The sequence below is a fragment of the Empedobacter sp. R132-2 genome, from assembly GCF_030324375.1.
In the GTDB taxonomy this organism is placed as follows: domain Bacteria; phylum Bacteroidota; class Bacteroidia; order Flavobacteriales; family Weeksellaceae; genus Empedobacter; species Empedobacter falsenii_B.
This window is the reverse complement of record NZ_JACAGG010000018.1, coordinates 1-57671: the sequence shown is the minus strand read 5'-3', so window position 1 is coordinate 57671 and position 57671 is coordinate 1. Positions and strand designations below refer to the sequence as shown.

54 protein-coding genes, 3 tRNA genes, 3 pseudogenes and 1 riboswitch are annotated in these 57671 nt (G+C 32.0%); of the genes and pseudogenes, 26 read left to right on the top strand and 34 right to left on the bottom strand.

The window, feature by feature from the left end:
- Positions 1-147 precede the first annotated feature (147 nt).
- Positions 148-1683 (top strand): glycine--tRNA ligase, encoded by a 1536-nt coding sequence (locus HXZ69_RS09665; protein WP_286495818.1) that lies wholly within the window; start codon positions 148-150, stop codon positions 1681-1683.
- A gap of 134 nt (positions 1684-1817) precedes the next feature.
- Entirely contained in the window at positions 1818-2159 is a 342-nt protein-coding gene (locus HXZ69_RS09660; protein WP_135836756.1) for a phage holin family protein, read from the top strand.
- Between the two features lie 66 nt (positions 2160-2225).
- Here the strand turns inward: HXZ69_RS09660 and HXZ69_RS09655 are convergent, their stop codons facing one another.
- Positions 2226-2975, bottom strand: a complete 750-nt coding sequence (locus HXZ69_RS09655; RefSeq protein ID WP_286495817.1) for a polysaccharide deacetylase family protein — start codon at positions 2973-2975, stop codon at positions 2226-2228.
- A 40-nt stretch (positions 2976-3015) separates the two neighbouring features.
- Positions 3016-4035 (bottom strand): helix-turn-helix transcriptional regulator, encoded by a 1020-nt coding sequence (locus HXZ69_RS09650; protein WP_286495816.1) that lies wholly within the window; start codon positions 4033-4035, stop codon positions 3016-3018.
- Between the two features lie 734 nt (positions 4036-4769).
- Here HXZ69_RS09650 and HXZ69_RS09645 point away from each other — a divergent pair.
- Both HXZ69_RS09645 and HXZ69_RS09640 read left to right on the top strand, forming a co-directional pair.
- The gene (locus tag HXZ69_RS09645) at positions 4770-5861 is read left to right on the top strand and encodes a slipin family protein (protein WP_286495815.1); all 1092 of its coding nucleotides are present in this window, start codon (positions 4770-4772) and stop codon (positions 5859-5861) included.
- A gap of 17 nt (positions 5862-5878) precedes the next feature.
- The gene (locus HXZ69_RS09640; RefSeq protein ID WP_286495813.1) at positions 5879-7324 is read left to right on the top strand and encodes an RtcB family protein; all 1446 of its coding nucleotides are present in this window, start codon (positions 5879-5881) and stop codon (positions 7322-7324) included.
- A 44-nt stretch (positions 7325-7368) separates the two neighbouring features.
- Here the strand turns inward: HXZ69_RS09640 and hemF are convergent, their stop codons facing one another.
- Positions 7369-8271: an oxygen-dependent coproporphyrinogen oxidase gene (hemF, locus tag HXZ69_RS09635; RefSeq protein WP_286495811.1), complete on the bottom strand. Its 903-nt coding sequence runs from the start codon at positions 8269-8271 to the stop codon at positions 7369-7371.
- 94 nt (positions 8272-8365) lie between these two features.
- A complete protein-coding gene (locus HXZ69_RS09630; RefSeq protein ID WP_286495810.1) occupies positions 8366-8797 on the bottom strand; it encodes a hypothetical protein in 432 nt (143 codons plus the stop codon).
- A 290-nt stretch (positions 8798-9087) separates the two neighbouring features.
- On the opposite strand from HXZ69_RS09630, the gene HXZ69_RS09625 reads away from it, so the two are divergent.
- Entirely contained in the window at positions 9088-10041 is a 954-nt protein-coding gene (locus tag HXZ69_RS09625) for an isopenicillin N synthase family dioxygenase (protein ID WP_286495809.1), read from the top strand.
- A gap of 61 nt (positions 10042-10102) precedes the next feature.
- Here the strand turns inward: HXZ69_RS09625 and HXZ69_RS09620 are convergent, their stop codons facing one another.
- The 3 genes from HXZ69_RS09620 to HXZ69_RS09610 form a co-directional block, all read right to left on the bottom strand.
- A complete protein-coding gene (locus HXZ69_RS09620; protein ID WP_286495807.1) occupies positions 10103-10549 on the bottom strand; it encodes a hypothetical protein in 447 nt (148 codons plus the stop codon).
- A gap of 117 nt (positions 10550-10666) precedes the next feature.
- Positions 10667-11239: a hypothetical protein gene (locus tag HXZ69_RS09615; protein ID WP_286495806.1), complete on the bottom strand. Its 573-nt coding sequence runs from the start codon at positions 11237-11239 to the stop codon at positions 10667-10669.
- 466 nt (positions 11240-11705) lie between these two features.
- Positions 11706-13010, bottom strand: coding sequence for a M28 family metallopeptidase (locus HXZ69_RS09610; protein ID WP_286495805.1), 1305 nt, complete (start codon positions 13008-13010; stop codon positions 11706-11708).
- 192 nt (positions 13011-13202) lie between these two features.
- On the opposite strand from HXZ69_RS09610, the gene HXZ69_RS09605 reads away from it, so the two are divergent.
- The 5 genes from HXZ69_RS09605 to HXZ69_RS09585 all read left to right on the top strand — a co-directional run bounded on the left by HXZ69_RS09605 (position 13203) and on the right by HXZ69_RS09585 (position 19003).
- The gene (locus HXZ69_RS09605; RefSeq protein WP_286495804.1) at positions 13203-14381 is read left to right on the top strand and encodes a thiolase family protein; all 1179 of its coding nucleotides are present in this window, start codon (positions 13203-13205) and stop codon (positions 14379-14381) included.
- 157 nt (positions 14382-14538) lie between these two features.
- A complete protein-coding gene (locus tag HXZ69_RS09600; protein ID WP_038334644.1) occupies positions 14539-15492 on the top strand; it encodes an acetyl-CoA carboxylase carboxyltransferase subunit alpha in 954 nt (317 codons plus the stop codon).
- A gap of 99 nt (positions 15493-15591) precedes the next feature.
- A complete protein-coding gene (gene dnaB / locus HXZ69_RS09595; protein ID WP_115001280.1) occupies positions 15592-17151 on the top strand; it encodes a replicative DNA helicase in 1560 nt (519 codons plus the stop codon).
- 73 nt (positions 17152-17224) lie between these two features.
- Positions 17225-17482 carry a hypothetical protein gene (locus HXZ69_RS09590; RefSeq protein WP_125349038.1) on the top strand — a complete coding sequence of 86 codons (258 nt, stop codon included), beginning with the start codon at positions 17225-17227 and terminating at the stop codon, positions 17480-17482.
- 147 nt (positions 17483-17629) lie between these two features.
- Positions 17630-19003, top strand: a complete 1374-nt coding sequence (locus tag HXZ69_RS09585) for an NAD-dependent succinate-semialdehyde dehydrogenase (RefSeq protein WP_219034703.1) — start codon at positions 17630-17632, stop codon at positions 19001-19003.
- A gap of 61 nt (positions 19004-19064) precedes the next feature.
- Here HXZ69_RS09585 and HXZ69_RS09580 read toward each other — a convergent pair whose 3' ends face one another.
- On the bottom strand, positions 19065-19463 hold the full coding sequence (locus tag HXZ69_RS09580) for a group III truncated hemoglobin (protein ID WP_019975256.1): 399 nt from the start codon (positions 19461-19463) through the stop codon (positions 19065-19067).
- Between the two features lie 94 nt (positions 19464-19557).
- Between HXZ69_RS09580 and rbfA the strand changes: the two genes are divergently transcribed.
- Positions 19558-19917, top strand: coding sequence for a 30S ribosome-binding factor RbfA (gene rbfA / locus HXZ69_RS09575; RefSeq protein ID WP_038334637.1), 360 nt, complete (start codon positions 19558-19560; stop codon positions 19915-19917).
- Positions 19917-21101: an ABC transporter permease gene (locus tag HXZ69_RS09570; RefSeq protein ID WP_221855976.1), complete on the top strand. Its 1185-nt coding sequence runs from the start codon at positions 19917-19919 to the stop codon at positions 21099-21101. The genes rbfA and HXZ69_RS09570 overlap by 1 nt, the downstream gene beginning before the upstream one ends.
- A gap of 54 nt (positions 21102-21155) precedes the next feature.
- On the opposite strand, the gene HXZ69_RS09565 is transcribed toward HXZ69_RS09570, so the two are convergent.
- The 9 genes from HXZ69_RS09565 to guaA form a co-directional block, all read right to left on the bottom strand.
- Positions 21156-22982, bottom strand: a complete 1827-nt coding sequence (locus HXZ69_RS09565) for a BamA/TamA family outer membrane protein (RefSeq protein WP_286495803.1) — start codon at positions 22980-22982, stop codon at positions 21156-21158.
- Positions 22983-22990: 8 nt separating this feature from the next.
- Positions 22991-23548 carry a C40 family peptidase gene (locus tag HXZ69_RS09560; protein ID WP_038334631.1) on the bottom strand — a complete coding sequence of 186 codons (558 nt, stop codon included), beginning with the start codon at positions 23546-23548 and terminating at the stop codon, positions 22991-22993.
- A gap of 44 nt (positions 23549-23592) precedes the next feature.
- Positions 23593-24135 (bottom strand): RNA polymerase sigma factor, encoded by a 543-nt coding sequence (locus HXZ69_RS09555; RefSeq protein WP_038334626.1) that lies wholly within the window; start codon positions 24133-24135, stop codon positions 23593-23595.
- A gap of 81 nt (positions 24136-24216) precedes the next feature.
- Positions 24217-24287: transfer RNA gene (locus tag HXZ69_RS09550), tRNA-Gln, on the bottom strand.
- A gap of 39 nt (positions 24288-24326) precedes the next feature.
- Positions 24327-24397, bottom strand: a tRNA-Gln gene (locus HXZ69_RS09545).
- A gap of 92 nt (positions 24398-24489) precedes the next feature.
- Positions 24490-24560 (bottom strand) — tRNA-Gln (locus HXZ69_RS09540).
- Positions 24561-24705: 145 nt separating this feature from the next.
- On the bottom strand, positions 24706-25878 hold the full coding sequence (locus HXZ69_RS09535; protein ID WP_286495801.1) for a hypothetical protein: 1173 nt from the start codon (positions 25876-25878) through the stop codon (positions 24706-24708).
- Between the two features lie 74 nt (positions 25879-25952).
- Complete coding sequence (gene xpt / locus HXZ69_RS09530; RefSeq protein ID WP_219034709.1) at positions 25953-26522, bottom strand: xanthine phosphoribosyltransferase; 570 nt, start codon at positions 26520-26522, stop codon at positions 25953-25955.
- A 73-nt stretch (positions 26523-26595) separates the two neighbouring features.
- Positions 26596-28128 (bottom strand): glutamine-hydrolyzing GMP synthase, encoded by a 1533-nt coding sequence (gene guaA, locus HXZ69_RS09525; protein WP_125349033.1) that lies wholly within the window; start codon positions 28126-28128, stop codon positions 26596-26598.
- 168 nt (positions 28129-28296) lie between these two features.
- On the opposite strand from guaA, the gene HXZ69_RS09520 reads away from it, so the two are divergent.
- Together HXZ69_RS09520 and HXZ69_RS09515 are read left to right on the top strand one after the other, a co-directional pair.
- Positions 28297-29052 (top strand): glycerophosphodiester phosphodiesterase, encoded by a 756-nt coding sequence (locus tag HXZ69_RS09520; protein WP_125349032.1) that lies wholly within the window; start codon positions 28297-28299, stop codon positions 29050-29052.
- A 33-nt stretch (positions 29053-29085) separates the two neighbouring features.
- Complete coding sequence (locus HXZ69_RS09515; RefSeq protein ID WP_286495800.1) at positions 29086-29568, top strand: N-acetyltransferase; 483 nt, start codon at positions 29086-29088, stop codon at positions 29566-29568.
- Between the two features lie 41 nt (positions 29569-29609).
- Here HXZ69_RS09515 and mtgA read toward each other — a convergent pair whose 3' ends face one another.
- The 5 genes from mtgA to HXZ69_RS09490 all read right to left on the bottom strand — a co-directional run bounded on the left by mtgA (position 29610) and on the right by HXZ69_RS09490 (position 33145).
- Positions 29610-30281 carry a monofunctional biosynthetic peptidoglycan transglycosylase gene (mtgA, locus tag HXZ69_RS09510; RefSeq protein ID WP_125349030.1) on the bottom strand — a complete coding sequence of 224 codons (672 nt, stop codon included), beginning with the start codon at positions 30279-30281 and terminating at the stop codon, positions 29610-29612.
- A gap of 93 nt (positions 30282-30374) precedes the next feature.
- The gene (locus tag HXZ69_RS09505) at positions 30375-30890 is read right to left on the bottom strand and encodes a c-type cytochrome (RefSeq protein WP_286495799.1); all 516 of its coding nucleotides are present in this window, start codon (positions 30888-30890) and stop codon (positions 30375-30377) included.
- Positions 30891-31001: 111 nt separating this feature from the next.
- Positions 31002-31916: a 23S rRNA (adenine(1618)-N(6))-methyltransferase RlmF gene (gene rlmF / locus HXZ69_RS09500; RefSeq protein ID WP_038332349.1), complete on the bottom strand. Its 915-nt coding sequence runs from the start codon at positions 31914-31916 to the stop codon at positions 31002-31004.
- 67 nt (positions 31917-31983) lie between these two features.
- Complete coding sequence (locus HXZ69_RS09495) at positions 31984-32241, bottom strand: chaperone modulator CbpM (RefSeq protein WP_135834956.1); 258 nt, start codon at positions 32239-32241, stop codon at positions 31984-31986.
- A 4-nt stretch (positions 32242-32245) separates the two neighbouring features.
- Positions 32246-33145 carry a DnaJ C-terminal domain-containing protein gene (locus HXZ69_RS09490; RefSeq protein ID WP_114999547.1) on the bottom strand — a complete coding sequence of 300 codons (900 nt, stop codon included), beginning with the start codon at positions 33143-33145 and terminating at the stop codon, positions 32246-32248.
- A 208-nt stretch (positions 33146-33353) separates the two neighbouring features.
- Here HXZ69_RS09490 and HXZ69_RS09485 point away from each other — a divergent pair, with 208 nt between their 5' ends.
- The 3 genes from HXZ69_RS09485 to HXZ69_RS09475 are packed head-to-tail and all read left to right on the top strand — an operon-like array spanning position 33354 to position 34957.
- A complete protein-coding gene (locus HXZ69_RS09485) occupies positions 33354-34298 on the top strand; it encodes an ADP-ribosylglycohydrolase family protein (protein ID WP_114999545.1) in 945 nt (314 codons plus the stop codon).
- A 51-nt stretch (positions 34299-34349) separates the two neighbouring features.
- Positions 34350-34571, top strand: a complete 222-nt coding sequence (locus tag HXZ69_RS09480) for a VF530 family protein (protein ID WP_038332359.1) — start codon at positions 34350-34352, stop codon at positions 34569-34571.
- Entirely contained in the window at positions 34571-34957 is a 387-nt protein-coding gene (locus tag HXZ69_RS09475; protein WP_114999543.1) for a hypothetical protein, read from the top strand. The genes HXZ69_RS09480 and HXZ69_RS09475 overlap by 1 nt, the downstream gene beginning before the upstream one ends.
- A 57-nt stretch (positions 34958-35014) precedes the next feature.
- On the opposite strand, the gene purD is transcribed toward HXZ69_RS09475, so the two are convergent.
- The 11 genes from purD to HXZ69_RS09420 form a co-directional block, all read right to left on the bottom strand.
- Positions 35015-36307, bottom strand: coding sequence for a phosphoribosylamine--glycine ligase (purD, locus tag HXZ69_RS09470; RefSeq protein ID WP_125349024.1), 1293 nt, complete (start codon positions 36305-36307; stop codon positions 35015-35017).
- On the bottom strand, positions 36294-36665 hold the full coding sequence (locus HXZ69_RS09465) for a four helix bundle protein (protein ID WP_125349023.1): 372 nt from the start codon (positions 36663-36665) through the stop codon (positions 36294-36296). Before HXZ69_RS09465 ends, purD begins: the two co-directional genes overlap by 14 nt.
- A gap of 57 nt (positions 36666-36722) precedes the next feature.
- Positions 36723-38234 (bottom strand): bifunctional phosphoribosylaminoimidazolecarboxamide formyltransferase/IMP cyclohydrolase, encoded by a 1512-nt coding sequence (purH, locus tag HXZ69_RS09460; protein WP_280036526.1) that lies wholly within the window; start codon positions 38232-38234, stop codon positions 36723-36725.
- An 89-nt stretch (positions 38235-38323) separates the two neighbouring features.
- Complete coding sequence (purN, locus tag HXZ69_RS09455) at positions 38324-38884, bottom strand: phosphoribosylglycinamide formyltransferase (protein ID WP_038332368.1); 561 nt, start codon at positions 38882-38884, stop codon at positions 38324-38326.
- 159 nt (positions 38885-39043) lie between these two features.
- The gene (locus HXZ69_RS09450; protein ID WP_038332370.1) at positions 39044-39544 is read right to left on the bottom strand and encodes an FKBP-type peptidyl-prolyl cis-trans isomerase; all 501 of its coding nucleotides are present in this window, start codon (positions 39542-39544) and stop codon (positions 39044-39046) included.
- A 129-nt stretch (positions 39545-39673) separates the two neighbouring features.
- The gene (locus HXZ69_RS09445; protein ID WP_219034720.1) at positions 39674-41353 is read right to left on the bottom strand and encodes a DEAD/DEAH box helicase; all 1680 of its coding nucleotides are present in this window, start codon (positions 41351-41353) and stop codon (positions 39674-39676) included.
- Between the two features lie 260 nt (positions 41354-41613).
- On the bottom strand, positions 41614-42606 hold the full coding sequence (gene purM, locus HXZ69_RS09440; RefSeq protein ID WP_114999539.1) for a phosphoribosylformylglycinamidine cyclo-ligase: 993 nt from the start codon (positions 42604-42606) through the stop codon (positions 41614-41616).
- 53 nt (positions 42607-42659) lie between these two features.
- Entirely contained in the window at positions 42660-44165 is a 1506-nt protein-coding gene (purF, locus tag HXZ69_RS09435; protein WP_125349020.1) for an amidophosphoribosyltransferase, read from the bottom strand.
- Between the two features lie 19 nt (positions 44166-44184).
- Positions 44185-44907 carry a phosphoribosylaminoimidazolesuccinocarboxamide synthase gene (gene purC, locus HXZ69_RS09430; RefSeq protein ID WP_038332381.1) on the bottom strand — a complete coding sequence of 241 codons (723 nt, stop codon included), beginning with the start codon at positions 44905-44907 and terminating at the stop codon, positions 44185-44187.
- Between the two features lie 546 nt (positions 44908-45453).
- Positions 45454-49161, bottom strand: a complete 3708-nt coding sequence (locus HXZ69_RS09425; RefSeq protein WP_286495797.1) for a phosphoribosylformylglycinamidine synthase — start codon at positions 49159-49161, stop codon at positions 45454-45456.
- A 104-nt stretch (positions 49162-49265) separates the two neighbouring features.
- A riboswitch (purine riboswitch) is annotated at positions 49266-49364 on the bottom strand.
- Between the two features lie 193 nt (positions 49365-49557).
- Positions 49558-49803 carry a hypothetical protein gene (locus tag HXZ69_RS09420; protein WP_038332385.1) on the bottom strand — a complete coding sequence of 82 codons (246 nt, stop codon included), beginning with the start codon at positions 49801-49803 and terminating at the stop codon, positions 49558-49560.
- Between the two features lie 192 nt (positions 49804-49995).
- Between HXZ69_RS09420 and HXZ69_RS09415 the strand changes: the two genes are divergently transcribed.
- From HXZ69_RS09415 to HXZ69_RS15305, 9 genes and pseudogenes are all read left to right on the top strand, one after another.
- Entirely contained in the window at positions 49996-51960 is a 1965-nt protein-coding gene (locus HXZ69_RS09415; RefSeq protein ID WP_286495796.1) for an LTA synthase family protein, read from the top strand.
- Positions 51950-52837: a diacylglycerol/lipid kinase family protein gene (locus HXZ69_RS09410; protein ID WP_286495795.1), complete on the top strand. Its 888-nt coding sequence runs from the start codon at positions 51950-51952 to the stop codon at positions 52835-52837. Before HXZ69_RS09415 ends, HXZ69_RS09410 begins: the two co-directional genes overlap by 11 nt.
- Positions 52838-52840: 3 nt before the next feature.
- Complete coding sequence (locus tag HXZ69_RS09405; protein ID WP_286495794.1) at positions 52841-53524, top strand: response regulator transcription factor; 684 nt, start codon at positions 52841-52843, stop codon at positions 53522-53524.
- Positions 53517-54911 (top strand): sensor histidine kinase, encoded by a 1395-nt coding sequence (locus HXZ69_RS09400; protein WP_286495793.1) that lies wholly within the window; start codon positions 53517-53519, stop codon positions 54909-54911. The genes HXZ69_RS09405 and HXZ69_RS09400 overlap by 8 nt, the downstream gene beginning before the upstream one ends.
- Positions 54912-54940: 29 nt before the next feature.
- Complete coding sequence (locus tag HXZ69_RS15385; protein ID WP_448368236.1) at positions 54941-55066, top strand: (4Fe-4S)-binding protein; 126 nt, start codon at positions 54941-54943, stop codon at positions 55064-55066.
- Positions 55067-55095: 29 nt separating this feature from the next.
- Entirely contained in the window at positions 55096-55143 is a 48-nt protein-coding gene (locus tag HXZ69_RS15380; protein ID WP_502875741.1) for a hypothetical protein, read from the top strand.
- Positions 55144-55346: 203 nt separating this feature from the next.
- Positions 55347-56933 (top strand): annotated as a pseudogene (abc-f, locus tag HXZ69_RS09390) (ribosomal protection-like ABC-F family protein).
- Between the two features lie 239 nt (positions 56934-57172).
- On the top strand, positions 57173-57325 hold the full coding sequence (locus tag HXZ69_RS15375) for a response regulator (protein WP_125349105.1): 153 nt from the start codon (positions 57173-57175) through the stop codon (positions 57323-57325).
- Positions 57322-57456, top strand: a pseudogene (locus HXZ69_RS15305) (helix-turn-helix domain-containing protein); the annotation flags it as partial. The gene HXZ69_RS15375 and the pseudogene HXZ69_RS15305, both read left to right, overlap by 4 nt.
- Here the strand turns inward: HXZ69_RS15305 and HXZ69_RS09380 are convergent.
- Positions 57441-57593, bottom strand: a pseudogene (locus tag HXZ69_RS09380) (protein-tyrosine-phosphatase); the annotation flags it as partial. The pseudogenes HXZ69_RS15305 and HXZ69_RS09380 overlap by 16 nt on opposite strands.
- Positions 57594-57671: the final 78 nt, after the last annotated feature.

The following is a 57671-nucleotide window of genomic DNA, read 5'->3' as shown; positions in this document are numbered from 1 at the left end:
ACTCGAATAGTAAAATCAATCATTTTGTTAATAATCTTCTCAAAAAATAGAATAAGCGATTAAAGCCTTACGATTTTATCAAAATATACCTCAATAGTCATCAAAAATCACTAAAATTGCACTTTAAATAAGAACACACAATTAATTATGTCAGAAGATATTTTCAAGAAAGTAGTTTCTCATGCGAAAGAATATGGTTTCATTTTTCAATCGAGTGAGATTTATGATGGATTATCAGCCGTTTACGATTATGGTCAAAACGGAGCTGAGCTAAAAAATAACATCAAACAATATTGGTGGAAAGCAATGGTACAAATGCACGAAAACATTGTCGGCATTGATTCTGCTATTTTTATGCACCCTACTACTTGGAAAGCTTCGGGCCACGTTGACGCGTTTAATGATCCTTTGATTGATAACAAAGATTCTAAAAAACGTTACCGTGCCGATGTTTTAATTGAAGATCATTGTGCAAAAATTGAAGGTAAAATAGAGAAAGAAGTTGCGAAAGCTGCAAAACGTTTCGGTGATGCTTTTGATAAAGATCAATTTGTTGCGACAAATCCTCGTGTTGTAGAATATCAAAATCAAATCAATACAATTTTAGCGCGCATGGGAAAATCTTTGGAAAACGAAGATTTAGACGATATAAAAGCTTTGATTGAAGAATTAGAAATTGCTGATCCTGTAACTGGTTCTAAAAATTGGACAGAAGTTCGTCAATTCAACTTGATGTTCGGAACAAAATTAGGAGCAACAGCAGATCAAGCAATGGATTTATATTTACGCCCAGAAACGGCTCAAGGTATTTTCTTAAATTACTTGAACGTACAAAAATCTGGACGTATGAAATTACCTTTCGGAATTGCTCAGATTGGTAAAGCTTTCCGTAATGAGATTGTTGCACGTCAATTTATTTTCCGTCAACGTGAGTTTGAACAAATGGAAATGCAATTTTTCGTAAAACCAGGAACTGAATTAGAATGGTACGAAAAATGGAAAGAAACACGTTTACGTTGGCATCAAACTTTAGGTTTAGGAAATGAAAATTATCGTTTCCACGACCACGAAAAATTAGCGCACTATGCAAATGCTGCTGCTGATATTGAGTTTAAATTCCCATTCGGATTCAAAGAATTAGAAGGAATTCACTCACGTACAGATTTCGATTTGAAAGCACACGAACAACATTCAGGTAAAAAAATTCAATATTTCGATAACGAAACAAACGAATCATACACACCTTATGTTGTAGAAACTTCTGTAGGTTTGGATCGTATGTTCTTAGCAGTTTTCTCAAATTCATTGAAAGAAGAAGTTTTAGAAGATGGATCAGAACGTATTGTATTATCTTTACCAGCTGCATTAGCGCCAATTAAAGCTGCTGTTTTACCATTGGTAAAGAAAGATGGTTTACCAGAATTAGCGAAAGAAATTTTGAAGAAATTACGTTTAGATTACAACGTAATGTACGAAGAAAAAGATACTATCGGTAAACGTTACCGTCGTATGGATGCGATTGGAACACCTTTCTGTATCACTGTTGACCACGATTCATTAAACGATAATTCTGTTACTTTACGTTACCGTGATACAATGGAGCAAAAACGTGTTAATATTAATGAGTTAGCTCAAATTATCGACAAAGAAGTCAACATGAAATATCTTTTTGAACAATTATAAAAAGAATATCTTCTCAATACAATAATACTAAAGCTCAGAAATTTCTGAGCTTTTTTTATTTTTATTAAAATTTTTAACAATTTGGCAAAGCTTTTGATTTTAATTTAGATATATTAATCTAAAAAATACAAATTATGGGCTTTATTATTAATCTTTTGGTATCAGCATTAGTTGTTTTCGGACTTGCTAACATTTTACCTGGAGTATCTGTAAAAGGATATGGTTCTGCGATTATTGTTGCACTTGTTATTGGACTTTTAAATGCTGTTGTAAAACCAGTTTTAAACTTTATTAGTTTACCTGTAACAATCTTAACATTAGGATTATTTTCTTTTGTGATTACAGCAATCATTATCTTATTAGCAAGTGCAATTATGGGAGATAGTTTCCATGTGGACGGATTCTGGTATGCATTATTATTTGGTATTGTTTTAGCAATTGTCAATTCTTTAGTTGGAGGAATGATGGGAGACTAATTTATACAGATTATTACATATAAAAAGCTGTCCAAAATTGGACAGCTTTTGTATTTTATAAAAGTTTTATTGAGGATAAAATTTTATTTGCTCAAAAATATAGTTATCATGTTTTTTAAGAAGATCAACCAATTGTTTCAATTCGGACTCTTCCCATTTATTCTGAAACATCTCATCATGAATTAACACAACTATATTATTATTTGTAAAGGTTTTATTCGATTCTAATTGATTAACAATTTGTTTATAAATCGTTTGAACAGATTGCACCGGTGTTCCATCTTTTCCATGATGCGTCCATTCCAAATCCCAACCAATAACTTTATAACCCAACTTTGCTAAACCATCAGCCGTTTGTACACCAGAAGCTCCATCATTCTTCGATTTTCCGTCCAATCTCCACATGTTTCTTCCTGGTAAACGAACAATTTTATCTTGTAATTTTAGTATCGATTGGTTTTTCAAAATATCCTCAACCGACGTTTGCTCGTTACTATAAAACTTTTTGTATTGATCATTCGCATGCGTCCAACTATGATTACATTCTTCGATGTACGGATTATCTTCGTAATATTTAAAATAATTCGTCATTGTTTTATTTTTCTCCACATGTTCTCCAACAAGAAAAACAGTCACTTTTAACTTCTCATTTTTGAAAACCTCATCAATATTTTCACTTCCATTCAAAGGCCCATCATCAAAAGTTAAATAGATATATTTCTTCACAAAATCACTCGCTTTCTGTGCAAACGAACTTGTCGAGAAGATTAATAAAAAGACACTCAAAAGTGTCATTATTCTTTTATTCCATATCATTTAAGTTAATTTTTAATGAATTAAATGTATGAAAGAAATTCTATTTTTTATATTTTTCTAATGCTCTTTCTAATCGTGTTTTGATTCTTTTTTTCACTAATCTTGGAGCAAGAATTTCTATTTCTTCTCCAAATCCTAAAAGTTCTCGTTCCAACTCAAAATTATGTACAACTTCTATCGAAAATAAAGTTCCTTCGTCCGTCACTTCCAACACTTTTTGCGTCGCATGAATTGGTTTTGTCACCACATAAGGCGCTAATTTTTTATTCACACGAAAAACAACACGCTGCTCTCTTTCTTTCACACTTTTCGTTACACCAATCGCATTGTTATAATACGTATCAAAATTAATTTCTTGCTCATCGACAAAAGGTTCATTTGCCAATTCATAAAACTCAACAATTCTATCCAAAGCCAACGTATACAAATTTTTATCTTTTCTCGATTTAGCTAATAAAAACCAGCGATTACGGTATTCTTTCAACAAATACGGATAATAAACTTGTTGTTTTGGCTCTTTACTTTTTGAGGTAAAAGATTGATACGAAATCAGCAAAGGTTGTTTCTTTACAATTGCTTGATACAACCGGTTCAAATGTTCTAAACCTTTTAATAATGGATTTTCTTCGAACTGAATATAATTTGGTTGTTGATGAGTTTGCTTGGATAAATTATTTTCGAGACGAGTAATAATCTCGTTCATATCATCAAAATAATTAAACCCATTCAATTGTTTCATCACCGAAATCACTTCTTTCATTTTATCTAAATCTGCAGACGAAACAGGCGAATTATGGATCGAATAATCATGATCTTTATATTCATAAAACTTTTTTTCTCGAACAACAATTGGCGCATTATAACCCAATTTATCACTTCGCATCACCTGAATGTCGCCCTGAATTGTACGTTTCGAAACGCCAGAAGTTATTCCTTCGTATTCATACAAAGCTTCCGAAACTTTTTCTATTAAATCTTCTAATCTCCATTTTCTGAAATGATTTTGAAGACATTTATCGATCGTTTGATAACGTATTAATGCAATTTTATTGGTTGCCATGGTTGATTTCTTTCTTCAATACTACAAATTTCAAATCAAAGTACGCAATCTATTTGCGTAGAAATTTTCACTTCAACTTTTATTCAAAATATTTTCAATATAAAATCCTCTATTCATCATCATTTACAAATTATTTCGAAAAAATATTTTATTGCGCAATTCATTCGCACACTTCTACTCCAACTTTGTCAAAGGTTTAACAACCAAACGATTTTAATTGTTCCTTAACAAATGTTTCAGTATAGCATTGTAGTAGAAAATGCTTCATCACTTCTATTCTGAATAATTAAAACAAACGCGCAGAAGGTTCGACTCCTTCACTTATTTAATAAATGAGTATTGGTTTAACGCACTAGAATTCGGCTCTAGTAACAGACTTTTAATCTGTATTTATCGCCTGAAAAAGGCACCATTAGAAACAAAAAAGCTAAAAAGTTTTCTTTTCGAATAAAGAATTTATTTCGTTGAAATGAATTTGAAATAAGATCAAAAACTTGCTCAAAACCTGAATTTGAAACTTTAGTTGATGATTGATTTCAAAAGTTTAAAAATAAAAAATCAAGTCAAAATGATTTGAAAAAAGTTAAAAGTAAGAAATCAAAAGAAGCTGCTCAAACTTCAAATTCCGTTTTAAAAAAGGAAAATGATTTAGCTTTTTTAATTAAAAATTTAAAAAAAAGATTCTGCGACAAAGGAGAAATATAAAATAGTAAAAACCTATAAAAAATAATAAAATGAAAAAATTAGCAATTAACAACCAAGAAATTGGAATCTATATCAAAAACAACGAAATCGAAAAAGTTTACTCAAAAGGAAACTATTGGATTTTGTTTAATAAAAACATCGAAAAATTAAACATCAACGAAATAATTGATGAAAAATACCACACAATGTTTTTAGAAAATGAAACTTTGAAATCGATGGTAGATTTTATCGAAGTATTACATAACGAAGTGTTGATTATTTACAAAAACAATCAAATCTATGATTCATTTTACAATAAAAACGTGATGATTTGGAAAAATTCAACTCAATTAAAAGCTGTAAAATTTGACTTGAATTCTACTGACGAAATTAAGAATTTAACAAAAAGAGAAATTGATATTTTGAGAAAAGCTGGTGCAATTCGTATCATTTCTGTTGCGCCATATTTCGAAGGAATTTTATTTAAAGACAATGAATTTGATTCGGTTTTAAAAGCTGGTGAATACCTATTTTACAACAACGAAGTTAAAATCTCGATGGTATCTTTTGATATGCGTCCGCAAACAATTGAAATTTCGGGACAAGAAATTTTGACGAAAGATAAAGCGCAATTACGAATCAATTTTATGGTAAATTATCAAATTACTGATTTGTTAAACGCTTATCAATCGAACAAAGATTTCGAAAAAATGATTTATCAAGCGATTCAATTAGGTTTGAGAGAATTTATTGGAAACATGAATTTTGATGATTTGATGTCAGATAAAAATTCGGTAACGAATTATATCATTCAAAAATATCAAGCTGAATTCCAAGAAATTGGTCTAAAATTGATTGACGCAGGTATGAAAGACATTATTCTTCCTGGAGAAATAAGAGAAATTATGAACCGTGTTTTGATTGCCGAAAAAACGGCTCAAGCTAATTCGATTACGCGTCGTGAGGAAACTGCTTCAACAAGAAGCTTGTTGAATACAGCAAAATTAATGGAAGAAAACGAAACATTATGGAAATTGAAAGAGATGGAATACATCGAAAAAATTGCTGATAAAGTAGGAGAAATCTCAATTTCTGGTGTGTCGAATGTATTAAATGAACTAAAAACAATGTTTACAAAATAATATTCTAACCAAATTATATGAAAACAACCGAACAACAAAACAAACCAATTAATGGAATTGATTTGATTGCCTTGGGTTATCCTGAGAATGAAATTTTAGGAATTGCCTTAAAAATTAACCGAAAAAGAAATGGTTATACAAAAGCCGAAATGCTTGATAAATATGCGCAAGTTTTGTCTTCGCCACAAGATTTCTTAGAAGATAAAATTTTCAAAACGCTTGCAAATGGTTTTATCAATGGAATTCATTTACCTCAACAAGATGAAAACTTAATTGAATTGAATGAAAATCCGAACGATTTCAACATTTATGGTGCAAAAAATATTGAAGATGGTGCTTTAGAACAAATGAAAGTAGCCATGAAACTTCCTGTAACAGTTGCCGGCGCAATAATGCCAGATGCTCATCAAGGTTATGGTTTACCGATTGGCGGAGTTTTAGCAACAAAAAATGCAATTATTCCTTATGGTGTCGGCGTTGATATTGGATGTAGAATGGCTTTATCGATTTATGATTTACCTGCTTCTTATTATTTTAAGCATCATGATTCTTTAAAAAAAACTTTAATAAAAAACACAAAGTTTGGTGCAGGACATGGTTTTCATGGTCAATACAAAGCCGAACATCAGATTTTGGATGATGCAAAATTCGAAACAAATTCATTTATTCAAAATTTAAAAGATAAAGCGTGGTCGCAATTGGGTTCTTCTGGAGGAGGAAATCATTTTGTAGAATTTGGTCTGATTGATTTCAAAGAAGATGATAAGAAACTGAACATCAAAAAAGGTTCGTATTTAGCGTTATTAACGCATTCTGGATCGAGAGGTTTCGGTGCTACAATCGCTGGACATTATACAAAAATTGCAAAAGAAATTTGTAAACTTCCTTATAAAGCACAAAATTTAGCTTATTTGGATTTGGATTCTGCAGAAGGTCAAGAATATTGGATTACGATGAATTTGGCTGGTGAATATGCTTCGGCTTGTCACGAAATTATTCATCAAAAAATTAAAAAATCTATCGGTGCAGAAGTTTTAGCTAAAGTAGAAAATCATCATAATTTTGCTTGGAAAGAAATTTACAATGGCGAAGAAGTAATTGTTCATCGAAAAGGTGCAACGCCAGCTTCTAAAGATGTGATGGGAATTATTCCAGGTTCTATGACTGCGCCAGGATTTTTGGTTCGCGGAAAAGGTGAAGAAAATTCTATTCATTCGGCTTCGCATGGTGCTGGTCGTCAAATGAGCCGAACACAAGCAATTAAATCATTATCACAAAACAAGATAAATGATTATTTGAACGATTTTGGAATTACATTAATTGGCGGTGGAAAAGATGAAGCGCCGATGGCATATAAAGATATTCACGAAGTAATGGCAGCGCAACAAGATCTGGTTGATGTTGTGGCTACTTTTACGCCTAAAATGGTCAGAATGGCAAATGACGGATCGAGAGAAGATTAAAAAAAATGCCTGAACAACTGTTCAGGCATTTTATATATTATAGATTAAATCCAATCTTTTGGATGTTTTAACACGTCTACTAATCTATATTCTTCAGAACCTTCTTCTGGCTGATGATTATAATGCCATTGTACATGTTTGGGTAAACTCATCAAAATAGATTCTATTCGTCCATTGGTTTTCAAACCAAACAAAGTTCCTCTATCATGAATCAAATTAAATTCTACATAACGACCTCGTCTAATTTCTTGCCATTCCTTTTGTTCAGCAGAAAATTCATCATTTTTGTGTTTTTCAACAATCGGAATATACGCCTCCAAAAATGAGTTTCCTACTTCTGTTACGAAATCATACCATTGTTCAACTGTTTTTTCTGAAGTTGGTTTCAAGTAATCAAAGAACAAACCTCCTATTCCACGCGCTTCTTCTCGATGCGTATTCCAAAAATATTTATCACATTCTTCTTTATACTTTAAATAAAAAGCCGCATCATGCGCATCACAACTTTTTTTACAGATCGTATGCCAATGCATCACATCTTTTTCATCCAAATAATATGGCGTCAAATCTTGACCTCCTCCAAACCATTGATCGACAATATTTCCTTCTTTGTCATACATTTCAAAATATCTCCAATTTGCATGAGTCGTCGGAATATGTGGACTTGTTGGATGAATAACCAAACTCAATCCACACGCAAAAAATTTACCTGATGAAACATTCAACGCTTTTTGCATTGTTTCGGGCAATTCACCATAAACTTTCGAAATATTAACACCAGCTTTCTCAAAAACAGCTCCGTCAGTTAAAACACAAGAAAGACCTCCGCCGCCTTCTTCTCGTTCCCAATTATCTCGTAAAAATTTGGCTTTACCATCAACTTCTTCAAGTTTGGCAATAATTTTATTTTGTAAGTCTTGTATATATTGAAAAAATTGACCTTTCATCATAAATATTTTTGCAAATATAGAATGAAATCTCTTTGTGGTAAAATTAGGTTGAGGAGTTATAGATAATTATAAAAAATTTATTCTACACACCCTAATTATTAACTCTATAAGGAATATTAAAACTCAATTTAACATTCTCTCCCTCATCATTTACTGCTGGTTTTATTTTAATATTTTCAGCAATCAACTTTCGTGCATAATTAACAAATGCTTGCGTAAGTAAAGACTTTTCTGAATCTGTTCCTGTTATATCTAAATTAACAAATTCACCTTTAGCACTTACTTGAAACTTAACTTTAGCATCAATTCTTACTTGACGAATAGTTAAATTATTTTCATGTAAGACATTTTCAACTTCAATTAGGAGCCCTTCATTTACTTTCGTTCCGAAACACTTCATCAATTCTTTATTTCCTTTAGAAATATATTTTTCACAACCAGGATAAATAACCATTGTAGCCTTCCCTTTTTCTTGAGCAAAGACAATCGAACTAAATAATAAAAAAGTAAATAGTAGTTTCATTCATTTTATTTTTTTGTAATATAACAAAACTCATATCTATTATCATAACTATAAGTAATATATATTAAAACACTACTTTAAATAGTAAATATTTATATTCATCAAAAATAACAAATCCTCAAAAATAAATTTCATATTATTAAAAATAAATACTTTAACCAATTAAAACCATTTAAACGATTTAATTTTAAATCAAACCAATAGCAATTCAAAAAAGTTATCAACAATATTATTCACAAAAGAAATCTTTCTATACCTTTGCAGAAGAAATTTTATAAAACAAAATATAAATGTCACAAAACGGAATTCCATCGGTTAATTTAGCAGACTTTTTATCTGATGATCAAGCAAGAAAACAAAAATTTGTCAACGAAATTGGTCAAGCATACGAAGAAATAGGATTCGTTGCTTTGAAAGGACATTTTTTATCTGACGAATTAGTTGAAAATTTATATAAAAGCGTTCGCGAATTTTACGCTTTACCTACAGAAACAAAACAAAGTTATGTAGTAGAAGGAATTGGTGGTCAACGCGGTTATACAGCTTTCGGTAACGAACATGCAAAAGGTAGAACTGTTGGTGATTTGAAAGAATTTTGGCATTTTGGACAGTATTTATCTGAAGAAGATAAAGCGAAATACAACTATCCAGAAAATGTTGATGTAAACGAAGTTCCAGGTTTTAACACTTATGGTGAAGAAACATACAAACAATTAGAAAAAACAGGAGTTTACGTTTTACGTGCTTTGGCTTTATTCTTAGGTTTAGACGAGTTTTACTTTGATGATAAAGTGAAAAACGGAAACTCTATTTTGAGAGCAATTCACTATCCTCCTATCACGGAAGAGCCTAAAGATGCGGTTCGCGCAGGTGCTCACGGTGATATTAACTTGATTACATTGTTAATGGGAGCGCAAGGTCGTGGATTACAAGTGCAACGTCACGATGGAACTTGGGTTGATGCAATTGCTGCTGACGACGAATTGGTGATTAATGTTGGTGATATGTTATCTCGTCACACAAACAACAGATTAAAATCGACAATTCACCAAGTGGTTAATCCAGAGAAAGAATTATGGGGAACATCTCGTTTTTCTATTCCATTCTTTATGCACCCAGTTTCTGAAATGGATTTATCTGTTTTAGAAGATTGTGTAACAGAAGAAAATCCAAAACAATTTGAAGATATTACAGCTGGAGATTTCTTGACTCAGCGTTTAAGAGAAATTGGTTTAATTAAATAAGCCATATTTAATCTATTATTTCATAAAAAAGAGAGTTGATTTTGTCAACTCTCTTTTCTTTTTACATACCTCTTACGTACATATTGTAATTAAAAATATCCAAACACAACAAGGTGTATTTATAATCATTTTTGTTGATATTTACTTCCAAAACTGGATCCGAATTATAAAATCTAATTTTTAGATTATCATTCTTATCCAATAATAAATAAATGGATGAAATCGTTGGTCGAATATCATTCATCCAATTTTTCAAAGATTCTTTTGAATCTTTAATCAACTCAAATTTTTGAAAATATTCTTGAAAAAAATTCTCTAAACGTTGCACTTGTGTCAAACGATCCAATTCGCGATATAAGTCAATAAAAACACATAATTTTTCGCGCTTTGGACAAACACACGGATACGGGTGTTCGCCATTATAAAACCATCTCTGCCACTTTTTACAAGACGTCTCTTCTATCGCTTTCTCAAATTCGTCTTCGTACTTTAAAAGCCACCAATTCATACGGCAAATTCGTAAATTACCTTTTGATAACTGCAAAAGCTCGTCTATATATGCGCTAACGTTTAACATCAATTAAAAATTTGAGTCTTGCTAATTTACAATTTTTCTGATTGAATTTTAATGTTTTAAGAATAATTTTTCAAATTTTAGAATCTTGAATTGCTCATCAAATAAAACGTTATAAAAGAACATTTTTTCCTTCATCATTTTATTTTTCATTTGCACATTTCGAACTGGAATTAAGACATTAAATTGAAATTTTCTATCTTTTTCGAAGTGATTAACAGCCGCATAATAAATCAAATTGTACCACGAATCAATTGGTGCATAAATCCCATAAAAATCAGGATATAGCGCATCTGTTTCATCTTTGTAAACATTGGAAATCGAATAATTATCAATCTCAAATTTCGAAACACATTTGTAGGTTGTTAACTTAGAACAAATTGAAGTGTCTTGTACATATTTTACCGAATCCAATTTCAGTCCAAATTCGTCCATTTTATAATCTTCAAACTTATTAATTGTAGGATCTACCACAATTTTTTTGTTCGGAAATTCCAAACTTTGTTTTTGGATATCTTGTAAAATAGTATCGTATATTTTAGTTCGAATTTGATTTGGGTTAACATTTTGCGCATCAACAAATAACACAATATGTAAGGAAAAAACCAATAAAAAAAGTCTCATTTTGGCGTTTTTGGTTTAAAATTTGTTTAAATTTATGAAGTCTTTACGATTCAAAATCAAATTTAGTTGAAAAGATTTCAAATCTTATCATTTCATCATCTTTTCGTAAATAAATAGTTAAAAAGGTGTTAAAGTACGTTTTCACGTAATTACATTTTAACTATTATTGTTTATTTTTAATGGATTAATATAAAGTTTAATATCCGACAACAAACGATTGTTATAAATATTTTCTATATATATTATAAATAAAATCTTTTACAATTTCTCCAAATAAGACATAAAAGTTAGACATTTGCAGTGTCAAATAATTTATTCATAGATAGTAAGACAAAGAGTAACAACGAGTATAACGAAATTGATTTATGAAGTTTGGAATTACTCGCACTCTTTTTACTTTTTAGAGTTTTTTATAGTAGTTTAGGTTGGTTAGTAATCCGTTCACTTTGAACGGATTATTTTTTTTTTATAGCTTATTTATAAAATCTTTCAACAAATTATATACTTTTTCGGAGTAACTCAAATCCAAACTTTCTGCTGTATCATTGGGATCATGATAAAAACCTTTTCCTCCTAATGTATAAATAAAAAACGATGGAACACCTTTCAAATAAAACGGACAATGATCGGAATTACACGATTCTCCTCGAGTTTTAACTTCTTTTAGATAATTATTTGTTTGATTTAATTCAACTAATTTTTCAAATTGATTTTTAAAAACTTTACCATTCACAACTTGAATCCCTTGATCGCCTGCTCCCATAATATCTAGGTTTACAAGAAATTTGATTTCATTCAATGAAAAAAGTGAATGATTGACATAATAATCTGCACCTAAAATTCCCGCTTCTTCACCAGCAAAAGCCATAAAAATCGTTCTGTAATTAGGTTGATGTTTCGAATAATACTTCATCAACGTCATCATCATCGCTGTTCCGCTCGCATTATCACTCGCTCCAGGAAAAATAGTTTGTCCAACTTTCCCTAAATGATCATAATGAGCAGAAATCACAACAACACTATCATTATTTTTTCCGTCAATATAACCAATTATATTATTTGCTTCGAATGAATTATTCAACTCTGAATCAATAGAATAATCGTTTATTTTTAAATTTTTAGAATAAAAGTTATCTGAAATAATAAATTCTGAAATCGAAGATTGTCGCTGACTAAGACTCGACGTTAATTTATCTGAAGTAAATCGAAAAATCGCACGATTTTCATTTTCATCTTTCTCATAAATATTCGCCCATTGTTTGTAATATTTCTGAATAGAATCCACAGAAGTCACTAAAGGAGGCAAAATAATATGTTTCCCTTTTTGCAATTCATCATCTTTCACAATAAAATCTCTCGTTTTATCTTTCGATTGAAAAGATTCGATATAAGCTTTTGTGTCAAAAATATAAAAAGGTAAATTCGTTTTCGAAATTGATTTAGAACTTGGTTTTACGATAAAATCTGTTCCATATTTCAATTCTTTTCCATTAATTTTCAGTTTTGCGTTTTTGATAATATTAATCGGAAAAGTAAACGTTTGATTATAGTGATTAGAAAAAGATTTCAATCCATTTTTTTGAAATTCGTTTTGTAAATAAATTCCAGCATTTGTCATTCCATTTTCTACATAACCTCTACCAGCAAATGAATTTGATGTAAGCGAATCTAAAATTGTTTTAAAATATTTTTGATCAAAGGTTTGCGCATTTCCGATTGCAATTGCAAAACACGAAATCAAACCAAATAATATCATTTTTATCTTCAGCATTTTAATCATTTTATCCTTCAAAAAATATTCTATTCTTAGATAATTATCATTTTAACAAAAAAAATCAATTATCTGTATTAAGTCAATAACAAATTTAAAAAATCTTTAAAAAGTAAATCAAATTAATACAACTATAAATTTTATATCTTGCATTATTAAGTTATCATAATAAAAACAACAAATCACAATTAAATGAAAGAAGTCGTAATAGTTTCAGCTGTTCGTACAGCAATGGGATCTTTTTTGGGAAGTTTATCTAACGTTCCAGCTACAGATTTAGGCGCAACAGCTATTAAAGGAGCTTTAGATAAAATCAACTTAGATGGATCTTTGGTTGATGAAGTATATATGGGAAATGTATTGCAAGCTGGTGAAGGCCAAGCGCCTGCTAAGCAAGCAATGATAAAAGCAGGTTTACCAAATACGATTCCTGCAACAACGGTAAACAAAGTTTGTGCTTCTGGTATGAAAGCTGTAATGTTTGCTACGCAAGCGATTCGTTTGGGTGATGCTGATGTTGTAGTTGCCGGAGGAATGGAAAATATGTCGATGGTTCCTTTCTATTCGCCAAATGCAAGAACTGGAAATAAATACGGAAATACAGTTTTGTTAGATGGAATTGTGAACGATGGTTTGCAAGATTACTACAGCAAAGAAATGATGGGACTTTTTGGAGATACTTGTGCAACTGAGTTCAATATTTCTCGTGAAGAGCAAGATGAATTTGCGATTAATTCTTACAAAAAATCTGCTGCTGCTTGGGCTAATGGAAAATTTGACAACGAAGTTGTTCCTGTAGAAATTCCTCAACGCAAAGGAGAACCAGTTATTTTTAAAGAAGACGAAGAATATAAAAATGTGAACTTTGATAAAGTTCCAGGTTTACGCGCTGTTTTCTCTAAAGACGGAACTGTAACTGCTGCAAATGCTTCTACAATCAATGATGGAGCTTCTGCTTTGGTATTAATGTCTTTGGACAAAGCAAACGAATTAGGATTAAAACCTCTTGCGAAAGTTATCGCTTATGCTGATGCTTCTCAAGAACCTTCAAAATTTACAACTGCGCCAGCTAAAGCGGTTGAAAAATTATTAAAAAAAGCAAATATGACTGCTACTGATGTTGATTTCTGGGAATTTAACGAAGCGTTTTCAGTTGTTGGAATTGCAAATACTAAATTATTAAATCTTGATGCTTCTAAAGTTAATGTAAATGGAGGAGCGGTTTCTATCGGTCATCCACTTGGAAATTCTGGATCAAGAATTTTGGTTACATTATTAAATGTTTTAGAGCAAAATGGAGGAAAAATTGGAGGTGCAGCTATCTGTAATGGTGGTGGTGGAGCATCTGCAATGATTATCGAAAAAATCTAATTTTAGATCAAATACATGATGAAAGCGTCTAATCTGTAGACGCTTTTTTATCTTTTGAAATTAAAATACTTGTAAAAAATCTGAAAAACATTCGACATTTATTATAATTGGCTTAAAAACCTTTTCTATATTTGTTGGATTGAACAAACACTTTTGTATGGAATATTTAGAATTTGAACAACCTATCAAAGATTTAGAAGAACAGTTACAAAGCTGTCAAATCGTCGGCGAAGGAAGCGGTGTTAACATCAAACAGGCTTGCGTTGAAATTGAAATTGCAATTGAAAATAAAAAGAAGGAAATCTATGGTAATTTAACGCCATGGCAACGTGTACAATTGTCTCGTCATCCTTCTCGCCCTTATACTTTAGACTACGCTTACGCGATCACAGATAACACGTTTATCGAAATTCACGGAGATAGAACTTTTGCTGATGATAAAGCAATGGTTGGTGGTATGGGAAAAATCAATGGTCAAACTTTTATGATTATTGGTCAACAAAAAGGAAAAAATACCAAAGAAAGACAATATCGTCGTTTCGGAATGTCTAATCCAGATGGTTACCGCAAAGCTTTACGTTTGATGAAGTTAGCAGAAAAGTTTAATATTCCTGTCTTGACTTTAGTCGACACTCCTGGTGCATATCCTGGTTTAGAAGCTGAAGAAAGAGGTCAAGGTGAAGCTATCGCTAAAAACATCTACGAAATGTTGAAACTTACAGTTCCTATCATTACAATTGTAATTGGTGAAGGAGCTTCAGGTGGAGCATTAGGAATTGGAGTTGGGAACAAAGTTTTCATGTTAGAAAACACTTGGTATTCTGTAATTTCACCAGAAAACTGTTCTACAATTTTATGGAGAAGTTGGGATTACAAAGAGCAAGCTGCTTCGCAAATGAAATTAACTGGTCCTGATATGTTAGAATTAGGATTAATTGAAGACATCATTCAAGAACCGCTTGGTGGAGCACACTACAAACCAGAAGTTGCGTACACAAACTTGAAAAATAAAGTTTTAGACACTTACAACGAATTGAAAAAACTTTCTCCAAAAGAATTACAACAACAACGTCAAGAACGTTACATCAAATTCGGAGAATTTTCAGGATAAAATATTGTTTTACAATAATACTTATTGTAGAATATACAATTTTAAAACGAGATATAAAATTAGTTATATCTCGTTTTTTTATTTAATTTTGAAACTCTTATGGAACAAGCAAATTATAATCCCGAAATACCAGCTAACAAGCACAATGTCATTGGTTTAGAGAAAGGTAAACTTCCTCCACAAGCTGTTGATTTAGAGCAAGCTGTACTTGGTGCGATGATGATTGATAAAAAAGGGTTGGATGAAGTCATTGACATTCTTACACCGCAAGTTTTTTATCGTCCAGAGCATCAAGCGATTTATGCTGTCATTCAAAAATTATTTAACGATTCAGAACCTATTGATTTATTAACGGTTTCGAATGAGTTGAAAAGTGAAGGCAAATTAGATCGTGTTGGCGGTGATTATTATTTGATTCAATTAACGCAAAAAGTTTCTTCTTCTGCACACGTGGAGTATTATGCTCGTGTCATTCAAGAAAAATATATTCTTCGTCGTTTAATTGAAATTTCGAATCAAGTCATTGAAAAATCATACGATGATACTGCCGATGTATTTGATTTACTGGATTATTCTGAATCGAAATTATTCGAAATTACAGAAGGTGGAATCAAGCGTAGTTATTCGGAAGCAAGAGATTTAGTTACAGAAGCGATTGACAAAATTAAAGCCCAATCTACCAAAGAAGGAATGTCTGGTTTATCTTCTGGATTTACAGAAATTGATAAAATTACTTCGGGTTGGCAAGAATCGGATTTGATTATCTTAGCCGCTCGTCCTGGTATGGGGAAAACCGCTTTTATCCTTTCGATGGCGAAAAATATGACGGTGGACAAAAATATTCCAGTTGCTGTTTTTTCATTAGAGATGTCTTCTGTTCAGTTGATTACGCGTATGATTTCGGGTGAAACTGGAATTTCGGGTGAAAAATTGCGTAAAGCAAAATTAGCCGATCACGAATGGAAACAATTATATACAAAAGTAAAAGGTCTTGAAAATGCACCGCTTTACATTGACGATACGCCTGCCCTTTCTATCTTCGATTTAAGAGCAAAAGCGCGTCGTTTGGTTTCTCAACATGGTGTAAAAATGATTTTGATTGACTACTTACAGTTAATGACTGCTGGTGGAAAAGCAAATGGAAACCGTGAGCAAGAAATTTCGATGATTTCGCGCTCCTTAAAAGCAATCGCAAAAGAGTTAAGTATTCCTGTTATTGCACTTTCGCAGTTATCTCGTTCGGTAGAAACTCGTGGAGGAAGCAAGCGTCCATTATTATCGGATTTACGTGAATCTGGAGCGATTGAGCAAGATGCCGATATCGTTTCGTTTATTTATCGTCCCGAATATTATAAATTAGAATATTGGGATGATGAAAGTGAACCTTGCGCTGGTCAAGCCGAATTTATCATTGCTAAACACCGTAATGGTGCGTTAGAAAATGTGCGTCTACGATTCATTAATGAGCAAGCTAAATTTACCGATTTAGAAACTTCATTTGGTGGAGATTTCGAAATTCAAAGCTCGATGAATGATGGTTCTCAAGAAATGGGAAGTGCAATGAATTTATCTGCTATCGATCCTTCTGATGCTTTTGGAGATTTCGGCGGAGAATTCACAAGTTCGATGAACAACGACGACGATAATTTACCGTTTTAAAAGAATGATTTTATTTTGAACGAATTGTTCTATTAAGATTTGATAATTTTAATCAATCATAAATATTTACTTTATGAAAAAGAATCTAGAATTTATTGCAGAACTTTATGGTTGGATTCAAATCTTTATATCACCCTTTATTATTGGCTTCATAATTGGATTGTTGATTTATTTTCAAAATAAATCAATTTCTAATTTAATTATTGGTTCTATCTTCATTCTAACAGGATTAATATTAGGAATTATTTTAGCAAATAAAAAAATGAAAAGTAAAAACGGAACAATTTGGTTTTTATCACGAACAAATTCAGCAACTGATTTAGATAAATAATCATTCTTCTAATTTCTATTGTTCATTTATACTTACTTTATTGTTCAAACCTTCTAAAATCTCATCAACTATCAGTTTTATTTATCCTAAAAGTTTTGTTAGGAACGAGAATTGCTACAACTTTGTATACATTAAATAAAGAGTGAAATGGCAAGTTCAATCAGAACATTAAATCCTGCTACAGGTAAAATCGAAAAAGAATTTCAAGCCTACACAAGCGAAGAAATCAATCAATATATAGACGACGCAAACGAATTATATCAAACATGGCGATTCGAATCTTTCGAAGAAAGAAAAGCTGTAATGAAACGTGTCGCAAACGAAATGCGTAAGCAAAAAGCTCGATTAGCTGCTTTGATTACAACAGAAATGGGAAAACCATTGTATGAAAGTGAAATCGAAATTGATTATAGTGCAAATATCATCGAATATTACGCTGATAATGCAGAAGAATTCTTGGCAAATGTTCCTATACAAACAGAAAAAGGTGACGCTTATGTGGTTTCAGAACCTATTGGTGTGTTATTAGGTGTCATGCCTTGGAACTTTCCTTTTTCTCAAATTGCACGTTTTGCTGGGCCTCACATTATGGCTGGTAACACAGTTGTTTTGAAAACGGCTTCTAATATTCCGCAATGTGGAATCGCTTTCGAAGAAATGTTTACTGCTGCTGGCGCTCCAAAAGGTTTGTACAAAAACTTATTGATGTCAGGAAAAGACACAGATTCGATTATTAATAATCCAAAAATTGTTGGTGTATCTTTAACTGGTTCAGAAGCTGCTGGTGCAGAGGTTGCAAGTATCGCTGGTAAAAATGTAAAACCTTCGGTTTTAGAACTTGGTGGTTCTGATCCAATGATCGTTTTGAATGATGCGGATATCGAAAAAGTGATGAACGGAACCATTAACGGTCGTTTACGTAATGCTGGACAAGCTTGTACTTCTTCGAAACGTATTATAGTACAAGAAGGTATTTACGATGAATATTTGAAAAAAATTACGGACTATATAAACGGAATGAAAGTTGGCGACCCTACACATGCTGACACCAATATGGGACCTGTAAGTTCGGAAAGCGCGTTAGAAAAATTATTGGATCAAATTAATGATTCAGCTAATAAAGGAGCAACAATTGTTTCAGGAGGAAAACGTATTGATCGTGATGGGTTCTTTTTACAACCAACAATTTTAACAGATTTAAAACCTGGAATGAAGGCCTATGACGAAGAAGTTTTTGGACCTGTAGTTTGTATTTGGAAAGTGAAGGATGTAGAAGAAGCAATCAAAATTGCGAATGATACGCCTTACGGATTAGGTGCTTCTATTTATACAGAAGATGTTCCGAATGCGGAGAAAATCGCTCGTAGAATAGATTCGGGAATGGTTTACGTAAACAAACAAGTTTCTTCAAGCCCAGATTTACCTTTCGGTGGTGTGAAACATTCGGGTTACGGACGCGAACTTTCTAAAGCTGGAATTATGGAGTTTATCAATAAAAAATTAATCATGATTGCGAAATAATTTTTCAATCATTAATCAAATTATACAAAAAAAATGCAACTTTTATGAAGCTGCATTTTTTTTATTGAATAAACCCTTGTTTTTGTTCCATTTGGTCAATTTTGAAAAGAATTAAATCACGCATAATTTTTGCTCTATTTTTTGCTTCATTTGCTATTTCTCCTTCAAATTTTTCGTCAATTATTCCGTACCACAATTCAATCCAACGCTCGAAATGATGCGGTTTTAATTTCTCTTTCTGACTCAAAACCAAATGTGTTCGCATTGGCCAACCTTCAAAAGTTGCTTTTCCTAATAAAACAGTTTCCCAAAACTGAATCATATGCGGCAAATGTTCGTCCCAATTTACCTTTGCAACTTCCGAAAAAAAGTAACCAATGACATCATCTTTTTGCACTTTATCGTAAAACGTATTTACCAATAAAGCAACATCTTCTGAAGTTTCGATATCTTTTTTCATTAAAACAAATTTACAAAGAACTTAATTCAATTCATCAATGTTTTTAATCACGAAAAAATGCAGTAATTTTACAGTCTCATAAAAATGAATAAAATTGGATAGCAATAGACAACAAAAAGTAAGTAAATTATTTCAAGAAGAATTAGCAGAAGCTTTTAGAAAATGGGCTGTAAAGGAATTCCCTGGAAATTTGATTAGTGTTACAGAAGTAAAAGTAACACCAGATTTGAGCGTTTCTAAAATCTATGTAAGTATTTTTCCAAGTACTCAAAAAGACGAAATTTTCAAAGAAATTAGAGTTAATACACCATTATTTAGAGGAATTTTATCAAAAAGTGCTTCTAAACAAATGCGTATTACACCAGAATTAATTTTCATTTTAGATAATTCGTTAGACGAAATGGATAAAATCGACAAAGCGCTAAGAGGAGAAGGAAATAATCCAATCTTATAATGAGAAACATTTCACTTTACATTGCGAAACGCTACATTTTTTCGAAAACGAATACAAACGCCGTAAACATTATTACATCGATTGCTGTTGGTGCTATTCTGGTTGCTACAGCGGCTTTATTTATTATTTTATCCGTTTTTTCGGGATTAGAAAAAATGAATTTAAAGTATTATAGCAATGTAAATCCTGAAATTAAAATATCACCTTCGAAAGGAAAAGTATTGGACAGTTTAACTTTTGTTGTGGATCAATTGAAGCAACAAAAAGATGTCAAAGCTTTTTCTAAAATCATCGAAGAAAAAGTCTACATCGATTACAAAGGAAAGCAAGATATTGCCTATTTGAAAGGTGTTGACGAAAATTTCACCAAAATTACACGTTTAGATACGGTAATTTATGGTGGACAATATTTAGACTTTAATCGCGATGATAATTTTATTGTTTCGAATGGAATTGCAGAGCGTTTGCAACTTTATATCGATCCGATAACGCCAGCAGATTTGATGATGCCAAAAGCTGGAACAGGTCTAATAAAACAAGAAAGCGATGCTTTTACACGCAAAGATGCGTACAGTGTTGGCGTGTTTATTTTGAACGAACAATACGACAAACACATATTTACAACTTTAGGTTTGGCGCAAGAATTATTGTTGTTAAACGAAAATCAATGTTATTCGATTGAGGTAAAAACGACTGGAAAAAAATCGTTTAACGAAGTAAAAATTCAACTTCAAAAAATATTAGGTTCTCATTATAAAATCGAAACCAGACAAGATTTAGATTCAGCTTTCTTAAAAGTAATGAATATGGAAAATTTAATCAGTTACTTGATTTTTACGTTAGTCATTATCATTGCATGTTTCAATTTGGCAGGAACAATTATTATCTTGATTTTGGATAAAAAGAAAGAAATTCAGACGATGTATAGTTTTGGATTATCACGAAAAAACATTCGTAATATTTTCTTTCAAACTGGTTTTATTATCACCCTTATCGCGATGACAACAGGTTTATTAATCGCCTCTGTTATTGGATTATTACAAATAGATTTTGGTTTGGTTATGGCTTCGCCAACTGTTCCATTTCCATTTATCTTTTCTGTCGAAAATTTTGTTGCAGTTATTGTAACTGTTTTAGGTTTGGGAAGCTTAGTTTCGTGGATCGTTTCCAGACAAGTGAAATAAAAAATATTAAGACATAAAAAAAGCTTGAAGAAATCTTCAAGCTTTTTTTATGTCTTAATCCCACCTATTCCAACGAATGTAATTTGGTTTTGAAAAGTCAAAATCCATCATTTGAAAATCTCTATTATCCAATAAATTTGTCTTGATTAGATTATCGCCTTGTCCAGGAATTGATGGATAATACGACAATGAAAAACGAATATTGTTGAACACAAAATAATCATTTGTCAACATCACACCCAAACTAAAACGCGAATAAATTGGGTTATTATTCAGTATAAATTTTTTGTTATCTCCAATTGCCGCAACCATCGCATTGAAAAAAGGCGAAATACGAAATCCTAAAAACTCGTAAGGCGTATAGGATTGCAATTGATACTCGAACATTAATTTCTGTTGACCTGTTAAGCCTCTATCCGATTTGAAACCTGCCATTCCCAAATAATCATGTTCATGAAGCGAAAGTTGATCCGCAGGAGAATCTAAACGATCATGTCCCAAAAGATAATTAGTTTTCATGAAGTTTCTGAACTTCCATTTTCCCCAATTTATCAACTTTGCCATATATTGTAATTCTACAGACAGCGTTTTTTGTTCAAATTTTCCTTTATTAAAAAATCCTCCAAACTCAACTCCAAATCCCCAAAAACCGGTATTTAAAAAACCTCCAGCAGAAGCTTTTCCGCCAAGATAATAACGATCAGTTTGACGAATATTTTGAATTCCTCCTATAATGCCCAATGATTTCCCTATCGCAATATCTTCTTCAATATCATAATTGAAAATATATTTTGTTTTGATATATCGTTTTGAAGAAATTCCTATCCCTACTAAATAATTCGTTTGGTCAGAAAAAAAGTTCACAGGATCGTTTTCTGGAGTTGGTGTTTCGGTATAAGATCGATCATAAAATCGCCCTGAAACAATAAAATTGGTAATATTTTCTGAATGACCATCATCAATTCTAAACGCTCTTGCCAACCAATAATCTTGGTAATTATATTTGAAATGGTTATCAACCAAAATAGGTTTTTCGAAATCTAATGAATCTTTAAAATACACTTGTCCAACCGAAACTCCACCTGCATAATGTGCTAATGGCGAATAAAAAGGTCGTACAAAACTGATTGATTTTGTATAATGATTATCTTCATTTTTGAAATAACGTACATTCCCAATAATTCGAGTTTGGGCAATATTTGGAACCGTATAATTAAATTGATATAACGAATTTCCTGTTTTGTAATTGTGACGGTAACGATTATCAAACACATGTCCTAAACCTAAAAAATTTCGCTCTCTAATGCGAATTCCAGCTTTTGAACTCGAAACCGAACCTGTAATAAACATACTCCAAGAGTCAATTGAATTGACATATAAATCAACCGAATCATTCCCGACAGCTTCTTCCTTAATCTCTACTCGACGAATAGAACGATTGGTACGTATTAAACGCTCAGATTCAGCTGCTTTTACAGAATCATATTTATCTCCTAGTTTCAGCAACATATTTTGACGCAACACAAATTGCTTAGATTTCCCGTGTAGTGTATTTCCAGTTCTTTCAATCCATTTTGTCGGTTTTCTTGTCGTGTCCTGCAAAGAATATCCGAAAGGGTCTTGTGTTTTGTAGTAAATATTTCGAATAATTTTTCCTTGATATTTTCCATCACCTACATTATTATTGGGCTGAATAGGAAAACTCGTTGGTTTTTTCTTGAATAATAATTTTTGGTAAAACTTTCTAAACTTAGAATGATTTTTATTCTCAATTCTAACTGTATCAATTTTGACACTATCTTCTTGAGCATTAACAACTATGGATAAACTAAAAAATAGTAATCCAAAAAAAGTTAATAATATAGTTCTTTTTTTAAGCACACGTCAAGTTATAAAAGTCTAACCGCTTTTACAAATCTAGTTTTCCAATAATTTTCATCAAGGGAAGAAATGATGACACCTTTCGAAGTTGAAGAATGTACAAAACTGATTGATCCGTCATGATTAATACTTTCTACAATACCTACATGAGAGATTGAATTTCCTGAAGTATTAAAAAATATTAAATCACCTATTTTAACATTTTCGATTGTAATTTCTTTTCCATATTCAGCTTGATCACTCGAACGACGAGGCAATTCTAAATTCATTTCCTTGAAACTTACATAAACCAGTCCCGAACAATCGAAACCTGTTTTCGTAACTCCACCATATTTGTAAGGTGTTCCTAAGTAAGATTTTGCCGTTTTTAGAATTTTATTTATATCACGAGGCGCACTATCATCAGCATTTTTAGAACGAAAAACCTCTGTAGATTCGTTTTTTTTGGAAGAAGTATAAACTTTTTTAGAACCAGTTTTCTTATACGAAGTTACTTTACTACTTCCACAAGACGTCAAGAATAAACTTGCGATAATAATTGTTGTAAGGTATATGTGCTTCTTCATTTTCGATCCAGTTTTCTTCAACAAATTTTCAACGAATAAATTTACTAAATATTATCTTGCATCACCTCTGTTAACAATTGTTTGGCTCTTAAAAGACGAACTTTAACATTTGGTAAGGTCAAATTGAGTTCTTCAGCAATCTCTTTGTATGTTTTATCTTCGATATAACGCAATTCTATAATTTTTTGATAAGGTTCTCTCAATTTTGCAATAGCTTTTATCAGCGTGTCATTATCTTGTTTTAAAATCAAATGTTCTTCTGGCGAAGGATGATCTTCTAAAATTTCTAAAAAATTGGTTTCATCATCAAGAGAAATATTCAGTTTTGGAGATCTTCTGATATGATCAATCATCGTATTATGTGCGATAGAAATTACCCAAGTCGTAAAGTCAAAATCTTCGTTATATAATTTCAATTTTGTAAAAACCTTCGTAAACGTTTCTATAGCGATATCTTCGGCTTCTTCTTCGTTTCTAATCTTAGAAAATACATAATGATAAACTTTGTTCCACAAAACCTCTATCACTGCGTTCTGAGCATTTCGTTTCCCTTTTTTAGCTTCTAAAATTATGTCCTCTAATGTCATTTACTAAATCAATTATGATAAATATAACAAAATATATAGTATAAAAAAAGCTTCAATAAAAATATTGAAGCTTAAAATCTGTAGACCCACAGGGATTCGAACCCCAACTAGCGGCACCAAAAACCGATGTGCTACCGTTACACCATGGGTCTGTCCATGATTATTATGTTAAAATTGAAAAGAAAAAATTGTAGACCCACAGGGATTCGAACCCCAACTAGCGGCACCAAAAACCGATGTGCTACCGTTACACCATGGGTCTGACTAAATTTTATTTCAATTTTTGCAACTTTTCTCTTAACTAGGTTAGATAAAAATGCCTCAACAATTGCTTATCGAGGCATAAGACTTTTGTAGACCCACAGGGATTCGAACCCCAACTAGCGGCACCAAAAACCGATGTGCTACCGTTACACCATGGGTCTATGTCTTAATTGCTGTGCAAATATAGAAAGGTTTTTTAATTCACCAAAACTAATTTTACAAGTTTTTAGCTAAAACAGACGTTTTATGTGATAAGCTATTGAAAATGAATTTTAAAAAATGATTAAATTTTTTACATTTTTTTTATCAAAGCTTCATACGGATGATTTCGTTCTTGAATTTACGTTTCAAATCTTGCCCACAATCAAAAATCATTTGCTCATTTGATGGAAATGGAGCTGGTCTTCTACCAATCATATTTATATAATCTCGATCCAAAGAACGTCGATCACCTTTGTAAGTTCCGTAAGAATCTCTAAAAATAAACTGACTTGCTAAATTTTTAGAATCGATGGCTTGCTCTTTTTGATTATCGATCAAATAATATTTTGCCGTAATTGCAGCTTCCTTGATGCGTTGTACTTCTTCAAAACGACTTTTTACTGTAATATAACGATCTACCATCACGGGTTTTCCGTCTTTATCTTTTACCACTACTCCATTTTGCACCAATTCTTCTTTACCATCAACAATTTTTTTCTCAAAATTATGCACCTCAATTTTTTCTCGTTCAGGTGAAACATTTATCGTCTCAAAACTTAATTGAATTACATAATCATAAGAACTATTTAATTTTCCCGTGTAAAATTCAGTCCAATTAGAATCCAATCCATACGAATTAAAATCTAACAAATCTTTCTCTAATAGTTTAGGAATAACAACTTCTGTGTTGTTCACCAATTGCACCAAAACTTTATACATTCCGTTTGTACGAGCCGTATTCATCAAACTACGAGTATCTTTATAATTTGAATAAACACTTTCTAAAACTTGAAACTTTTGATAAGCCGTTTGTGCATTCAGTTTTCCTCCTTGATTTAGAAAAGATTTTCCTTCATCGTACAAAAATTGCGCATACTTTTCTTGAATCGTTTTATAAGCTACTGAATAATCTTTTGTTTTGAAATTATACGTTTTCCCGCTAATCGATCTTCCATCAATTCCAGCAATCGTTTTTTGTCTTTCTTGCAAACGATTAATAATTTGATACGCTTCCTGATATTTAGAAGGATTAGTCAACGTTTCGATTTGTTTCAATCTATTTTCATCTTCTTGCTGTCCTTTGTTATAAGCTTCAAAAATTAATGGAACATATTTGATTCCATTTTTCTCCGATGGATTTTTGAAATAAGCTTGCGTAGATTGTTCAAAAGCTTGCTGAAAATTACCAGAAACCAATGCTGAATTCGCCGATTTGTACGAATTACAATTTGTAAAGAATAGTAAAGAGAGCGTTAAGGCAAGTAATTTTATTTTCATATTATCAAGGTAAGTTTTTTGTTTTTTAAAAGTAAAAAGAAAGCCAATATAAATTGGCTTTTGGTTGATATTTTTTATTCTTCAAAAATAATTGAGTTGTCTCCCAAAGATTTTAATCTTACTAAAGATTCAACTCTGATATTTTCATTCAATAAGCGATCGCGTCCTTCTTGAAATGATTTCTCAATTATAAAGCCCATTCCCAAAAGGTTTGCGCCAGATTGTTTAATCAAATTTTCAACACCCAACGCTGCATTTCCATTCGCTAAAAAATCATCAATAAAAATAACATGATCATTTTCATTCAAAAATTGACTACTTACGCAAACATCGTACGTTCGGTCTTTCGTGAATGAATACACTTGCGACGCATAAAAATCTGTCATTGTTTTAGGCTTTGCTTTCTTCACAAAAACAACAGGCAAATTCAATTCTAATCCAACCATAATCGCTGGAGCAATGCCGCTTGCTTCGATTGTAATGATTTTATTAATGTTTAAATCCGAAAATCGCTGGACAAATTCCGACGCAATTGCTTTCATCAGAACAGGATCCATTTGGTGGTTGATAAAACTATCAACTTTTAGAATTCCACCATCGAAACTTTTTCCATCCTTCAGAATTCTTTCTTTTAAAAGTTCCATTTAATATTTAGTTTTTTAAAGTTTACATAGAAAAAAAGCCAGCACATTGGCTGGCTTTGATATATTTTTCAGCTTATTCCCACTCGATAGTTGCTGGTGGTTTTGAGCTGATATCGTAAGCTACACGGTTAATTCCTTTTACCTCATTGATAATTCTATTCGAAACTAATTCTAAGAATTCGTAAGGTAATTTTGACCACGTTGCTGTCATAAAATCGATCGTATTTGCAGAACGAACAACCGCCGTATATTCGTACGTACGCTCGTCTCCCATTACTCCAACAGATTTTACAGGTAATAAAACCACGAAAGCTTGAGAAACTTCGTCGTATAAATTATGTGCATAAAGCTCGTCAATAAAAATTTGATCTGCTTCTTGTAAAATACGTACTTTTTCTTCGTCTACTTCACCTAAAACACGGATTCCTAAACCTGGTCCTGGGAAAGGATGGCGGTAAACTAATTCACGAGGAATACCTAATTCTACTCCAACTTTACGTACTTCATCTTTGAATAATTCGCGTAATGGTTCTAATAATTGAAGTTTCATATCTTCTGGTAATCCACCAACATTGTGGTGAGATTTAATAGTTGCAGAAGGTCCTTTTACAGATTGCGATTCGATTACATCAGGATAAATAGTTCCTTGCGCTAAGAATGCTGCATCTTCAAATTTATTTGATTCTTCATCAAAAACAGCCACGAAATCTTTACCAATTGATTTACGTTTTGCTTCTGGTTCATCGATACCTTTCAAGTTTGTTAAGAAACGTTCTGAAGCATCTACCATTTTGATGTTCATGTTGAAGTGCTTTCCGTAATTTTCCATTACTTTTTTCCCTTCATCTTTTCTCAATAAACCAGTATCAACAAAAATACACGTTAATTGATCGCCAATTGCACGATGAATTAAAACCGCTGCAACAGAAGAATCAACACCTCCTGAAAGTCCTAAAATCACTTTTTTATCACCAACTACTTCTTTTATACGAGCAATTTCTGTTTCGATAAAATCTTTTAAAACCCAATTCTTTTCAGCCTGACAAATATTGAAAACAAAGTTTTCTAACATTGTTGAACCATATTCTGAATGTGTAACTTCTGGGTGAAATTGTACCGCAAAAATCTTTTTATCTTCGTTTGCGATTGCCGCAATATCTATATTTGATTTTCCTGAAATTGTAAATCCTATTGGCGCTGTCATCACTTCATCGAAGTGACTCATCCAAACTGTAGATTGTTCTGGAACTCCTGCGAATAAACTGTTTTGAGCTAAAACTGTTAATTCAGATTTTCCATATTCTCCTTTTTCTCCTTTCTTAACTTCTCCACCTAATAAATGCGAAATCAATTGCATTCCATAGCAAATTCCTAAAACAGGAACGCCCATTTCGAATAATTCTTTTTCTACCAAAGCGGCTTCATCTCCAAAAACTGAAGAAGGTCCTCCTGATAAAATAATTCCTTTTGGATTGTGTTTTTTGATTTCTTCGATCGAAGTGTTGTAGGGAATAATTTCTGTATAAACTCCAAATTCTCGAATTCGGCGCGCGATTAATTGATTGTATTGCGAGCCAAAATCTAAAATAATAATTCCTTGCGTCATTGTGTTTGTCTTTGTGCAAAATTAAGTGAAATTCGGCGCAATCACAATTTTATTCACGTCATTTTTCATTCTTTTGGGCAGATTTTTATAGTTTTCCAAGAACTTAATATTTTCATAACTTTAAAACCGATTAATCGAAATAATTTTACCTTGAAAAAACAATTCATCATGAAAAAAATTATATTTACTGCCTTAACAACCTTTATGCTTACAAACATGGCAAATGCTCAAAAAATTATTGCTCATCGTGGTTATTGGGACACCGAAAACAACGCAAAAAATTCGATTAAATCATTAAAATCTGCACAAGAAATTGGTGCTTATGGTTCTGAATTTGATGTATTAATTAGTGCTGATGATGTTTTGATGGTGAATCATGATGATCATTACCAAGGTCATACAATCGAAACTACAAATTCTTCTCTTTTAAAAACGTTGAAATTGGCTAACAACGAAAACATGCCAACTTTAGAAGAATATTTTGAACAAGGAAAAAAGAATAAGAATGTCAAATTAATTTTCGAATTAAAACCTCACTCATCAAAAGAAAATGAAGATCGTGCAGTAAAAAAAGCGATTGAAATCATCAAAAAACATAAAGTAGAAAAACAAGTTGAAATCATTTCATTTAGTAAAAATATTTGTGATGAATTTAAGAAATTAGCACCAAAATTTCACGTTTCTTATTTAGCCGGAGATTTGTCTCCTCAAGAAGTAAAAGAGAGAAATTGGAATGGAATTGATTATCATTACAGCATTTTTCAGAAAAATCCTACTTGGGTGAAAGAAGCGAAAAACTTGGGATTATTGGTTAATGTTTGGACAGTTAACGACCCAAAAGTGATGCAAGAAATGATCGATATGAAAGCTGATTATATTACAACTGACAAACCTTTGATTTTAAAAGAAATTTTGACTAAATAAATTAGTATATTTAGCGGAATAAGAAATCATTTTATGCCTCAACTTAATTCATTCGAAATCTATTCATTTACAACATTGAACCAAATTCATAAAGAGTATATTTTTAAAATTTGGAACAACGAATATCCTATTAATTTGGCTTTTGAGAGTTTACAGGACACCGAAAATTATTTGAATAGTTTGATTGAAGCGAAACATTTTTTTGCTGTAGATGAAAACAATCAAATGCGAGCTTGGGCGGTTATTTTTGAAAGAGATTATGAAAAATGGTTTGCAATAATTGTGGATAGCGAGTTGCATCAAATTGGTTTGGGACGTAAAATTCTTAATCGATTAAAAACATTTTCGACAGAACTAAATGGTTGGGTAATCGACCATGAAAAAGATACAAAAGCGAATGGAGAGCCTTATTGTTCTCCGTTGGCTTTTTACATGAAAAATGATTTCAATTTACTTCCTGAAATTCGTTTGGAATTAGAGAAAATTTCTGCGGTTAAAATTAATTGGAGAGAGTAATAAAACAAAAAAGAGAAGCTTATTAACTTCTCTTTTCTATTTTATTCTCCTAAAACCTTTTCCAAATCAGTGCTTCCTTGTATATTTCGCATTTGTCGCTCTATATGACTAGCGCGTCTACTGATAAAAGACGAAGGCGGATTCACATTATATTTTCGTGGCAATGGCAAAGCTGCTGCAATTCGAGCCGCTTCATTTTTGGTTAAATCTTTAGCTGGTTTATTAAAATAATATTCTGAAGCTGCTTCAACTCCAAAAACACCAATTCCCATTTCTGAAGTGTTCAAATACATTTCTAAAATACGTTGTTTGCCCCAAATTTTTTCGATCATAAACGTAAAATAAACTTCCAATCCTTTTCTCAACCAAGAACGACCTTGCCACAAAAACACATTTTTCGCTACTTGTTGAGAAATCGTAGAACCTCCACGAAGTTTTTTACCTTCTTTATTTTTTTCGATCGCTTCCTGTATTCCATCCATATCAAATCCATTGTGTACAGGAAACTTTTGATCTTCGGAACCAATTACAGCCAATTTTATATTTCGTCCCATTTCGTCATAGGAAATATAATCGCGCTTAAATTTTCCTTGTTCAAAACCTTGCTGAACTTGCGTAATCGTGAACGGCGGATTAATCCACTTTAACACAACAATGTATACAAGATGAGCTACAAAAAGATAAATTACAACCTTACGAATAAATTTAAACATTTTATTTCTTTAAATTATGAAAGCAAAGTTATACGATTTATTGAATTTTGAAAATAAAAAAAGCTCCAAAAATGGAGCTTATATTTCTATTCTTTATTTTTTCTCAACTTTCGTTGAACCAGATGTGGGAGCTAATTTTTCTTTTGCAACATCTTTCACGTTTTTTAACTCAGCGTTTACAGGCTCAATCAATGATTTTGTAGGACTTTCATTTCCTCTGTGACACATTACACATGTTACAACATTGATCATTTCAGGATTTTTTGCATTTTCCCAATTGAAATTTTTCGCGTTAATATCACGTGTCATTACAATCATATGACGTGAAAATTCCTTTTCTTTTTTTGCATCACTTGCAAAATCCATCTTTTTCGTATCTGGATTTTCGGCGTGGCAAAAATTACATTTCACTCCTAAAGCAGCGTTGTATCCGCGCATCAAACCTTTCAAACTATCTTCCGAAATGTTTTGTGGTAACACTTTTAGATTTTTCCATTCTGAACTTGAAATTGCTTTTCCTGTGTCAATTTGACGAGAAGTCGTAAACGAAAAAATACTAAACATCAACGCTACAACTACCAAAGAAACCATTATTCTATTTGTTTTCATTTGTAATAATTTTGTTTATAAAAGGTAAAACAAATCTTAAACTGAATAAACCCTTCAGAAAAATTTGGAATAATTTTAAATAAAACCTTTAATGAATTAAAAATAAATCAATTAAAATCTCCAAACTAGTAAACGCGAAATTTTATTCCCTTGTTGCATATTTACAATTCGGTAATCTCTTACTTTTTCACGTTTCAAAATACCTTCCAAAATTCGAACATTTTCTTTCTTAGAAACCAATGTTGTAAACCATTTTACTTGATGTTTATAATCCGCACTTTCTTTTATCATTTTCGTGATAAACAGACGCTCTCCTCCTCTACACCAAAGCTCAGAATTATTCCCACCAAAGTTTTGAATTGGTTTTTGATCAGATTTTTGACCTAAGTTTTTCAGTTTACGCATTGTTTGCTCCATCACTTCTTGATTCGATCTAAAAAATGGAGGATTACAAATTGTAATATCAAATTTTTCGCCTTGTTTGATGATTTTTTTGAAAATATTGTTTGGATTAAATTGCATTCTAATCTCAACTTTGTTACGTAATCGAGCATTTTTCTTGACAATTTCTTCCGCATTTTTGAAAGAAGCATAATCCAACTCTGCGCCAACAAAGTTCCAGTCGTATTCGTAATTTCCAATAATCGGATAAATACAATTCGCTCCAACACCAACATCCAAGACTTTTACATCTTTTCCACGCGGAATTACACCATCAAAACTTTCACCCAAAATATCGGCAACATAATGAATATAATCGGCGCGACCAGGAATTGGTGGACACAAATTATCTTTTGGCAATTCCCAATAATCAATATCATAATATGTTTTCAACAACGCTTTATTCAACGCTTTTACAGCTTCTCTATCCGAGAAATTAATCGTTGGTTCGTTCTCTTTATTGGGTTTGATATATTTGGAAAGTGGGGAATAAATCGCACACAATTTTTCGAAATTATAAGGCGCTAAATGACGATTGCGCGAATGTAATTTTTTTAATTTACTCTTCTTTTCGGGAGTATTCATACAAAAATATTTATGCAAAAATAAGACAACCTTTGCAGTTTTCTGCAAAGGTTGTTTTTGAATTCGTTTATTTTAATTGTTTTTGTAGCGTTTCGATTTGTTTCAAAAGATGATGAATCACTTCTAAACCTTCTATATTAACGCCCAAATTATAATGAAATTCAATAAATCGTTCGATTAATTTCAAATCATTTTCTTCGATAAAATATTCTTGGTTACGCTCGTGCAAAACAACCAAATCATTTTTATACAAATCAATCACAAATTGAGGTTCAATCTGATGATATTTACTAAACTGAATAACAGATATCGTTACATTTTTCATGGTTTTAAGCTTTTTTAAGTGAACGTAATTTCTCGAATAATTCTTTTTCTTCTGCTGATAAATTAGTTGGAGTTTTTACTGAAAATGTCACATACAAATCTCCAAATTGATCATCTTTCTTATAAATTGGTAAACCTTTTCCTTTCAATTTAACCTTTTTATTATTCTCTGTTCCTTCTTTTATTGGAACTTTCACTTTTCCAGAAAGTGTATCAATCATCGCTTCTCCACCCAAAATTGCATCGTATAAGTCGATTTCAACAATTGTAGATAAATCTGCTCCATTAACTTCAAAAGACGTATTATTTTCGATATGAAACGTGATATACAAATCTCCATTTGGACCATTGTTATAACCTTTTCCTCCGTGACCTTTTATCTTAATCGTTTGCCCATCTTCTACTCCAGCTGGAATTGTAATTCGTATATTTTTACCATTCACAGCAAAAGTTTGTTTATGCGAAGTCAATGTATCTGTCAAATTTAGTGTCAAACTGGCATTAACATCTTGCCCTTTATAACCTGTTGATCTACTCCTTCCTTCGCGTCCAAACATCGAACTGAAAAAATCTGAATAGCCATCAAAATCACCAAAACCTTCAGCTCCATCAAAATCGCTATTACTATATTGATATTGTTGCTGTTGTTGTTGCTGACGAGCTTTTTCATATTCTTCACCATGTTGCCAATTTTCTCCATATTTATCGTATTTTTTACGTTTTTCTGGATCGCTCAACACTTCGTTTGCTTCATTTAATTCTTTAAATTTCTGTGCAGCTTCATCGTTATTTGGATTAAGATCGGGATGATACTTACGTGCCAATTTCCGATAAGCTTTTTTTATCTCATCTTGTGATGCGGTCTTTTGCAGACCTAATGTTGTATAATAATCTATAAAAGCCATAGTAATAATAAGTTTGTGTGGTAATTTAATCAAAATCAGTTCCAATTTTTTCAAAACTGACAATACGACTTATTCTTTTTTATCTATTTTAAACCTTTTAATATTTTATCCGAAAAAGATAAATTTATTATGATTAATTCATAAATTTTCAAAAATAATTTGGATATATTCAAAAAAATCAATTATTTTTCATTTATAAAAGAAAGTTATGAATAGAAAAAATTTTTCGAAAAATATATTAATTGGATCGGCGGTTGGTGACGCATTAGGAGTTCCAGTTGAGTTTAAAAGTAGGCAATATTTACAACAAAATCCTGTCACAGATATGATGGGTTATGGAACATACAATATGCCTCCTGGCACTTTTTCTGACGATAGTTCGATGATGTTTTGCTTGGCTGAATCGTTGTGTAATGGTTATAATGTGAATGATATTGCAGAAAAATTTCAGATGTGGATGCACGAAGGTTATTGGACGGCTGACGGAGAAGTCTTTGATGTTGGAATTTCTACACGAAAAGCAATAAATCGTTTACGAGTTGTAAAAAATCCAATTGAGGCTGGTTCTACATCCGAATCTGATAATGGAAATGGATCGTTAATGCGTATTCTTCCTTTAGCAATTTTCACGAAAGATTTATCGATTGATGAACGCTGTGAAATCGTCAAAGAAGTTTCTTCTATCACGCATGCGCACAATCGTTCTGTTTTGGCGTGTATTTATTATATTGAATTTGCGTTGAACGTTTTAGATGCCGAAAATCTAGAAGAAGCTTATCTGAACACAAATTTTTGGTTAAAATTATTCTTAGAAGAAAATGAAATTTATAAAAATGAATTTACATATTTCGAACGAATTTTAAGTGGAAAACTAATTGATTTAAAAGAAGATGAAATTAAATCAACTGGTTATGTCATGGATAGTTTAGAAGCTTCTATTTGGTGTTTGCTACATACAAGTTCGTATAAAGATTGTGTTTTGAAAGCGGTGAATTTAGGACATGATACCGATACAATTGCTTGTATTGCTGGTGGAATTGCAGGGATTTATTATGATGCAGAAACAATTCCGACCAATTGGATTGAGCAATTAGCGCGAGTGAATGATATTTTACATTTAGCAGAACAATTGGAAGAAAAATATGAATTTTAGAAAGCTTGAACTATTCTAAATTCACCAAAAACATTTTCGTAAATTTGCAAAATGGAAAGTCAAAAAAATAATCCATTACACGGAAAACGTTTAGACGATATTATCGAAGAATTAGTAATTTATTACGGCGGTTGGGAAGGTTTGGGAAATCAAATTAACATCAGATGTTTTAATGATAATCCAAGTTTGAAATCATCGTTGAAATTTCTTCGAAAAACAGATTGGGCACGTGCAAAAGTAGAAGAATTGTACATTAAGAAAATTGCAAAATAATGAGTGCAACTATTCTTGAAGAAAAGATTTTTATTGATTCTGAGCTCTTAACCAATATCGAAGAAGAAAGTCAGGTTATTATACATTGTTGTATGGCGGCAGATGAATATGCAAATGCTGCACGTATTTGGCCTTCTACTTTTATTATTGATAATCAATCAGGAAAACGTTGTCAATTGGTTTTTGCGGACGGAATTACAATGTATCCAAATTGGACGTATATCGAAGAAGGTTCGTCTCTTCATTTCACTTTAATTTTTAATGGTTTGCCAAAAAGTTGTCAATCATTTGATTTAGTCGAAATTATTCCGCAAGCTGGAGGATTTGAATATCGAAAAATAAATCGAAATAAAAGCGATGTTTATCACGTCGAATTTTCAGAATAAATTAAAAAAAATGCGTTTCATTTGAAACGCATTTTTTAATAATATAAACTGTATTTTTTATTGAATTACTCCAATATCATTTCGATAATATTCGTAATCAAAATGTACTTTTTTGATGTTTTCGTAAGCAGTTTCACGTGCTTCTTCTAATGTATTTCCTAATCCAACTATGTTGATTACGCGTCCACCAGAAGTAACAATTTGTTCACCTGATAATTTTGCACCAGCAATAAAATTAGGACAAGTTACATTTTCTAAACCACGAATCTCAAAACCTTTGTCGTAATTTCCTGGATATCCTCCCGAAACCATCACCACACAACACGCATGTTGATTTTTGAAAGTCAAGTCAAAATCTTCTCCTTTAATTGCTTTATTTACAACCTCAGCCAAATCATTTTCTAACAAAGGTAAAGTTGTTTGCGTTTCTGGATCGCCCATTCTTAGGTTATATTCCAACAAATAAACACCTTTTGTTGTAATCATCAATCCAAAGAAAATAACACCAGCAAACTCTGATCTTTCCTTAATTAAACCACATTTTGTTGGCTCCATAATTTCTTCTTCGAACATTTTGAAATGCTCTTCCGTAAACAATGGATTTGGAGCGATAACGCCCATTCCACCAGTATTAAGACCAGTTTCTCCTTCACCAATTTTCTTGTGATCTTTTGCCGAAACAAATGGAACGATTTTTTTCCCGTTAAAGAAAGACAAAATAGAGGCTTCAAAACCTTCTAAATATTCTTCAATAACCACTTCGTTTCCTGCATCACCAAAGGTTTTATCTTCCATGATATCCAAAACAGCTTGTTTTGCTTCTTCAAAATCTTGGCAGATAATAACTCCTTTTCCAGCCGCTAAACCAGAGGCTTTCACTACAATTGGATAATCTTGTGTTTTCAAATAATCAATCGCCAACATTGGTCCTTGAAAATTTTTATATTTTGCTGTTTTCACACCATATTTATCCATAAAATCCTTCGCAAAAGCTTTAGAAGCTTCTAATTGCGCAGCTGCTTTATGAGGTCCAAAAACATTTAAATTCTCTTTCTGAAAAATATCAACGATACCTTCTGCTAATTCAGCTTCTGGTCCAACAAAAGTTAAATCGATTTGATTTTCTTTCGCGAAATTTTTCATTTCTTCAATCGAAGAAACTGAAACGTTTGTTCCGATTTGAGCTGTTCCTGCATTTCCTGGAATAAAAAACAATTCTAAATCTTGTCCTTTTTGCTTGAAATCTTCAGCAAACTTCCATCCTATTGCATGTTCACGACCACCTGAACCGATTACTAAGATGCGAGTTGCGGTTTGCGATTCGCGGTTTGCGCTATTATTTTGTTCCATTGTTTTTCTTTGTTAAATAGTTTTGAAAATTTTTATTCATTCTACAATAATGATCAATTAATTCTAAAGCTTCATTTAATTCTGACTCTGTTATATAATTCAACTCAAAAGCTATTATTAATTGAGCTTCAACCTCAAAATCAGAACCTTTTGAAATAGATAGAAAATTAATCATTTGCTGATTTGAATTTCTTCCAGAACCTTCTGCGATATTTGAAAGAATTGAAACAACTGCTCTTTTTATTTGAACAGTTAATCCATACTTTTCTGATTCTGGAAATTTATTAGAAAGATTATAAACCAGTCTTAAAATTTCCAAACTTTTTTGCCATATGTCTAAATTTCTATAACTTCTCATTTACACTAAGTTAATCTTAAATTCCAACATCGCAAAACGAATATCGCATATCGAATTTTAGTGCATAAAATGTCTCATTCCTGTGAAAACCATCGGAATTTCGCGTTCATTACAAGCATCGATAGACTCTTGATCTTTGATTGATCCTCCTGGTTGAATAATTGCTTTAATTCCATTTTCTGCTGCAAAATCAGCTACATCACGGAAAGGGAAAAATGCATCTGAAGCTAAAACTAAATCATCTTCCACTTTTTCTTTTGCACGTGCAATCGCTTGTTGAGCCGCCCAAATACGATTCGTTTGACCTCCACCGATTCCGTAAGCTTGACCATTTGTCGCTACAACAATCGCGTTAGATTTTACCCATTTTACAATTTTTTGAGCAAAAACTAAATCAGTCATTTGACGATCTGTTGGTTGAGCTTCTGTTACAACTTTAAGATCTGTTGAAAACTGATTATCTGTAGACTGAACAATTAATCCTCCATCAACTTTTACGTAAGTTACTTTATCCGACACAGGATTCTTCACTTTGATGATACGTAAATTTTTCTTTTGTTTAAAAATTTCTAACGCTTCTTCTGTAAATGAAGGTGCAATTACAATTTCTAAGAAAATTTTATTTAATTCAACCGCAGTTTTTCCATCAACTTCTCTATTGAAAGCGATGATTCCACCGAAAATTGACATTGGATCACATTCATACGCTTTTTCATAAGCTTCTAAAACATTCTCTCCAATTGCCACTCCACAAGGCGTTGAATGTTTCACTGCACAACAAGTTGTTTCCTCAAATTCTGAAACCACTTTATAAGCCAAATCCATATCACGAATATTGTTGAAAGAAAGTTCTTTTCCTTGTAAATATTCGAAATCTTTCATTGCGCCATTTTTCGTTTTATCAACATAATAAGCTGCTTTTTGATGTGGATTTTCTCCATAACGTAAATCCATCACTTTCTCGTAAGAAGACTCTAAAAATTGAGGAAAATCTTCTCCTAAAATGTAAGTAGAAATCGCCGCATCATAAGCAGAAGTTAAGTTGAATACTTTACCAGCACATAATTTACGCGTTTCGATAGAAGTTGAACCATTCTCACGAATTTCATTCATCACTACTTCATAATCATTCACATCCGTTACAACTGTTACATCATAAAAATTCTTTGCAGAAGAACGTAACATTGATGGACCACCGATATCAATAAATTCAATCATTTCCGCTTCAGAAAGACCTGTATTCATCTTTTCGAAGAAAGGATAAAGATTTACAATAACGATATCAATTGGGTTAATTCCATGTTCCGCAATTGTTGCCATATGATTTTCGTCCGAACGACGCGCCATAATACCACCATGAATTGCAGGATGTAAAGATTTTACGCGACCATCTAAAATCTCAGGAAAACCAGTTACATCTTTTACTTCTGTAACTTCGATTCCGTTGTCTTGTAAATGTTTGAATGTTCCTCCAGTTGATAAGATTTTGTAATCTTGTTCAACCAAGAATTTTGCAAATTCTAACAAGTTCGACTTGTCCGAAACACTTATTAGCGCTTGTTTTTGCATTGTGTTTAGTTTTTAAAGTTTATTGTTTGTTTACTATTTTATTGGAAATGAAAAACCTCAATGTACACAACATTGAGGCATTCTATATTTTATGCTTCGCTGATTTGCTTGATTGCCTTAATGTAGATTTCACTTTCTACCTCAGCAACTTTACGCTGTAAATCTGCTACTTCATCACCTTCTTCAATTTCAAAAATTCCTTGACAAATAATTTGTCCTTCGTCTACACCAGCCGTTACAAAATGTACAGTTGCTCCTGATGTTTTTTCACCAGCTTCTAAAACTGCTTTGTGAACTTTCGCGCCATACATTCCTTTTCCACCAAATTTTGGTAATAATGCAGGATGAATATTAATCATTTTCGAGCCCCATTTCGAGGTAAATTCTGGAGATAATATGGTTAAAAAACCTGCCAAAACAATAAGGTCGATTTCTTCTCCTTCTAAATTATGTTCAGCATCTTCCGAAAAAGTTTTTCGGTCTAAGACATACGTTCGGATATCTTTATCCAACGATCGTTCTATTGCATAACAATCTCGGTCTGCCATTACCATCGAAATCTCGACATTTGGTAACGTTCCGTCTTCAACTGCATCAATAATATTTTGAAGATTTGTTCCGCCACCGGAAACAAATACAGCTATTTTCATGTTTGTTTGTAAGTAATCTTGTTTGTTTTACAAAGATAAGATTTTAGTTGATGCAAGTCGAAAAATATAACGTGGATTTAATCTATTTATTAATGATTTATTCACAATTAAAAACAAGAAAGGCTATCTCAAATTGAAATAGCCTTTTGAAAATATTTTTTAGTGCCCTTGAGTTCCGTCAACTCCATGTGCGTGTCCGTGAGATAATTCTTCCTCAGTTGCTGGACGAACATTAAGAATTTCAACTTCAAATTCTAATGTTTTTCCTGCCATTGGAGGATTCAAATCTGCAATTACAGCCTCTTCTGTCACTTCTACAACTGAAGCACGGAATTGATTTCCTGCATCATCAGTCAAAGGTAAAATTGCTCCAACTGGTGGCAATCCAGATTCTTTGAACATATCTAAAGGTAATTGAGCAACAGCTTCTTCTACTCTTTCACCGTATCCTTCTGCTGGAGTAATTACGAATGATTTTTTATCACCAATTGTTAATTCTTTTAATTCTTCTTCAAATTTTGGAATCATCATTCCAGCTCCAAATAAAAAAGTTAATGGCTCTTCTGTATTTGATTGTTCTACAAATACTTTTTCACCATTCGCTTCGATGGTATGTAATGAGTAGTTTACTGAAACTACATTATTGTTTTCTATTGACATAAATTGTAAATTATGGATGCTTTTAAAAAGCGTTCATTTTTAATACTTATCTTTTAACAACAACTATTCCTTTCGAATAATTTGACCAATTTTGTCAGTTATTTAGATTTTTGAACTGACAATTTTTATTTAATCTATAAAAAGTAATGCTTTTTTGATGTCTTCATAACCAATTTCACCATTGAAATAATCATAAATTGGTTTTAAAACTTTATTCTCTTCAAATTCGATTTCACTATACGCTAATCGAACTTTATCAATAATTTTATCAGAAGGTTTAAATTTTGAATAATCCAAATCAGGCTCACTTTCTTTGATTTTACCAATATGATCGACAATTGCTGAAGTAGTTAAACCTCTTTTCTCTGCGATTTGATCTAAAGACAAACCTTCTTTCACATATTCTAATGTAATTTCGTAAGTCGATTTCTTTTGTCCTTTTTCTTTGGTTTTATTCTTTTCGATATTTTTTGCAATTTGTTTTTTATCCAAAGTTCCACCAGAATATCGGATAAAAGCAGCCCAAGAGTTTTGCAATTCTTTTTCATCTAGAAACTCATCCATTTCATTCGATAAAACCTGAAAACGTCTATCAGCCTTCATTGCAAGTGAATCAATTTCTAAAGCTGTTTGATTCAATCCGTGTAACATCAACGAATTTAAATCTCGTAAACGTGAAAGTGCAACATACCCTTGTCCTTTTTCGAACGCTTTTGATAAATCAATAAACGCAGAATCTAACGTCATTCCTTGTGATTTATGAATCGTAATCGCCCAAGCCAAACGCAACGGAACTTGTGTAAATGAAGCCAATGCTTTTCCGCTTTCGTCCTCTATTGCCCACGTTTCTGGTTTTGCAATGTAAAATTCTCCATCTAATGTTTTGATAATTGGCTCGTCTTTTTCAGTATACCCCGAAACATTTCCAAGCGTTCCGTTTACAAAACCAACTTCGAAATTGTTACGAACAAACATCACTTTCGCTCCTATCTTCAATTCTAAAACTTCTTCTGCTAAAACAGATTTTTTAAGAACCTCAACCAAAGCTGGATTTCCCGCAACTTTTGCTTCAAATGTTTTGGAAGATGAATCAATATTAATCAATTGACCTTTATTAATTCGGTCCACATCCATATTATGTGTATACAAACGAGTTTGTGAATCTATTTCATCTGGAAAATATTCGATTCGAGTTTCTAATAAATCAACTGTTTTTTGCGAAATATTCCCCGAACGAATTTCATTCAAAATATCATTCAATGCATTATTTGTTTGACGATATTGCTCTGTCAAATAACAAATATGCACTTTTGCTTGAACCCAAGCATCGGACATAAAACAGAATTTATCTTTCGATTCTTCCCACTCTTCACCAATCGGCGGTAACTGGAAAAAATCACCCGAAAAAATTACTTGAACACCTCCAAAAGGTTCATCGTTTTGTTTGAAAAACTTCAAAACATAATCAACCGCATCCAACTGATTTCGGTGCAGCATCGAGATTTCATCAATAATTAAGACTTTTACTTTGTCCATTTTATCTCGGAAATATTTCTTGTCGCGAAGCGAAGCCAAATATCGATCAGAAACATAATCTTTTATTCCAATTCCAGCCCAAGAATGTATCGTTTGACCATTCATGTGCGTCGCAGCAATTCCCGTAGAAGCCGTTATAGCAACAGGAACGCCATGTTGTTTAAGATATTGAATGTATTGATTTAACACATAAGTTTTTCCGGCACCCGCAGAACCTGTTAAAAATACATTTCGACCAGATTTTAGAATTGCCAAAGCCTTTGATTGTTGCATAACTTATGAGTGAATTTGGAGTTTTTTGAATGAAATGCAAAGATACGAAGATTGAATGAGGTGAGGAAATGCTTAATAAATTAAAAAAAAGAAAATGAATTAACTTTAAAAGCTATTGTATTTTAATTAAGCTTTTTTATTTAAGAAAAAAACTACAAAATTTTATAACAAGGATCAATCTTAATCAAAAACAAATAATCCCAAAAAATAAAAAAACCGGATAAGAAATCTTATCCGGCTTTTTTAAACTATTTAATCTACTATTTCAATATAATTTTGTCAGCACCTTCTTGAATTTCTCCAATCAACGCACTTCCATCAATAATATTCAATACTTTTTCAGCATCAGTTTGGTCAACGATGACAACCATTCCAACACCCATATTAAATGTTCCAAACATTTCGTTTTCTGCAATTCCTCCGCGTTTAGCTAATTCTTGCATCACTGTTGGTACATTTATTTTTGCTTTTTCTATTACAGCAGTTAATCCGTCATTTATAATACGAGGAACATTCTCGATTAATCCACCTCCTGTAATATGAGCAATTCCAGACATTTCGATTCCAGCATCTTTGATTTTGAAAATATCATTTTGATATAATTTTGTTGGAACTAATAATGTTTCGAACAAAGGTTTACCTTCAAATTCTTCGTTAAAATCTGGGAAAACTTTACGAACCAAAGAGAATCCATTCGAATGGAAACCACTTGATGGTAACGCAATAATTACTTGTCCAGCTTTTATTTTAGAACCATCGATAATTTCATCTCGTTCTACTACTCCAACACAAAATCCAGCAACATCATAATCACCAACTTGGTACATTCCTGGCATTTCTGCTGTTTCTCCACCAATTAATGCTGTTCCAGTTTCTTTACACGCTTGTGCAATTCCACCTACAATTTCTGCTGCGATATCAGAATCTAATTTTCCACAAGCTAAATAATCTAAGAAAAATAATGGTTTTGCTCCATGACACAAAATATCATTTGCACACATCGCGAAACAATCAATCCCAACTGTATCGTAAACTTTAGAATCTAAAGCCACACGTAGTTTAGTTCCTACACCATCGGTTCCTGATACCAAAACAGGATTTTTGTAACCTCCTAATTGGTAAAATGCACCAAAACTTCCAATTCCATTCAACACGTTTGAATTGTGTGTTGCTGCAACTGCATCTTTAATTTTCGATACCGTTTGATAACCTTCTTCCTTATCTACTCCGGCTTGTTTATATGTATTGCTCATTTTAATTATGATTTAGTTTTTCGAAATACGAGATTCGAAATTCGTATAACTTATTAATCTATATGCAAAGGTTTTACCTCTTTACATTCTTCATTAGAATAATTTACGGGATATTTTTCTGTAAAACATCCAAAACAATGTTCTTTACTTCCTAATAAATCAATCAGATTATCAACTGTTAAGAAATCTAACGAATCGACATTCAAATAATCTTCAACCTCTTTAATTGACTTATTTCCTGAAATTAAATCTGCTTTAGAAGGCATATCAATTCCTAAATAACAAGGTGCAATAATTGGAGGCGAAGCAGAACGGAAATGAATTTCTTTTGCTCCTGCTTCTTTTAAGATTTTGATTAAAAGTTTCGAAGTTGTTCCACGTACAATCGAATCATCTAAAACAACCAAACGTTTTCCTTTGATTTTATTTTTGATGGGATTCAATTTTAAGTTGACCACACGTTCACGCATTTCTTGTGAAGGAACGATAAACGAACGCGACATATAACGATTCTTAATCAAAATTGGTTCGTAAGGAATACCCGAAGCTTCTGAATAACCAATTGCAGACGGGATCCCAGAATCTGGAACACCAATTACAATATCGGCAGCAACAGGAGATTGTTCGTATAATTTTCGACCAGATTCTACACGTAAATCGTAGATTTCATTTCCTTCGATATTCGAGTCAGGACGTGCAAAATAAATGTACTCAAAAGCACAAATATTACGCTGCGTTGGTTGATTTAATGAATAAGATTTCAAACCTTGTTCATTTACAACAATCAATTCACCTGGCTCTACATCACGGATAAATTCAGCTCCGACAGCGTCTAATGCACATGTTTCTGAACAGAAAACATAGGCATCGTCCAATTTTCCTAAACATAAAGGACGAATACCATTTGGATCGCGAAAAGCTGCCATTTGATTATTCGCTAATAACAAAACCGAATAAGCTCCTTTTACCTTTTCTGTACCTTTCTGTATAGCTTCTACAATATCTAAATGCGAATATTTTTGAATAGAACGTAATAAAACCTCCGTATCCGAAGTTGCTAAAAATGGTAAACCTTCTGCTTCTAATTCAGCTCTTAATGCTTCAACTTCAATTAAATTTCCGTTATGAGCAATAGAGAAATGAGGTTTTCCATAAATATTGTACGTGTAAAGTGGCTGAATGTTACGACGACTTCCACCTCCAGCAGTTGTGTAGCGTGTATGTCCAATCGCAGCATTTCCTTGGTATTCTTCAATCTCGGCTTCCATTGTTTTGAAAACGTCTAATACCAATCCTGTTTTTTTCACCGTTTTAATGTTTCCATCTTTCAAGAAAGAAACACCACACGCTTCCTGTCCACGGTGTTGAAGCGCAAATAAACCAAACTGTGCAATAGAATATGTGTTGATATTATTTGGCGAATAAACCCCAAAAACACCACATTCTTCGTTTACACTATCCACAGTATCGGCTGCATATTTTTTTAATAAATTTCTTTCGTAGAAATTCGTTAAATATTCAGCTTTTAATTGGCTTTTATGTAATTTTTTATCAATCATTATAGAATGAAAAAAATGTTTATTTTAAAACTTCTGTCAAACGATTATATACTTCGTGATAAGCTTCTGAAACATCACCTAAATCACGACGAAAACGGTCTTTATCTAATTTTTTTCCTGTTTCAACATCCCATAAACGACATGTGTCTGGAGAAATTTCGTCAGCTAAAATGATATTACCATCAACATCTTTACCAAATTCAATTTTAAAATCAGCTAAAATTAATCCAGCTTTTAAGAACAATTCTTTCAACGCTTCGTTAATTACTTCTGTTTGTGTGTACATTTCATCTAACTCATCATATGTTGCAGCTCCTAATAAAACCGCATGATGATCGTTGATTAATGGATCTCCTAATTCATCTTTTTTGTAACAGATATCAAAAATTGTAACTGGAGATTTCGCTCCTTCTTCTAATCCTAAACGTTGAGCCATAGACCCAGCTACATAGTTGCGCACAACCATTTCAATTGGAATAATTGATACTTTTTTCACCAATTGCTCACGATCATTCAACTGCTCGATGAAATGAGTTTTAACTCCTTTTTCAATCAAATAGTTGAAAATTAAAGTCGAAATTTTGTTGTTCATTTCTCCTTTGTCCTCAACAGTTCCGCGCTTTTGTGCATTAAATGCAGTTGCGTCATCTTTGTAATAAACAATTACTTTGTCTGCTTCCTCTGTTGAGTAAACTTGTTTTGCTTTCCCTTCGTAAATGAAGTCTTTTTTTGTTAAGCTCATCGTTGTTGTTTGTTTTTTCGAAGCTCGATTTTCGAAATTCAAAGTTAAAATTCATCTAACTTCTAGTTTCTTATTTCTAACTTCATTACATCGTTTTTTTGTTTTGTTTGAAATGAAAAAGTCCACTTCGTGTTTGTTGTTTGTTTTGAAAATTAACTTGTTCAAGGTTAACTTTCGAGATTAATTTCGATTGGTTCAGGATCGAAATTGGTATTAGTTTGTTGTTTGTTTCTTTTTTTAGTATTTAGATGTTAGATATTTAATATTTAGATTTTTTTTCTTCTACCTTATTTCTAACTTCAAAATTCCTTATTTTATTTTCAATGTCAAGCTGAATTCAGTTCAGCTTCTCACTTTTTTAAGATGAGTTCCTGAAACAAGTTCAGGATGACTCAAACTTTATTCTTCAATTGTCATTCTGAATGAAGCCTTGGCGTAATGAAAAATCTTTTTAGATTCCTCAACAAACTCTAAATGACATTTTTTATTTAATTTTTAGAAGTTAAATTTTCTCATATCTAACTTCTAATATCTCATATCTATAATCTACCCTCTAAAATACTCCACCGCATTTTTGAAGATATTCATATATCCATTTCCTGGAATGTTCTTGAATAATCCTTCTTCGTAACGCTCTGGATGTCCCATTCGTCCGTAAACTTTTCCACAAGGCGATACAATTCCTTCTACCGCAAACGTAGATCCATTTGGATTATAAGGCATTTTTCCAGCTAATTTTCCATCCAAATCTACAAACTGAGTTGCGATTTGTCCTTTATCAATTAACTTTTCTAATTCAACCTCATTTGCTACGAAACGACCTTCTCCATGCGAAAATGGAATCCAGAATTCTTGTCCCTCCATTCCTTTTAACCAAGGTGAATGCGATTTATTCACTCTCACTTTCGCTAATTGTGTAATGTGACGACCAATTTCGTTGAACGTTAATGTTGGTGTATCTTCTTCTAAATCTTGAATACGTCCATAAGGCAATAATCCTGATTTAATCAATGCTTGGAAACCATTACAGATTCCTAAAACCAATCCATCGCGCTCTAATAAATTGTGAATTGCATTTTTGATTTTCTCATTACGTAAAACCGTTGCAATAAATTTACCTGATCCATCTGGCTCATCAGCAGCTGAAAAACCTCCTGGTACAAAGAAAATATTGGCTTGATTGATTTCATTTACAAAAGCAACAACTGATTCTTCAACATCTTGTTGTGTTAAATTACGGAAAGGCAAAGTCGAAACAATAGCTCCTTCTCTACGGAACGCTTTTGCTGAATCATACTCTGAATTTGTTCCTGGGAAAATTGGAATGAAAACTTTTGGGTTTTCTACTTTATGATCTGCGAAGGCAAAACAAATTTGCTCTGCTTTTAAATCTTTTTCTTCAACAACTGTTTCAGTAGTTGATTTATATGGAAACAATGAATTGAATGTTTCTTTCCATTGTTGTTTTAATTCTTTCAAATTAATTTCTTCTCCATTAAAGTTGAATGAAGTTGAATCATTTGTTTGACCTAAAACATGATAATTTTGAGCAATTTCAACAGGAATATTTAAATCATCTGAATGTTCAATTACAATCGAAGCTGGATAATATTTTGCTAAATCTAAATCAGTCTTGATTTCAAATCCGATTTCATTGCCAAAAGCCATATTCGCTACAGTTTCTGCAATTCCACCAAATTTAACCGTCATCATTGATTTTACATCAGCATTAATTGTTCCGATAAAATCAAAAATAGCTTTTGTATTTGCTTCGTCGATTAAATAATCTTCTGTTAATGTTGGAATAAAAACTGAAAGTTTAGAATTCTTTTCAACTAAAGTTCCTTGTACAATTTTTTTAGCCAAAGAAGGTGCAACTGCAAAAGAAATCAACGTTGGCGGAACATCAATATCTTGGTAAGAACCAGACATCGAATCTTTACCTCCAATTGCAGGAATTCCGAACTGTTTTTGTGCTTCAATCGTTCCTAATAAGGCCGCAAATGGTTTTCCCCAACGCGTAGCTTCATCACGTAATTTTTCAAAATATTCTTGAAAAGTTAAACGAATATCAGCGTAATTTCCGCCAGCAGCAACAATTTTTGTCATCGAATCAATTACCGCAAAATAAGCTCCGTGATAATTTGACCAACGAGAAATTGTAGGATTGTAACCAAATGAAGCAATAGAAACTGCATTTGTAAATCCGTCTGTTGGGAATTTTTGTACCGAAACATCTTCTGGTGTATCCATTGTTTGTCCACCAAAAGCATTCAAAATAGTAGAACGTCCAACGTTATTGTCAAACATTTCTACCATACCTTTTTGCGACGCATGATTTAACTCTTGCATCATTGCAATAAAAGCTTCTTTATTGAAGGCTTTATTCTCAAAAGGATTTGTATATTCTTCGTCCGTAACTTCGATTTTAGCTTGTTTGCGAACGCCATTTGTATCTAAAAATTTACGGTCTAATTCAACAATTTTTGTTCCTTTCCAAACCAAAGTCATTGTATCATCTCCCGTTACCTCTGCAACACAAGTCGCATCAAGGTTTTCTTCTTTTGCTAATGCTATAAATGTTTCCACATCTTTTGCCTCAACCGCAACAGCCATACGTTCCTGAGATTCAGAAATCGCTAATTCTGTTCCGTTTAATCCAGCATATTTCAATGGAACTAAATCTAAATCAACATTAATTCCTCGTGCAATTTCACCAATTGCAACAGAAACACCTCCCGCACCAAAATCGTTACATTTTTTGATTAATGCTAAAACGTCTGGATTACGGAATAAACGTTGAATTTTACGTTCAACAATTGCATTTCCTTTTTGAACTTCTGCTGATAAATCGTCTAATTTTAAACCATCGTGTGTTTTAGATGAACCTGATGCTCCACCTACTCCATCACGACCTGTTGCTCCACCTAATAAAATAATTCGGTCACCTGAAACGGGTTCTTCACGACGAACATATTCTTTTTTTACAGCTCCAGCCACAAAACCAACTTCCATGCGTTTTGCTTTGTATCCTTCATCGTAAATTTCTTTCACAAAAGTTGTCGCTAAACCAATTTGATTTCCATAAGAACTGTATCCGTTTGCTGCTTCTTTAGAGATTTTACGTTGTGGTAATTTACCTGGTAACGTATCTTCAATTTTTTCTAAAGGATTTGCAGCACCTGTAATACGCATAGCTTGGAAAACGTAAGAACGTCCACTCAAAGGGTCGCGTATTGCTCCACCAACACATGTCGAAGCTCCACCAAATGGTTCCACTTCTGTTGGGTGATTATGTGTTTCGTTTTTGAATTGTAATAACCATTCTTCTTCAACACCATCTACATCGATTGGAACGACAATAGAACATGCGTTAATTTCTTCAGAAACATCAATATTTTTCACAACTCCTGTACGAGAAAGATATTTTCCCATCACAGTTGCTAAATCCATCAAACGAATTGGTTTAGTTATTCCTAATTCTTGACGAACTTGTTGGTAATAATCGAATGTTTTTTGAAGTGTTTCGTTAAATTTAGAATTAAATTGAACATCTGTAATCTCCGTCTCAAAAGTTGTATGACGACAGTGATCAGACCAATAAGTATCTAAAACTTTTAACTCAGTTTCGGTTGGATTACGATTGATTGATTTGAAATAGTCTTGAATAAAAACTAAATCATCCATCTCTAACGATAATCCAAATTGGTTGTAAATGTCATGTAGTTTATTTTCGTCAGCAGAAATAAAACCTTCAATAATTGGAACTTCTGTAGCTTCTGGATTAGCTGGAATTTCCATTTTTGAAAGATCTTTCTCGCGCGACTCAATTGGATTGATTAAGTAATCTTTTACTTTCTTTAAATCTTCCACAGACAAATCATCATTGAAAACATATAGTAAACCAGATTTTACGGTTACATTTTCAACATTCATCAACACTAAACATTGTTCCGAAGAATCATCGCGTTGATTATATTGACCTGGTAAAAATTCGGTTGCAAAATAATTTTTAGAATAAGGAATGCTTTCGTTAACTGCATCTTCTACGTATTTGAAAACAACGTCTGTCACAGGATCGACAAACACCTTATTTTGAACCTCTTGTAATTGGCTTTCTTCTATATTAAATAGATCATAAATAACAAAAACCTTGCACACAATTGTAGGTACAAGGTTTTTGAGTTCTATTGTAGTCTTCTGACTGATAACGTCAAAATTTGATTTCTTCTGAATGAAAAGTCTGTGGTTCATTGTATTGTTTGCTGTACTATTTGGTTTAATGTGTTTAAACCATTTGTATCATCTACATCAACAAACAAACTATTTTCTAACGAGAGTGGTTCAAGACTCATTTTGTAGAAAAAAAATTCATTTGTAGTGGCAATTTTTTATGGTCTGCCGTAGAGACGCTCAACCTTATTATGAGCTATACAAATGTTGTAAACTTTAAAAACTAAATCACCTTTAAAAGTGAACTGCAAAATTAAACATTTTAATTAGTAAAATCAAATCTAAATCAACAATATTTTATTTAATTTTTTGGTTAAATATTTTTCTTAAAATTTAAGCATGATTATCAATCAAATGTCCCTTTTTACAACAAAAAAATCCTTATCAAAATTGATAAGGATTTTTCGTTTTCCGTAATTATCTTGTAATTGTCAAATCGTATTCGTTGTCTGATTCATCATATTTATATGATAATTTCATATTGAAATCTTGCATAAACTTTTTGCAAAACGTTTCTATATTTAATGAATCTGGAAAAGTAGCTTTGTTAACTGTCATAAACAAAGTTGTCCAACTTGTATTGTCTTTAAAAATTGTAGAGAATCTTTTCTCCCAATATGTTAAAAACTTTTCTTCTTTTTCATTGATTAATATCTCTTCCATTCTACCTACTTTATAAACCAATTACAAATTTACAACTATTTCTAATCAAAACCATTTTTTCACGAATTATTAACGTTTTCAGTTTCTATCTTTCATTCAAGAATCGCAAACTTAAGATTCGCTTAAGATTCACTTTTCCATGTTAATAATCTATTAAATATCAAGATATTTGAACAATAATTCAAAAACAAAATGTTTACAAATAATTTAAAAGGACGTTACAGTATTTTACTATTTTTCAGTTCGTTATTTATTCTAATTTCATTTATTCTACGCCTAATTTTTGCAATTTGGGTAAAAAGTGATTTCGATTGGAATATTGGCTCGTTATTGCACACTATTTTTTATGGATTGGTGTACGACATTAGCGTTGTAAGCTGTTTCACGTTATTCTTATCATTTTATTTTATGATTTTACCAAACAAATTCGTCAATTCATTATTTGATCGAACTTTCGTGTATTTCGTTTATACATTGTATTTGGTAATCATTTATTTTACATTTTTTGCCGAAGTTACATTTTGGGACGAATTCAAAAGCCGATTCAATTTTATTGCGGTCGATTATTTAATTTATACATACGAAGTTGTTAAAAATATTCAAGAATCATATCCTTTACCAGTTTTAATTGGCGGAATTGTTTTAATTACTGGCTTAACAATTTTTGCAACAAAAAAAGGTTACTTCTTTTACAATACATTTCATAACAAGCCAAAAACAAGTCAAAAAATTGGCGTTTTTGTGTTCAATTTAGTACTTGTGGTTGGCTCATTGTTTCTTTTAAATAATGATAGTAGTTCAACTTCAGAAAACCGATACAACAACGAAATTTCAAAAGCGGGAATCTTTTCTTTCTTTTCTGCTTTCCGAAATAATCATTTAAAATATGACGAACATTATAAATCTATTCCTATTGAAGATGCTTTTGCAGTGATTAAATCTGAATTGCAAGATTCAAAAACTGTTTTCGATCAACAATTCAAAAATCCAATACGAAGAACAATTTTAGCGAGTAATCCGTCACAAGCAGAACAAAAACCAAACGTGATTTTTGTGTTAATGGAAAGTATGAGCGCTTCATTTTTGCAAGAGCAATTCAACGGAAAATCAATCACTCCAAACCTCAACGATATAGCGAATAACAGCATTTATTTTTCAAATATGTTTGCAAACGGAACGCGAACCGTTCGTGGAATGGAAGCTGTTACATTATCAATTCCTCCTACGCCTGGAAATAGTATTGTGAAGCGTATTGATAATCAAAATTTATATACCATTTCGAATGTTTTCAAAGCAAAAGGTTACCACAATATGTTCTTTTATGGTGGCGATGGATATTTTGACAATATGAATGCGTTTTATGGTGGAAATGGTTTTGACATTTACGATCGCGGCCGTGGTAGCGTTTTGAGTGATAAAATCAATACTAATCGATACAATATTAATGATGATGAAGTTACTTTTGAAAATGCTTGGGGAATTGCCGATGATGATATTTACAGAAAAGTGATCAAAGTTGCCGATGGGAAATACAAAACAAAACAACCATTTTTTGCATTTGTGATGTCAACTTCAAACCACAAACCTTATACGTACGAAGATGGAAAAATTGATATTCCGTCTGGAACTGGTCGACCTGGAGCTGTAAAATATGCCGATTATGCAATTGGAGATTTAATTGCAAAAGCGAAAACAAAACCTTGGTTCAGCAATACCGTTTTTGTGTTTATTGCCGATCACTGTGCAAGTAGCGCAGGTAAAGATGCAATTGATGTAAAAAATCATCACATTCCGGCATTTATCTATAATTTAAAATCGCACGCAAACGAAAATGTCACAAAAGAAGTTTCTCAAATTGATATTTTCCCAACATTATTTTCGTTGTTCAATTGGAAATATACGTCTCAATTTTATGGAAAAGACATCTTCGATCCGCAATACAAATCGCGTTCTTTTGTTGGTACGTATATTAAATTGGGAATGAAAAAAGGCAAAGATGTTTCGATTTTATCCGATCAAAAGAAAATCAATCAATACAAATGGATTGATAAAAATTTAATTGATACAAAGGTTGATCCTATTTTCGAGCGTTCTATCATATCTAATTATCAAACAGCCGATTATTTATTTAGCAATCATTTATTAAATGAAAAATAAAATCATTTTTATCATCAATCCTATTGCTGGAAAGGGAAAAGGACGAATAATTGAAACTGAAATTCAACACTATTTTAGTCAAAAAAATGTTGATTTCGAAACATTTTTAACTGAAAATATTGGTCATGCAACTGAAATTACAAATCAAGTTCTGACAAAAAATCCTGAAATCATAGTAGCTTGTGGCGGCGACGGAACGATAAACGAAGTCGCTCAAGCCTTGGTTGGTAGCAATGTTGCTTTGGGAATTATTCCGATTGGTTCAGGAAATGGATTAGCGGCTAATTTGAACATTCCTAAAACCACAGAAAAAGCTTTTGAAACGATTTTGAATGCAAAAATCAATAAAATTGATGCAGGAAAAATCAACGAAAATTACTTTTTTAGCAATATGGGATTGGGAATTGATGCAGATGTGATTAACAATTATGCTCAAACCAAAACCAGAAACTTTTTGGGATATGTAACTGCCAGTACAAAAGCGATTTTTAACTTTCAACCGAAAAAATTTAGCATCGAATTAGATGATCAACATACATTAGATGATGATTTTTATTTTGTGTTCTGCTCTAACTCTAACGAAGCGGGTTATGGCATCTCATTTTCACCCAATGCAAAATTAAATGATGGAAAATTAGACTTTCTTGCAGTAAAAAAGCTTAATTTTATACAACAAATTCAGTTTTCGGCTAATGTTTTAGGAAAACGAATTGAAAAAATGAAGCAAGCAAAAGTATTGCAAGTCAATTCAGTAAAATTCAATTCCAACCAACCTAAAACAATTGCTCAAGTTGATGGTGAAGCTGTTATTTTTAACCAAAATTCGATTGAAGTTTCGATTGTTCCGAATGCTTTGAATGTTATTGTTCCGAATTAGAAAATGAACAAACCAAAAGTTTTAATTGTTGAAGATGAATTGGGAATTGCCAATTTTATGCTTCAAGGTTTAGAAGAAGAAAATTTATCGCCAACGCACTGTTTAAGCGGCGAAGATGCTTTAGTGAAAATAAATAACGAGAAATTTGATGTTATTTTGTTAGATTGGATGATGTTAAATATTTCGGGCTTAGACGTTTGTAAAGCAATCCGAAATTCTGAAAATATGAACCAAAAAACACCAATTATTTTCATTACAGCGAAAGATACAGTTCAAGATACGATTGAAGGTTTGAATGCTGGTGCAAATGACTACATCAAAAAACCATTTGATTTTAATGAATTGGTAGCACGAATTAACGTTTATCTTCGTCAAAATGAATCGAATAATCTTTTGAATTTCGGAAATATTTCAATCAATCCAGAAACACATCAGACTTTTTTAGATAATAATTTAGTTGAATTAACATTAAAAGAATTTCAACTTTTAGCTTACCTTTTCAAAAATAAAAACCGAATTTGTACACGCAAAGAAATCATTGAAAACGTTTGGCACATTCATTTTGAATATGATACAAGTGTGATTGATGTTTTTATTAATGCGATTCGTAAAAAATTAAATCTAAAAAAAGATGATCCGCGCTTACATACTATTCGTGGCGTGGGTTATATAACAAACGATGTTTAAAAAATTATCTGTAAAAAATAGAATAGCAACCTTTTACAGCATTTTATTTTCTGCTGTTTTACTCATTATTTTTGGGTTAATTTTCTTTGTTGTAAATAGGGGAATTAACAAAACAATGTACGAAACGTTAGAGGAAGAAATTAACAGTCACGTCGATTATGTGTTACACGAACCTACATTTACAAGTTTTGTACAACCGCGCGAATGGGAAGAAGTAGAACATACAGACATTGCGCTGAATCCTGTTTTTATCTCAATTTATGATAAAAATTTCAACTTAGTTGAAAGTTCTCCAAACATGGTTCAAAATCAATTGGATTGGAACAATGAAGAACCAGAAAACAAGCCATTTTATGCTGAATATAATTCAATTCAGTTATTAATTTCTCAAGCAAAATTGATTCATCATGGCGAAGTTGTTGGTTATTTAGTAATAGGCGTTTCTACAAAACACAATCAATTAGCATTGGATTATTTAAAAACTGCCTTACTTATTATCTTTCCTATTTCGGTTTTATTGACGTTTCTTTTAGCTCGTTTTATTGCGGCTAAATCGATTAAACCTGTTTTCAATGTGATTCATACAGCGCAATCGATCACCGAAAATAATCTTTCAGAACGCATTCAATTACCTAAAAATAAAGATGAATTATTTCAACTTTCAGTGACAATAAATTCACTGTTAGATCGATTAGAGTTTCAAATTTTAAAAGCTAAACAGTTCTCGGCTGATGCTTCGCATGAACTTCGAACACCTTTGGCGATTATAAAGGGAACATTGGAAATTTTGATTCGACGCGAACGCACGCCTGAGCAATACAATGAAAAAATAGATTACACATTGAAACAAGTGAATCGTTTGGATCGTTTGGTAGAACAATTTTTATTGATTTCTCGCGTAGAAAATAATAGTTTGGAGCTAAAAACTTCATTATTTGAACTAAAATCAGAAGTTTTAAAATCAATTGAACGTTTTGATGTTTTGTTACAAGAAAAACAAATTTCTGTCGATACGGAACAACTTCAAGCTTTTGAAATTGATAATTACCAAGAATTTTTTGAGATTATTATAGATAACATTATATCAAATGCTATAAAATATTCTAACTTAAAAGGTCAAATAACAATTCTTTCTAACATCGAAAATGATTGCTATGAATTAATTTTTGAAGACAATGGAATTGGAATGAATCAAGAAGATTTAAAATTTGTTCAAGAACGATTTTTCCGCATTAAAAATGATTCAACACTCCATATTTCTGGTTCTGGATTAGGTCTAAATATTGCAACACAATTAGCTAAAATGTCAGATATTAAAATGCGAATTGAGAGTAAGCAAAGTACTGGAACTAAGATTATTTTAACGTTGGATATTGAAAATTTTTAAGTAACTTCAATTCATCAAAAAATAACAAAATGAACCAACACGAATATACAAACGGAGAAATTACTATAATCTGGAAGCCTGAATTATGTCAACATGCAGGCATTTGCGTAAAACTACTGCCAAATGTATATAATCCGAAAAAAAACCTTGACTAAAGACAGAAAATGCAAGTAGTGACGAACTTATCAAACAAGTTCATCAATGTCCTTCAGGTGCGTTGAGTATAAAGTAGTAAAATAAATATTTTAGCATTTTATGTTTCTATGTAGCTAATCTTTAACTTCCCTCTGATTTCTTATTCATTAAATAAAGTTCGTATATTCGCAAAATCAAAATTTAAGTAAGACACAATGTAAAAAATAATTTCTTTCAGACAAATCAGAACAACAACCTCAAAACGGTTGCTGTATTGTTTCACTTCTAAAGAAAGGAATTATGCTTACTTTACAAAATATTTCATATCTACATCCAAACAAGAATATACTGTTTAGCGACATTAATTTAACAGTACAAAATCAAGAAAAAATTGCTTTAATTGGTAACAACGGAGTAGGAAAATCTACTTTATTGAAAATTATCGCTAAAAAATATCAACCATCAAATGGTCTAATAAACATTGAAACTGAACCTTATTATGTTCCACAAATTTTCGGACAATTCAATCAGTTGACGATCGCTCAAGTACTGAAAATCGAAGATAAATTAAGTGCTTTGAACGAAATCTTAAACGGAAACACAAGTGAAGATAATTTCAATTCACTCGATGATGATTGGACAATCGAAGACCGTTGCAATGAAGCATTAAGTTATTGGCAACTCAACGATTTGGACTTGAATCAAAAAATGGAAACTCTAAGTGGTGGACAAAAAACAAAAGTTTTTTTAGCTGGAATTTCCATTCATCAGCCCGAATTAATTTTATTGGATGAACCTAGCAATCATCTCGATAATGTAAGTCGTCAACTTTTATATGATCTAGTTCTCGATACAAAAAGCACGTTAATCATCGTAAGCCACGACAGAAAACTTCTAAACCTTCTAAATAGTGTTTATGAGTTAAGTAAAAACGGGATTAAAGTTTATGGTGGAAATTACGACTTTTATAAAGCTCAAAAACAGATTGAAAACAATGCCTTGAATCAAGATATTCAAAGCAAAGAAAAAGCATTGCGGAAAGCCAAAGAGAAAGAACGAGATACTTTAGAACGACAACAAAAATTGGATAATCGTGGAAAAAGTAAACAAGAAAAATCAGGTGTTGCTCGAATAATGATGAACACTTTGCGAAATAATGCCGAAAATAGTACATCAAAATTAAAAGGTGTTCATGCAGAAAAAATTAATGGAATTTCTCAAGATTTACAAACGCTTCGCTCCTCTTTATCTCCTTTAGATAAAATGAAATTTGGTTTTGATCATTCAGACTTACATAAAGGAAAAGTTTTATTTACCGCAACTAACGTTAACTTTAGTTATAACGATAAACTGATTTGGAAAAACAACTTAAATTTTGAGATTACAAGTCGCGAACGCATTGCATTAAAAGGAAAAAACGGTTCAGGGAAAACCACGTTGATAAAGCTTATTTTAGGTAAGATAAAACCGCAAAAAGGAACAATTTATCGAGCAGAAAATAAATCCATTTACATTGACCAAGATTATTCGTTACTTAATAATAAACTAAAAGTTTATGAGCAAGCACAACAATTCAATACCTCAGCATTACAAGAACATGAAATCAAGATTCGTTTAAACCGATTTTTATTTTCAAAAGACGACTGAGAGAAACCTTGCTTAATGTTGAGTGGTGGTGAAAGAATGCGTTTATTACTTTGTTGTTTAACAATAAACAGTAAAGCTCCTGACATTATTATTTTGGACGAACCTACCAATAATTTGGATATTCAGAACATTGAAATTTTGACAAAAGCTATAAACGAATATCAAGGAACGCTAATCGTTGTATCACACGACGAAGCATTTTTGGAACAAATAAAAATAGAACGGACGATTGATTTATAAAAAACATAGTAAATAATCAAATTCCTTTCAATGGATTCAAAAGTTACTCAATCCCACATTCGATATATTTTTGGAATTCTTGAAAAAGTTTGAAGAAGAAAAAAATAATGAGTTTATAAAAGCTATATGCATAAAATAATACCTTCATTGTTCACAAGTAATAAGAATGCATTCAATTTTAATCATAGACGATAAAACAAAAATCAGAACACTCCTAGCTCGAATTAGAAGGTTTTGAAATACATCAAGCAGAAAATTTAAAATCAGGGATAAAAAAAATTAAAACACTTACTCCTGAAGTTATTTTATGTGATGTAAAATTACCTGATGGTAATGGTGTTGAGTTTGCAAAAGAAGTCAAAGAACAAATTTTAATTGTAATGGAAGCTTAACGAGCAGAAACTCCATAGCCCAACTTTGTAGAAAATATAGTATAAGTCAATCTCAATTTTATAAGTGGAATAAAGAATTTTTAGAAGCAGGTAAAAAGCGATTATCGGGTGATATAACTCGAGAAAAAACGTAAAACATTTCTGTTGCTATCTGCAAACTTCTTTCTGCATACACTTTTGATTGCTCTGCTGTATGGTCTGAAACTTTAGGATCTTCAAATGTTATCGGTATTCTTTTTTCAGCTCCTGCAATAAACGGACAATCTCCAGTTTTGAAGCGTAAAAATCTCGATTAAGAAGATTATTTACAGTTAAATAATTATGTTTAGAATTTGTTGTAACTCTA

Excerpts from the sequence above, each read along its gene's own strand:
- HXZ69_RS09425 (WP_286495797.1), bottom strand. The coding sequence starts at position 49,161 with ATGAACCACAGACTTTTCATTCAGAAGAAATCAAATTTTGACGTTATC.
- HXZ69_RS09515 (WP_286495800.1), top strand. The coding sequence starts at position 29,086 with ATGCCTCAACTTAATTCATTCGAAATCTATTCATTTACAACATTGAAC.
- HXZ69_RS09640 (WP_286495813.1), top strand. The coding sequence starts at position 5,879 with ATGAAAACAACCGAACAACAAAACAAACCAATTAATGGAATTGATTTG.
- rlmF (WP_038332349.1), bottom strand. The coding sequence starts at position 31,916 with ATGAATACTCCCGAAAAGAAGAGTAAATTAAAAAAATTACATTCGCGC.
- HXZ69_RS09660 (WP_135836756.1), top strand. The coding sequence starts at position 1,818 with ATGGGCTTTATTATTAATCTTTTGGTATCAGCATTAGTTGTTTTCGGA.
- HXZ69_RS09520 (WP_125349032.1), top strand. The coding sequence starts at position 28,297 with ATGAAAAAAATTATATTTACTGCCTTAACAACCTTTATGCTTACAAAC.
- HXZ69_RS09405 (WP_286495794.1), top strand. The coding sequence starts at position 52,841 with ATGAACAAACCAAAAGTTTTAATTGTTGAAGATGAATTGGGAATTGCC.
- HXZ69_RS09415 (WP_286495796.1), top strand. The coding sequence starts at position 49,996 with ATGTTTACAAATAATTTAAAAGGACGTTACAGTATTTTACTATTTTTC.
- HXZ69_RS09570 (WP_221855976.1), top strand. The coding sequence starts at position 19,917 with ATGAGAAACATTTCACTTTACATTGCGAAACGCTACATTTTTTCGAAA.
- HXZ69_RS09555 (WP_038334626.1), bottom strand. The coding sequence starts at position 24,135 with ATGACATTAGAGGACATAATTTTAGAAGCTAAAAAAGGGAAACGAAAT.
- HXZ69_RS09535 (WP_286495801.1), bottom strand. The coding sequence starts at position 25,878 with ATGAAAATAAAATTACTTGCCTTAACGCTCTCTTTACTATTCTTTACA.
- HXZ69_RS09665 (WP_286495818.1), top strand. The coding sequence starts at position 148 with ATGTCAGAAGATATTTTCAAGAAAGTAGTTTCTCATGCGAAAGAATAT.
- purC (WP_038332381.1), bottom strand. The coding sequence starts at position 44,907 with ATGAGCTTAACAAAAAAAGACTTCATTTACGAAGGGAAAGCAAAACAA.
- xpt (WP_219034709.1), bottom strand. The coding sequence starts at position 26,522 with ATGGAACTTTTAAAAGAAAGAATTCTGAAGGATGGAAAAAGTTTCGAT.
- purH (WP_280036526.1), bottom strand. The coding sequence starts at position 38,234 with ATGCAAAAACAAGCGCTAATAAGTGTTTCGGACAAGTCGAACTTGTTA.
- mtgA (WP_125349030.1), bottom strand. The coding sequence starts at position 30,281 with ATGTTTAAATTTATTCGTAAGGTTGTAATTTATCTTTTTGTAGCTCAT.
- HXZ69_RS09645 (WP_286495815.1), top strand. The coding sequence starts at position 4,770 with ATGAAAAAATTAGCAATTAACAACCAAGAAATTGGAATCTATATCAAA.
- HXZ69_RS09495 (WP_135834956.1), bottom strand. The coding sequence starts at position 32,241 with ATGAAAAATGTAACGATATCTGTTATTCAGTTTAGTAAATATCATCAG.
- HXZ69_RS09630 (WP_286495810.1), bottom strand. The coding sequence starts at position 8,797 with ATGAAACTACTATTTACTTTTTTATTATTTAGTTCGATTGTCTTTGCT.
- HXZ69_RS09620 (WP_286495807.1), bottom strand. The coding sequence starts at position 10,549 with ATGAATTGGTGGCTTTTAAAGTACGAAGACGAATTTGAGAAAGCGATA.
- HXZ69_RS09465 (WP_125349023.1), bottom strand. The coding sequence starts at position 36,665 with ATGAGAAGTTATAGAAATTTAGACATATGGCAAAAAAGTTTGGAAATT.
- HXZ69_RS09560 (WP_038334631.1), bottom strand. The coding sequence starts at position 23,548 with ATGAAGAAGCACATATACCTTACAACAATTATTATCGCAAGTTTATTC.
- HXZ69_RS09420 (WP_038332385.1), bottom strand. The coding sequence starts at position 49,803 with ATGGAAGAGATATTAATCAATGAAAAAGAAGAAAAGTTTTTAACATAT.
- HXZ69_RS09485 (WP_114999545.1), top strand. The coding sequence starts at position 33,354 with ATGAATAGAAAAAATTTTTCGAAAAATATATTAATTGGATCGGCGGTT.
- HXZ69_RS09400 (WP_286495793.1), top strand. The coding sequence starts at position 53,517 with ATGTTTAAAAAATTATCTGTAAAAAATAGAATAGCAACCTTTTACAGC.
- HXZ69_RS09590 (WP_125349038.1), top strand. The coding sequence starts at position 17,225 with ATGAAAAAGAATCTAGAATTTATTGCAGAACTTTATGGTTGGATTCAA.
- HXZ69_RS09650 (WP_286495816.1), bottom strand. The coding sequence starts at position 4,035 with ATGGCAACCAATAAAATTGCATTAATACGTTATCAAACGATCGATAAA.
- HXZ69_RS09615 (WP_286495806.1), bottom strand. The coding sequence starts at position 11,239 with ATGAGACTTTTTTTATTGGTTTTTTCCTTACATATTGTGTTATTTGTT.
- guaA (WP_125349033.1), bottom strand. The coding sequence starts at position 28,128 with ATGACGCAAGGAATTATTATTTTAGATTTTGGCTCGCAATACAATCAA.
- HXZ69_RS09610 (WP_286495805.1), bottom strand. The coding sequence starts at position 13,010 with ATGCTGAAGATAAAAATGATATTATTTGGTTTGATTTCGTGTTTTGCA.
- HXZ69_RS09585 (WP_219034703.1), top strand. The coding sequence starts at position 17,630 with ATGGCAAGTTCAATCAGAACATTAAATCCTGCTACAGGTAAAATCGAA.
- HXZ69_RS09580 (WP_019975256.1), bottom strand. The coding sequence starts at position 19,463 with ATGAAAAAAGATATCGAAACTTCAGAAGATGTTGCTTTATTGGTAAAT.
- HXZ69_RS09605 (WP_286495804.1), top strand. The coding sequence starts at position 13,203 with ATGAAAGAAGTCGTAATAGTTTCAGCTGTTCGTACAGCAATGGGATCT.
- hemF (WP_286495811.1), bottom strand. The coding sequence starts at position 8,271 with ATGAAAGGTCAATTTTTTCAATATATACAAGACTTACAAAATAAAATT.
- purN (WP_038332368.1), bottom strand. The coding sequence starts at position 38,884 with ATGAAAATAGCTGTATTTGTTTCCGGTGGCGGAACAAATCTTCAAAAT.
- HXZ69_RS09450 (WP_038332370.1), bottom strand. The coding sequence starts at position 39,544 with ATGTCAATAGAAAACAATAATGTAGTTTCAGTAAACTACTCATTACAT.
- HXZ69_RS09655 (WP_286495817.1), bottom strand. The coding sequence starts at position 2,975 with ATGATATGGAATAAAAGAATAATGACACTTTTGAGTGTCTTTTTATTA.
- HXZ69_RS09505 (WP_286495799.1), bottom strand. The coding sequence starts at position 30,890 with ATGAAAACAAATAGAATAATGGTTTCTTTGGTAGTTGTAGCGTTGATG.
- HXZ69_RS15385 (WP_448368236.1), top strand. The coding sequence starts at position 54,941 with ATGAACCAACACGAATATACAAACGGAGAAATTACTATAATCTGGAAG.
- HXZ69_RS09490 (WP_114999547.1), bottom strand. The coding sequence starts at position 33,145 with ATGGCTTTTATAGATTATTATACAACATTAGGTCTGCAAAAGACCGCA.
- HXZ69_RS09445 (WP_219034720.1), bottom strand. The coding sequence starts at position 41,353 with ATGCAACAATCAAAGGCTTTGGCAATTCTAAAATCTGGTCGAAATGTA.
- purM (WP_114999539.1), bottom strand. The coding sequence starts at position 42,606 with ATGAGCAATACATATAAACAAGCCGGAGTAGATAAGGAAGAAGGTTAT.
- purF (WP_125349020.1), bottom strand. The coding sequence starts at position 44,165 with ATGATTGATAAAAAATTACATAAAAGCCAATTAAAAGCTGAATATTTA.
- purD (WP_125349024.1), bottom strand. The coding sequence starts at position 36,307 with ATGGAACAAAATAATAGCGCAAACCGCGAATCGCAAACCGCAACTCGC.
- HXZ69_RS09625 (WP_286495809.1), top strand. The coding sequence starts at position 9,088 with ATGTCACAAAACGGAATTCCATCGGTTAATTTAGCAGACTTTTTATCT.
- HXZ69_RS09410 (WP_286495795.1), top strand. The coding sequence starts at position 51,950 with ATGAAAAATAAAATCATTTTTATCATCAATCCTATTGCTGGAAAGGGA.
- HXZ69_RS09475 (WP_114999543.1), top strand. The coding sequence starts at position 34,571 with ATGAGTGCAACTATTCTTGAAGAAAAGATTTTTATTGATTCTGAGCTC.
- HXZ69_RS09600 (WP_038334644.1), top strand. The coding sequence starts at position 14,539 with ATGGAATATTTAGAATTTGAACAACCTATCAAAGATTTAGAAGAACAG.
- dnaB (WP_115001280.1), top strand. The coding sequence starts at position 15,592 with ATGGAACAAGCAAATTATAATCCCGAAATACCAGCTAACAAGCACAAT.
- HXZ69_RS09480 (WP_038332359.1), top strand. The coding sequence starts at position 34,350 with ATGGAAAGTCAAAAAAATAATCCATTACACGGAAAACGTTTAGACGAT.